The sequence below is a fragment of the Pelagibacterium montanilacus genome, from assembly GCF_003992665.1.
GTDB lineage: Bacteria > Pseudomonadota > Alphaproteobacteria > Rhizobiales > Devosiaceae > Pelagibacterium > Pelagibacterium montanilacus.
In genome coordinates, this window is sequence record NZ_RZMX01000051.1 from 242,254 (window position 1) to 293,032 (window position 50,779).

General features: G+C 66.1%; 44 protein-coding genes (1 of these 44 cut by a window edge). 27 read left to right on the top strand and 17 right to left on the bottom strand.

Features of this window, described 5'->3' with window-relative positions; translation table 11 throughout:
* The 3 genes from EO136_RS14710 to EO136_RS19140 all read right to left on the bottom strand — a co-directional run.
* Nucleotides 1-758 carry the 5' portion of a translocation/assembly module TamB domain-containing protein gene (locus tag EO136_RS14710; protein WP_127145141.1) on the bottom strand. It extends 3,607 nt beyond the left edge of the window, so only the first 758 of its 4,365 coding nucleotides appear in the window; the start codon lies at nt 756-758; its stop codon lies beyond the left edge, outside the window.
* Complete coding sequence (locus tag EO136_RS14715; protein ID WP_425466626.1) at nt 755-2,659, bottom strand: autotransporter assembly complex protein TamA; 1,905 nt, start codon at nt 2,657-2,659, stop codon at nt 755-757. The genes EO136_RS14710 and EO136_RS14715 overlap by 4 nt, the downstream gene beginning before the upstream one ends.
* Nucleotides 2,660-2,880: 221 nt before the next feature.
* Nucleotides 2,881-3,702 (bottom strand): transglycosylase SLT domain-containing protein, encoded by an 822-nt coding sequence (locus EO136_RS19140; protein WP_425466627.1) that lies wholly within the window; start codon nt 3,700-3,702, stop codon nt 2,881-2,883.
* A 172-nt stretch (nt 3,703-3,874) separates the two neighbouring features.
* Here EO136_RS19140 and EO136_RS14725 point away from each other — a divergent pair, with 172 nt between their 5' ends.
* Entirely contained in the window at nt 3,875-4,570 is a 696-nt protein-coding gene (locus EO136_RS14725; RefSeq protein WP_246018394.1) for an RluA family pseudouridine synthase, read from the top strand.
* Nucleotides 4,571-4,703: 133 nt separating this feature from the next.
* Here EO136_RS14725 and gyrB read toward each other — a convergent pair whose 3' ends face one another.
* From gyrB to dnaN, 3 genes are all read right to left on the bottom strand, one after another.
* Nucleotides 4,704-7,133 carry a DNA topoisomerase (ATP-hydrolyzing) subunit B gene (gyrB, locus tag EO136_RS14730; RefSeq protein WP_127145143.1) on the bottom strand — a complete coding sequence of 810 codons (2,430 nt, stop codon included), beginning with the start codon at nt 7,131-7,133 and terminating at the stop codon, nt 4,704-4,706.
* A 103-nt stretch (nt 7,134-7,236) separates the two neighbouring features.
* Nucleotides 7,237-8,355 (bottom strand): DNA replication/repair protein RecF, encoded by a 1,119-nt coding sequence (gene recF, locus EO136_RS14735; protein ID WP_127145144.1) that lies wholly within the window; start codon nt 8,353-8,355, stop codon nt 7,237-7,239.
* Nucleotides 8,356-8,398: 43 nt separating this feature from the next.
* Nucleotides 8,399-9,517 carry a DNA polymerase III subunit beta gene (gene dnaN, locus EO136_RS14740; protein WP_127145145.1) on the bottom strand — a complete coding sequence of 373 codons (1,119 nt, stop codon included), beginning with the start codon at nt 9,515-9,517 and terminating at the stop codon, nt 8,399-8,401.
* A gap of 242 nt (nt 9,518-9,759) precedes the next feature.
* Here dnaN and nagA point away from each other — a divergent pair, with 242 nt between their 5' ends.
* Entirely contained in the window at nt 9,760-10,911 is a 1,152-nt protein-coding gene (gene nagA / locus EO136_RS14745; protein WP_127145146.1) for an N-acetylglucosamine-6-phosphate deacetylase, read from the top strand.
* Nucleotides 10,912-10,932: 21 nt separating this feature from the next.
* Here nagA and EO136_RS14750 read toward each other — a convergent pair whose 3' ends face one another.
* Complete coding sequence (locus tag EO136_RS14750; RefSeq protein ID WP_127145147.1) at nt 10,933-11,370, bottom strand: RrF2 family transcriptional regulator; 438 nt, start codon at nt 11,368-11,370, stop codon at nt 10,933-10,935.
* Nucleotides 11,371-11,926: 556 nt separating this feature from the next.
* On the opposite strand from EO136_RS14750, the gene EO136_RS14755 reads away from it, so the two are divergent.
* The 6 genes from EO136_RS14755 to EO136_RS14780 all read left to right on the top strand — a co-directional run bounded on the left by EO136_RS14755 (nt 11,927) and on the right by EO136_RS14780 (nt 18,483).
* Nucleotides 11,927-13,504 (top strand): ABC transporter substrate-binding protein, encoded by a 1,578-nt coding sequence (locus EO136_RS14755; protein ID WP_127145148.1) that lies wholly within the window; start codon nt 11,927-11,929, stop codon nt 13,502-13,504.
* A 235-nt stretch (nt 13,505-13,739) separates the two neighbouring features.
* Nucleotides 13,740-14,723, top strand: a complete 984-nt coding sequence (locus tag EO136_RS14760; protein WP_127145149.1) for an ABC transporter permease — start codon at nt 13,740-13,742, stop codon at nt 14,721-14,723.
* Between the two features lie 2 nt (nt 14,724-14,725).
* Nucleotides 14,726-15,673, top strand: a complete 948-nt coding sequence (locus EO136_RS14765; RefSeq protein WP_127145150.1) for an ABC transporter permease — start codon at nt 14,726-14,728, stop codon at nt 15,671-15,673.
* Nucleotides 15,670-16,650 carry an ABC transporter ATP-binding protein gene (locus tag EO136_RS14770; protein ID WP_127145151.1) on the top strand — a complete coding sequence of 327 codons (981 nt, stop codon included), beginning with the start codon at nt 15,670-15,672 and terminating at the stop codon, nt 16,648-16,650. Before EO136_RS14765 ends, EO136_RS14770 begins: the two co-directional genes overlap by 4 nt.
* The gene (locus EO136_RS14775) at nt 16,647-17,648 is read left to right on the top strand and encodes an ABC transporter ATP-binding protein (protein ID WP_127145152.1); all 1,002 of its coding nucleotides are present in this window, start codon (nt 16,647-16,649) and stop codon (nt 17,646-17,648) included. Before EO136_RS14770 ends, EO136_RS14775 begins: the two co-directional genes overlap by 4 nt.
* A 109-nt stretch (nt 17,649-17,757) precedes the next feature.
* Entirely contained in the window at nt 17,758-18,483 is a 726-nt protein-coding gene (locus EO136_RS14780) for an SIMPL domain-containing protein (RefSeq protein WP_127145153.1), read from the top strand.
* On the opposite strand, the gene EO136_RS14785 is transcribed toward EO136_RS14780, so the two are convergent.
* Nucleotides 18,468-19,235: a cobalt-precorrin-6A reductase gene (locus tag EO136_RS14785; protein ID WP_127145154.1), complete on the bottom strand. Its 768-nt coding sequence runs from the start codon at nt 19,233-19,235 to the stop codon at nt 18,468-18,470. The genes EO136_RS14780 and EO136_RS14785 overlap by 16 nt on opposite strands.
* An 82-nt stretch (nt 19,236-19,317) precedes the next feature.
* On the opposite strand from EO136_RS14785, the gene cobA reads away from it, so the two are divergent.
* The 4 genes from cobA to cbiB are packed head-to-tail and all read left to right on the top strand — an operon-like array spanning nt 19,318 to nt 23,882.
* Nucleotides 19,318-20,133, top strand: coding sequence for a uroporphyrinogen-III C-methyltransferase (gene cobA, locus EO136_RS14790; RefSeq protein WP_127145205.1), 816 nt, complete (start codon nt 19,318-19,320; stop codon nt 20,131-20,133).
* Nucleotides 20,126-21,445, top strand: a complete 1,320-nt coding sequence (locus EO136_RS14795; protein WP_127145155.1) for a cobyrinic acid a,c-diamide synthase CobB — start codon at nt 20,126-20,128, stop codon at nt 21,443-21,445. The genes cobA and EO136_RS14795 overlap by 8 nt, the downstream gene beginning before the upstream one ends.
* Nucleotides 21,442-22,914 (top strand): cobyric acid synthase, encoded by a 1,473-nt coding sequence (locus EO136_RS14800; protein ID WP_127145156.1) that lies wholly within the window; start codon nt 21,442-21,444, stop codon nt 22,912-22,914. The genes EO136_RS14795 and EO136_RS14800 overlap by 4 nt, the downstream gene beginning before the upstream one ends.
* Complete coding sequence (gene cbiB, locus EO136_RS14805; RefSeq protein ID WP_127145157.1) at nt 22,911-23,882, top strand: adenosylcobinamide-phosphate synthase CbiB; 972 nt, start codon at nt 22,911-22,913, stop codon at nt 23,880-23,882. The genes EO136_RS14800 and cbiB overlap by 4 nt, the downstream gene beginning before the upstream one ends.
* Here cbiB and cobU read toward each other — a convergent pair.
* The gene (gene cobU, locus EO136_RS14810; protein WP_127145158.1) at nt 23,877-24,407 is read right to left on the bottom strand and encodes a bifunctional adenosylcobinamide kinase/adenosylcobinamide-phosphate guanylyltransferase; all 531 of its coding nucleotides are present in this window, start codon (nt 24,405-24,407) and stop codon (nt 23,877-23,879) included. The genes cbiB and cobU overlap by 6 nt on opposite strands.
* Before the next feature lie 161 nt (nt 24,408-24,568).
* Here cobU and EO136_RS14815 point away from each other — a divergent pair, with 161 nt between their 5' ends.
* Genes EO136_RS14815 through edd form a run of 4 tightly spaced genes read left to right on the top strand, consistent with a single transcriptional unit; the run spans nt 24,569 to nt 29,559 of the window.
* A complete protein-coding gene (locus EO136_RS14815; protein WP_164730619.1) occupies nt 24,569-25,447 on the top strand; it encodes a glucosamine kinase nucleotide-binding domain-containing protein in 879 nt (292 codons plus the stop codon).
* A 30-nt stretch (nt 25,448-25,477) separates the two neighbouring features.
* A complete protein-coding gene (gene zwf / locus EO136_RS14820) occupies nt 25,478-26,959 on the top strand; it encodes a glucose-6-phosphate dehydrogenase (RefSeq protein ID WP_127145160.1) in 1,482 nt (493 codons plus the stop codon).
* Between the two features lie 38 nt (nt 26,960-26,997).
* Nucleotides 26,998-27,696: a 6-phosphogluconolactonase gene (gene pgl, locus EO136_RS14825; protein WP_127145161.1), complete on the top strand. Its 699-nt coding sequence runs from the start codon at nt 26,998-27,000 to the stop codon at nt 27,694-27,696.
* Between the two features lie 48 nt (nt 27,697-27,744).
* Nucleotides 27,745-29,559, top strand: a complete 1,815-nt coding sequence (gene edd / locus EO136_RS14830) for a phosphogluconate dehydratase (RefSeq protein ID WP_127145162.1) — start codon at nt 27,745-27,747, stop codon at nt 29,557-29,559.
* 89 nt (nt 29,560-29,648) lie between these two features.
* On the opposite strand, the gene EO136_RS14835 is transcribed toward edd, so the two are convergent.
* The gene (locus EO136_RS14835; protein ID WP_127145163.1) at nt 29,649-31,652 is read right to left on the bottom strand and encodes a BCCT family transporter; all 2,004 of its coding nucleotides are present in this window, start codon (nt 31,650-31,652) and stop codon (nt 29,649-29,651) included.
* Between the two features lie 211 nt (nt 31,653-31,863).
* Here EO136_RS14835 and EO136_RS14840 point away from each other — a divergent pair, with 211 nt between their 5' ends.
* Complete coding sequence (locus tag EO136_RS14840) at nt 31,864-32,301, top strand: GNAT family N-acetyltransferase (RefSeq protein ID WP_127145164.1); 438 nt, start codon at nt 31,864-31,866, stop codon at nt 32,299-32,301.
* A 6-nt stretch (nt 32,302-32,307) separates the two neighbouring features.
* Here EO136_RS14840 and mgtE read toward each other — a convergent pair whose 3' ends face one another.
* The 6 genes from mgtE to EO136_RS14870 all read right to left on the bottom strand — a co-directional run bounded on the left by mgtE (nt 32,308) and on the right by EO136_RS14870 (nt 39,226).
* Nucleotides 32,308-33,645 (bottom strand): magnesium transporter, encoded by a 1,338-nt coding sequence (gene mgtE / locus EO136_RS14845; RefSeq protein WP_127145165.1) that lies wholly within the window; start codon nt 33,643-33,645, stop codon nt 32,308-32,310.
* A gap of 272 nt (nt 33,646-33,917) precedes the next feature.
* Nucleotides 33,918-34,673 (bottom strand): DnaJ domain-containing protein, encoded by a 756-nt coding sequence (locus tag EO136_RS14850; RefSeq protein ID WP_127145166.1) that lies wholly within the window; start codon nt 34,671-34,673, stop codon nt 33,918-33,920.
* Entirely contained in the window at nt 34,670-35,392 is a 723-nt protein-coding gene (locus EO136_RS14855; protein WP_127145167.1) for a VWA domain-containing protein, read from the bottom strand. Before EO136_RS14855 ends, EO136_RS14850 begins: the two co-directional genes overlap by 4 nt.
* A 184-nt stretch (nt 35,393-35,576) precedes the next feature.
* Entirely contained in the window at nt 35,577-37,061 is a 1,485-nt protein-coding gene (locus EO136_RS14860; RefSeq protein WP_127145168.1) for a coiled-coil domain-containing protein, read from the bottom strand.
* Between the two features lie 16 nt (nt 37,062-37,077).
* Entirely contained in the window at nt 37,078-38,013 is a 936-nt protein-coding gene (locus tag EO136_RS14865) for a DUF6384 family protein (RefSeq protein ID WP_127145169.1), read from the bottom strand.
* 37 nt (nt 38,014-38,050) lie between these two features.
* On the bottom strand, nt 38,051-39,226 hold the full coding sequence (locus EO136_RS14870) for a cell surface protein (RefSeq protein ID WP_127145170.1): 1,176 nt from the start codon (nt 39,224-39,226) through the stop codon (nt 38,051-38,053).
* Between the two features lie 167 nt (nt 39,227-39,393).
* Here EO136_RS14870 and EO136_RS14875 point away from each other — a divergent pair, with 167 nt between their 5' ends.
* From EO136_RS14875 to upp, 10 genes are all read left to right on the top strand, one after another.
* Complete coding sequence (locus EO136_RS14875) at nt 39,394-39,873, top strand: SRPBCC family protein (RefSeq protein WP_164730620.1); 480 nt, start codon at nt 39,394-39,396, stop codon at nt 39,871-39,873.
* 163 nt (nt 39,874-40,036) lie between these two features.
* Nucleotides 40,037-41,053, top strand: a complete 1,017-nt coding sequence (locus EO136_RS14880; RefSeq protein ID WP_127145172.1) for a BMP family lipoprotein — start codon at nt 40,037-40,039, stop codon at nt 41,051-41,053.
* A 4-nt stretch (nt 41,054-41,057) separates the two neighbouring features.
* Nucleotides 41,058-42,659, top strand: a complete 1,602-nt coding sequence (locus tag EO136_RS14885; protein WP_127145173.1) for an ABC transporter ATP-binding protein — start codon at nt 41,058-41,060, stop codon at nt 42,657-42,659.
* Nucleotides 42,656-43,786, top strand: a complete 1,131-nt coding sequence (locus EO136_RS14890; RefSeq protein ID WP_127145174.1) for an ABC transporter permease — start codon at nt 42,656-42,658, stop codon at nt 43,784-43,786. The genes EO136_RS14885 and EO136_RS14890 overlap by 4 nt, the downstream gene beginning before the upstream one ends.
* A 66-nt stretch (nt 43,787-43,852) precedes the next feature.
* The gene (locus EO136_RS14895) at nt 43,853-44,758 is read left to right on the top strand and encodes an ABC transporter permease (protein WP_425466629.1); all 906 of its coding nucleotides are present in this window, start codon (nt 43,853-43,855) and stop codon (nt 44,756-44,758) included.
* Between the two features lie 4 nt (nt 44,759-44,762).
* Complete coding sequence (locus tag EO136_RS14900) at nt 44,763-45,176, top strand: cytidine deaminase (protein WP_164730622.1); 414 nt, start codon at nt 44,763-44,765, stop codon at nt 45,174-45,176.
* Nucleotides 45,177-45,240: 64 nt separating this feature from the next.
* On the top strand, nt 45,241-46,035 hold the full coding sequence (locus tag EO136_RS14905) for a purine-nucleoside phosphorylase (RefSeq protein ID WP_127145176.1): 795 nt from the start codon (nt 45,241-45,243) through the stop codon (nt 46,033-46,035).
* Between the two features lie 42 nt (nt 46,036-46,077).
* On the top strand, nt 46,078-47,403 hold the full coding sequence (gene deoA, locus EO136_RS14910; RefSeq protein ID WP_206513345.1) for a thymidine phosphorylase: 1,326 nt from the start codon (nt 46,078-46,080) through the stop codon (nt 47,401-47,403).
* The gene (locus EO136_RS14915) at nt 47,403-48,620 is read left to right on the top strand and encodes a phosphopentomutase (RefSeq protein ID WP_127145178.1); all 1,218 of its coding nucleotides are present in this window, start codon (nt 47,403-47,405) and stop codon (nt 48,618-48,620) included. Before deoA ends, EO136_RS14915 begins: the two co-directional genes overlap by 1 nt.
* 49 nt (nt 48,621-48,669) lie before the next feature.
* Nucleotides 48,670-49,299 (top strand): uracil phosphoribosyltransferase, encoded by a 630-nt coding sequence (gene upp, locus EO136_RS14920; protein WP_127145179.1) that lies wholly within the window; start codon nt 48,670-48,672, stop codon nt 49,297-49,299.
* A 379-nt stretch (nt 49,300-49,678) separates the two neighbouring features.
* Here the strand turns inward: upp and EO136_RS14925 are convergent, their stop codons facing one another.
* Nucleotides 49,679-50,698, bottom strand: a complete 1,020-nt coding sequence (locus EO136_RS14925; protein ID WP_127143153.1) for an IS110 family RNA-guided transposase — start codon at nt 50,696-50,698, stop codon at nt 49,679-49,681.
* Nucleotides 50,699-50,779: the final 81 nt, after the last annotated feature.

Genomic DNA, 50,779 nt, shown 5'->3' on the forward strand with positions numbered 1-50,779 from the left:
CCCGCGATCCCCAGTTCGATCTCGGGGCGCCCTTCGATGTTGAGCACATTGGCGATGATGCCGTCCTCGGGCTCGACGAGCGCGAGGTCGAGATCGATTTCCCGGGTTTCGTTGGAAAAGGTGACGTCGAGCGCGAGGCTCCCACCGGGGCCATCGACACGGGTGATGTCGAGATCGGCGTCGAGATTGCCATCGTCGAGCACCATCGATCCGGCCAGGGAAATTTCCGAGCCCAGCCCGAAGACCTGATCGCCAAAGACGACCGAAGGGACCGAAAGTTCCTCGAGGATTACCGCGACAGGCAGGTCCGGCACCGAAAAGCCGGTTGCCTCCAGGCTCGGGCCGCCCGTGGCCTCCTGGGTGGAGACCGGGTTGCGCACATAGCTGATCTGGTCGGCCGAGAGCGAATCGATCTCGAGCCGGCCAAGCAGAAGGGCCCCCTGATTCCACTCGATCGCGGCGTTCTCGATAATCAGCCAGATCCCCTGGGTGTCGGAAATGGTGATCTGGGCGATCGAGGCATTGGACGAGAGCGCACCGTCGATGCCGGTCAGCCGGATCTGGCGGTCGGGGGTGGAGATCTGGTCTTCCACGAACTGGACCAGCCGGCTGCGTTGGGTGGCTTCATCGAGTTCGACGGCGCGCGCGAGGGTGTCCATGAGGCTTTCGCCTTCTTCCTGCGCGGTGGCGGGAAGAAGCGAGAACGCGGCAGGCAGGAAGATGGCCAGCCCGAGAAGAAGTGCCGCAAGCCGTCTCAAAACGATTGTCCTATGCCGACGTAGAGGGCGTAGTCGGGGTCGCCCTCGCGCTTGTTGAGCGGGATGGCCGCGTCGAGCCGCAAGGGCCCGAGCCCGGTGTGGTAGCGCAAGCCCACCCCGGCGCCCAGGCGCAGATCCTCGAGCCCGGGGAAGGTGTCGGCAGCCACATAGCCGCCATCGACGAACCCGACCACGCCGATGTCCTCGGTGATCCGGGCCCGCGCCTCGAGGGACGCCTCGAGCAGGTAGCGCCCGCCGGTCAAATTGCCGTCCTGGTCCTCCACCCCGATGGAGCGGAACCCGTAGCCGCGCACCGAGCCGCCCCCGCCGGCGAAAAACAGCATGCTGGGAGGGATCTCGGAAAGATCGGGGCCTGCCAAAGCCCCGGCGCGCACCCGGGCGGCAAGGACGTAGTCATTGTCCTCCCCGAAGCCGAAATAGGTGCGGCCCTCGACCGTGGCCCGGACGATCGGGTTACCGTAGGAGAATTCATAGACCGGATCGAGCGTGCCCGAGAGGTAGATACCCTCGGTGGGATCGAGCTCGGAATCGCGGGTGTCGTAGGTCGCCTCGCCATAGAGACCGGCTGTGGTGAAGGTGCGCGCCCCGAAGGTCTGGTCCTCGACATAGGACTGGCGGAACGCGGCCCCGCCCTCGCCGTTGATCGCGCCGAAAAACAGGTGCTGGAGCCCGATCCGGCCTTGGAGCGCGGCTTCGGTATAGAGCGGGAGCACCTCGTATTGCGCGGAGGCGGAGGCGACGAGATCGGTGTCGGGGGTGAAGATGCCCGGCTTGGTGAAGGTGCCGCCGAAGAAATAATCGAACTCCGCAGTCTCCACCGGATAGCCGATGCCCGCGATGCGCGCGTCGAGCCGGAGCCGTTCGGCCTGGCCAAAGAGATTGCGGTGCAGCCAGAAGCCCTCGACGCCCAGCCCATCGACGCTCGAAACCGTGGCGCCGACGCCGAAGCGGCGCAGGGGCCGCTCCTGAACCACGACCTCATAGGGCAGGGTGCCCTCAGGCGTGATTTCGGCAGCTGCCTCGAGGCGCAAAGTGGAAAAAACGTCGAGGCGCGAGAGACGCGTGCGGGCCTGGTCGACATCCTCGGGATGATAGGGCGTGCCCGGGATGAGCCCGGTCTGGCGGATGATGAAATCGGGATCCATGCGCTCGGCGCCGCGCACGCTGACCGGCCCGAAACTGGCATAGCGGCCCGGATCGACCACCGCCACGACCTCGAGGGTGTTGGTCGGGTGGTCGGCGACGACCTCGCGCGCGGCGATCTCCGCCTTGGGGTAGCTCTGGCGGCGCCATGCCTCGATCGATAGCTGCTCGGCGCGGGCGATGGTGCCGGCGCGGGCGGGCTGGCCCTGGGCGAACCCGGCCTCGGCGAGCGTTTCGACTTGGTCGGCGTCAGCGGCGGCGATGGGTGCGCTGTTCTCGATCCGGGTGGTGGAGAAGGTGAACCGGGGGCCTGTGGAGACGCGCACCGCGATGCGCGCGGGATCGGGGAGCGAAACATCGGGCGGCAGGGTGCTCGCCTCCCGGCCTTCGACGAGGATGGAGACCGACCCGCCGTAATAGCCTTCATTGTAAAGCGCGGCGGTAAGGCGGCGATAATCGCCCCTGGCCTTGGAGAGCAGCCCGGGGACCCCCGAGGCGGGCTCCTCGCGATCCTGCCAGAGGGTCGAGGCCGATTGCAGGACGGTCTCGATCTCCTCGGGCGCCTCGGCCGAGAAGTCCAGCGCGTAACTGCGCGGGTCGGCGATCACGATATCGTCCTCTTGGGCGTCTCCGCCAAAGAACTGGATGCCGAACAGTTCGAAGGCGTGCGCCTGCGGGGCACAGAGGACGAGGATCGAAAGGCTCGAGGCCAGAAGGAGGGGAGAAAATCGCTTCACGGCTGGTACGCAGTCCTACAAACCCAATTCCGTTGCGTTCCGATGCCGTTGTGCGCCCCCGTCACCACCTGCATCATGATCCCAGCCGGCCCCGCAGCAGCGGACGGCACGCGAAATGAACGCCTTTGTCTCAAACCCAATCTAGCACAGTGGCGTTAACGAGACACCCTACAGGCAACACGATCCAGGATCGGGGTTGCAGGAAGGCCACACCCGACAGGCTACTGGCCCGCGGACTGGAAGGGGCTGGAGAACTTTTCAAACATCGAGAAGGTGGCCTCGATGAAGTCTGTTTCGATGCGTTTGGCCGCCTCCGAGACCGTCTCGAAATAGGCCGAGCTCGAAGTGACCGAGGGCCTCAGGCCATTGGCTGTGTCACCTGCCACCGGTGCGGGCGCGACGGCAGCGACGGCCTGGACGGCGGTCGTGGCCTCGGCCACTGCGGCGGCGGGGCTCAGCAGGTGGCGCGGACGCTCGGGCGGAACCATGCCCTGGGGCAGGCCCACGGCCGCGGGCGCGACGGATGCGAGCTGGGGCAGTTTCTGGGGTGCAGGCTGGGGCGTTTGCGCGGTGCGCAGGGCAGGCGGGGTCGGGGCGACGGGGGATTTGGGCCCGGGCCGCAGACCGGTTTCCTCCAGAAGGCCCATATCGCGCGCCTTGTAGTAATAGCCCGCAGCGTAATTGCGGACCGCGGCGTCCTGATTGCCTCGCGCGACCAGATAGGCGCCGCGCAGGTATTTGACCGCGTAGATGAGGTTTGTCTCGGCGTCCAGCAGGCCCTCGGCAGACCCGCGATAGCCCATGGATTGAGCGGTGTCGTGCCGGATCTGCATCAGGCCCCAATAGGGCCCGTTGCGGGCGGCCGGGTTGAAGGTGCTTTCGCGCTTGACCACGCGGCGCACGAGTTCGACCGGAAGGTCGTAATAGTCGGCGTAATACTGGATGAGGACATCGACCTGGGCGCGGTCGTCGGATCGTGCGGGCTGGATCATCAGACCCATCAGGATCGCGGCGCACAGCGCCAGAAGTCGACTTGCCGTCATCGCGGGCAACTCCGCCTGTTTCGGATGGATGCCCGGCCCAACGGACCAGAGGCATTGATCGCCCATGTTCGGGACAGTTGTGGCCAAATCGGGGCGCAATCGCGGCGAAACGGCGCGTGGCGCGCTTCAAGCCGCTTTGTGCGTCCAACCATTGCTGATATGCCACACGCCCATGACAGAGATGCCCTCCCTCCCCGAGCTGGGGCCCATGCCCGAGCAGTTCGTCTATGCGCCCCCGACCGAGCCCTGGCTCGACATCGTCTTCGAGGACGAGGTGCTGATCGTTTTCGACAAGCCCTCGGGGCTCTTAAGCGTTCCGGGCAAGGATCCGAGGCTGGCCGACAGCCTCCAGACCCGGGTTCTCGCGGCCTATCCGGGGGCGGGGACCGTGCACCGGCTCGACAAGGACACGTCCGGGCTGATCGTGATGGCCAAAACGCGGTTCGCCCATGGGCGGCTGGGGATGCAGTTCGAGAAGCGCCAGACCCGCAAGACCTATTTCGCCCGGGTCTGGGGCGAGATCGAAGGCGAGGACGGGCTCGTCGACCTGCCGCTCGCCACCGACTGGGAGAACAAGCCGCGCCAGCGGGTGGACCATGAGCGGGGCCGCACCGCACAGAGCCGCTGGGAGGTGGTGGGCCGGGAGGACGGGGCGACGCGGGTGAGGCTGGTGCCGATCACCGGGCGCACCCATCAGCTCCGGGTGCACATGCGGGTGCTCGGTCACCCTATTCTGGGGGACGAGTTCTACGCCACCGGCGCGGCGCTACGCGCCGCCGATCGGCTGCAGCTCCACGCCGCGCATCTGGGCTTTGCCCATCCGCTGACGGGCGAGGCCATGGACATCGAAAGCCCCGTGCCCTTCTGAGCGCACGCCCCGGGTTCGCGCCGCACGCAGCCAGACCAAATCCTGTTCTGAGTGAGTCAGAACAGGAGCTCCAAGTCTTTGATATGTCGCGTTTCCGAACCGGAAAAGTGTTTCCACTTTTCCTGGAAGCACTCTAGATATCGAGGTTGGAGACCGCCAGGGCGTTGTCCTGGATGAATTCGCGCCGCGGTTCGACCAGATCGCCCATGAGCTGGGAAAAGGTGTCGTCCGCATCGTCGCTCTGGCCGATCTGGACCTGGAGCAGCGTGCGCCCGTTGGGATCCATGGTGGTCTCCCAGAGCTGCTCGGCGTTCATTTCGCCCAGCCCCTTGTAGCGCTGCATCGAGACGCCCTTCTGGCCGGCGGCCATGGTGATCGCGAACAGCGAGCGCGGGCCGTAGATCTCGTGGCGCGATTCCTTGCGGGTGAGAACCGGCACCCCGCCATAGATCTCGTCGAGCTTTCCGGCCAGCGAACGCAGCTTGCGCGCATCTGCGGACCCCAGCAACGCGGCATCAAGGGTGTGGGTTTCGGCCACGCCCCGGACGACGCGCGAGAAGACATAGCCGCCATCTCCATCGAGCCGGCCTTCCCAGGTCCGCTCGGTTTCGTCAGACATGCGGTTGAGCCGGTTGGCGACGCGCTCGGCAAGGCCCAGCGCGCGGGCTTCGTCTTCCATTGCGGCAGGATCAAGGGCGCCGACGACGGCAGCCTGCTCGATCATCTGGCGGCTGTACTTGGTGTTCTGCGCCTCGAGCAGATGGGTGAGATCGCGGGCCTGCTCGAGGATGCCCAGAAGATCGGTGCCCGCGTGGGTGGACCCGGCGCGGGTGGCGAGCACAGCATCGTCCACACCGCCTGAAAGCAGGTAATCCTCCCTAGCCCGCTCGTCCTTGAGGTATTGTTCGGAGCGGCCTCGGGTGACCTTGTAGAGCGGGGGCTGGGCGATATAGAGGTGCCCGCGCTCGATGAGCTCGGGCGTCTGGCGGTAAAAGAACGTCAGAAGCAGGGTGCGGATATGGGCGCCGTCCACGTCCGCGTCGGTCATGATGATGATCTTGTGGTAGCGCAGCTTGTCGGGATTGAACTCCTCGCGCCCGATGCCCGTGCCCAGGGCCGTGATCAGCGTGCCGACCTGGTCGGAAGAGATCATGCGGTCGAACCGCGCGCGCTCGACGTTGAGAATCTTGCCGCGCAGCGGCAGCACCGCCTGGGTGGCGCGATCGCGGCCCTGTTTTGCTGAACCGCCGGCCGAATCACCCTCGACGATGAAGATTTCGGCCTTTGCAGGATCGCGTTCCTGGCAATCGGCGAGCTTGCCGGGCAGCGAGGAAATTTCGAGCGCGGACTTGCGGCGGGTCAATTCGCGCGCCTTGCGGGCCGCTTCGCGGGCGGCGGCAGCCTCGGCGACCTTGGAGACGATGGCCTTGGCGTCGGCGGGATGCTCCTCGAACCACTGGTTGAGCTTGTCGTTGATCACGCTCTCGACCACGGGACGCACCTCCGAGGAGACGAGCTTGTCCTTGGTCTGGGACGAGAACTTGGGATCGGGCACCTTGACCGAGAGCACGCAGGTCAGCCCCTCGCGGGTGTCGTCGCCGGTGAGCGAAACCTTCTCGCGCTTGGAAATCCCGCTCTGTTCGGCATAGCCGGTGACCTGTCGGGTCAGCGCGCCGCGCAGCCCGGCCAGATGGGTGCCGCCATCGCGTTGGGGGATGGTATTGGTGAAGCACAGCACGTTCTCGTGGTAGCTGTCGTTCCACCACAGCGCCACATCGACGGTGATCCCGTCGCGTTCGGCGGTGATCGAGATGGGCTTGTCGAGCAGGCCGGACTTGTTCTTGTCGAGATATTTGACGAAGGCCTCGAGCCCGCCTTCATAGTAAAGGTCGGTTTCGACCGGTTCGGGGTGGCGGTTGTCACGCAGAGTGATGTGCACGCCCGAATTGAGGAAGGCCAGCTCGCGCAGCCGGTGCTCGAGCGTCTTGTAGTCGAAGTCGATCATGGTGAAGGTTTCGGTGGACGGCATGAAGGTCAGCTCGGTGCCCGAGCGCCCTTCGTAATCGCCCACGGCCTTGAGCGGAGAATCGACGACCCCGTGGGTAAAGCTGACCTCGTGGACCTTGCCTGCCCGCCTGATCCTGAGCTTGAGCCACACCGAAAGCGCGTTGACCACTGAAACGCCGACCCCGTGCAGACCGCCCGAGACCTTGTAGGAGTTCTGGTCGAACTTTCCGCCCGCATGGAGCTGGGTCATGATGACCTCGGCGGCGGAAATGCCCTCGCCCTTGTGGATGTCGGTGGGGATGCCGCGCCCGTTGTCGGTGACCGTCACCGATCCGTCAGCGTTGAGCGTTACGGTGACGAGGTCAGCATGGCCGGCCAGCGCCTCGTCGATGGCGTTGTCCACCACCTCGTAGACCATGTGGTGCAGGCCCGTTCCGTCATCGGTGTCGCCGATATACATGCCCGGGCGCTTTCGGACCGCATCGAGTCCCTTGAGGACCTTGATGGAGTCCGCGCCATATTCGGGCTGGGCCGGGTCGAGGGGCAAATCGCTCATGAACAGTGAATCACCTTGTTGGATCTGGGCACAGTTCTATCCGATCCGGGCGCCGACCCCAAGCGTGATGGCGGGTTTTTGCCCGCATGGGACCCTTTGTGGCTCAGCGCCGGGCTAAAACCGTGCCCGCAGCCACGCTAAAGGCCTGTGCCCGCTCGCCAAGATCGGCAAACAGCATCTGATCGGTGCCCGTCATGAAGCACTGGGTGTCGAGCCTGTCGAGGGTATCGAACAGCGCGGCGCGGCGGCGCGGGTCCAGATGCGCCGCTACCTCGTCGAGAAGAAGGATCGGCGCCATGCCGGTCATGTCGCGCACGAGGCGCGCATGAACGAGGATCAGCCCGATCAGCAGGGCCTTCTGCTCGCCGGTCGAGCACAGCGCCGCGGGCATGGCCTTGCCCATATGCGCGATCTCGAGATCGACCCTGTGGGGGCCCATGGTGGTGCGGCCCGCGGCCCTGTCCAGCCCCCTCGCGCTGCGCCAGCGCGCCCGCAAGTCTTCCTCGAGCCCGCTTGCAGTCGTCGGGATCGGCTCCTCGAGCATGGGCACGAGATCGATGCCGGCCTCGGGAAAGCCCGTATCGGCGACCGAGGAGGCCATGAGCGCCCGCAAGCGCCCCAGCGAATCGGTGCGCGCGAAATGGATGGCGGATGCGGTTTCGGCCATCTGGGCCTCGATGGCCGAGAGCCAGGCGGGATCGCCGTCGTCGTCAAGGAGCCGGTTGCGCTGGCGCATGGCGCGCTCGAAATCGGACACGGCCGCGCCATGGCCCGGGATGAGCGTGGTGACCAGCCGGTCGAGAAAGCGCCTGCGGTCTCCTGATGGACCCGAGAACAACCCGTCCATGGCCGGGGTGAGCCAGAGCAGGCGCAGATGCTCGCTCATGGCTTCGACCGAACGGGCGTTTGCGCCGTTGATGCGCACGCGCCGCGCGGCGGCATCGGGGGCGGCCCCCGTGCCCACATCGACCGCGCCATAGGGCGTCTCGATGCTCGAGGCCACGGCCCAGAGCCCGTCGCTGCCGGCCAGCGCCAGGGTCTCGAACGGGGCCCGGCGCAGACCGCGTCCCGGCGAGAGCAGGGACACCGCCTCGATCAGATTGGTCTTGCCCGAGCCGTTCTCGCCGGTCAGCACGACGTGGCGCGCATCGAGGTCGAGCGCGGCGCTCGCGTAATTGCGGAAACTGGTCAGCCGCAGGCGGGAGATGAACCGGTCTGGCATGGCCGCGGGGAGAACAGGCGACGGGCGAAGCGCCCGCCCGTGCCTAGACGCGCATGGGCATCAGCACGAAGAGCGCCTGGGTTTCCCCATCCTCCTTGACGAGCGTCGGCGAGCCGGCATCGTTGAAGCGGAACTCCACGGATTCGGTGCGGATCTGGGAGATGATCTCGAGCAGATAGCGCGCATTGAAACCGATCTCGAAGGCATCCTCGGAGAACTCGACGGCCAGTTCCTCATTGGCGGTGCCGTGGTCGGGATTGGTGACCGACAGCTCGAGCTGGCCCGAGGACAGCGAGAGCTTGACCGCCTTGCCCCCGCGTTCGGACGCGATGGTGGAGACGCGATCGACCGCACGCGAGAGACTGTCGCGATCCACCAGCAGCCGCTTTTCATTGTTGCGCGGGGTGACGCGCTCGTAGTCGGGGAAGCTGCCCTCGATGAGCTTGGAGAGCAGAACGACGCCGCCAAGGGTGAACCTGATCTTGGTGTCCGAGAGCTCGACCCCGACTTCGCCCTCCACGCCGTCGAGCAGCTTGAGCACCTCGGTGACGGTCTTGCGCGGGACGATGATGCCGGGCATGCCCGAGGATCCAGAGGGGGCCTCGGTCTCGACGCGCGCCAGCCGGTGGCCGTCGGTCGCCACCGCACGCATGGCAATGCCGTCGCCACCGTCGATGGTGTGCATGAAGATGCCGTTGAGATAGTAGCGGGTTTCCTCGTTGGAGATCGCGAACTGGGTACGCTCGATCAGATCCTTGAGGGTCTGGGGCGGAATGGAAAAGCTGTGGGTGAAGGTGCCCGATTTGAGATCGGGGAATCCGTCGGGGTTGAGGCACTGGAGATGAAAGCGCGAGCGCCCCGAGGAAATCTGCATCTGGTCGTTGCCATCGGTCTCGAGCAGGACCTCGGCGCCGTCCGAAAGCTTGCGCACGATCTCGTATAGCGTGTGGGCCGGGACCGTGGTGGTGCCCGGCGTGCCGGTCATGGCGGGCACGGTTTCGGTGACCTCGATATCGAGATCGGTCGCGCGCATGTCCAGCCCGTCCGGCGTGGCGCTCATGAGCACGTTGGCCAGGATCGGATAGGTGTTGCGGCGCTCCACGATCCTGTGAACGTGACCGAGCGACTTGAGAAGATGGTTGCGCTCAAGCGTGACCTTCATCGCTGTTCCTGACCTCTGGCGAAATGTCTTTTGCATGCCGCGCCTGCAATAGGCTCGGCCCGGCAGGACGCCGGGGTGCGACCCTGCCCTGACCGGAAAAAAAACGCAAGGGCCCCCAAGCCACCCGGGCGGCCCTTCGGGCCGGATCGGGCATCGGGCCGCGTCTGGAAGGCGGCCGGGACATGGGATAGACTCCGGGCACCCGGTTCTGCCCGGTTCCATTGGCCAGCCGTGAGCCCGAGATGACCCGAAACTTCGCCCTTTTGGGCGCCACCATCCTTGACGGGGAGCGCCGGCATGAAGGCCGGGCCCTGGTGATCGGCGAGGGGCGCGTCCTCGCGCTGGCCGACCCCGCGGACCTGCCCGCGGGGCTCGAGCGGATCGCTTTCGAGGGGGGGCTGATCGCCCCGGGATTTGTGGATCTGCAGGTCAATGGCGGTGGCGGGGTGCTGTTCAACCAGAACCCGGACGTCGAGGCGATCGCGGCGATCTCTGCGGCCCATGCCCCGTTCGGCACCACGGCCCTTCTGCCCACGGCTATCACCGACCGCCCCGAGGTGACGCGGGCTGCGCTGGACGCGGCGCGGGCGGCCGCGCGTTCGGGCGTGGCCGGGTTCGCCGGGGTGCATCTGGAGGGTCCGCACCTTTCTCTCGCGCGCAAGGGTGCGCACAGCCCGGCGCTGATCCGGGCTATGAAGGATGCCGACCGTGACCTGATCATCGCGGCCCGCGGGGCTATCCCCACCGTACTGGTCACGCTGGCGCCCGAGGCGGCCACGCGGGCGCAGATCGGAGCGCTCGCCAAGGCCGGGGTGATCGTGAGCCTGGGGCACAGCGATGCCAGCTGCGCGGCCGCGCGCGCGGCGATCGAAGCGGGGGCGGGCATGGCCACGCATCTGTTCAACGCCATGAGCCAGATGGGCAATCGCGAGCCCGGGCTCGTCGGCGCGGTGCTCGAGACCGGGATCTGGGCCGGGCTTATCGCCGACGGCATCCATGTGGCGCCGGAGACCGTCGCCATCGCCCTGCGGGCCAAGCGCGGGCCGGGGCGGATTTTCCTCGTCACAGATTCCATGCCTCCGATCGGCACTGACCTCGCTGGCTTTGAGCTCAACGGACGCGAAGTGATGCGGTCGGAGGGCGCGCTGCGTCTGGGCGATGGCACGCTGGCGGGCGCCGATCTGACCATGATCGACGCGGTGCGCTGGACCCACCGGGTCATCGGGCTCGAGCTCGACGAGGCCCTGCGCATGGCCTCGCTCTATCCGGCCATGGCGATCGGGCGCGACGAGACGCTGGGACGGCTGCGAGCGGGGAGCGATGCGTCCTTTGTTCACCTCACCGACGGGCTCGAGATCGCGAGCGTCTGGCGGCGGGGCGAAAAGGTGGCTTAAGTCCTTGTGGCCCTAGTGGCCCTAGCCGACCTTTTCGAGCACGTCGATTTCACCGACCGCGTCGGCGAGCGTGGTGCTGTCGAGCACGGCGCGGGTGGCTTCGGTGACCTTGGCAAAAACGTGCCGGATTTCGCAATCGGCCTCGCTCTTGCAGTCGACGCAACTGCGATAGGCGATCTTGGAAAGGCAGGGGAGCGGCGCGATCGGGCCGTCGATGATTCGCAGCACCTCCCCGAAACTGGTGGAGGCGGGATCCTTGAGCAGGAGATACCCTCCCGCCTTGCCGCGCTTGGACATTACAATGCCGTTGCGCTTGAGTTCGAGCAGGATCTGCTCGAGGAACTTCTTGGGAATGTGCTGGCCGACCGCGATCTCGGAGATCATCAGCGAGGCCCCCGGTCCGGCCCGGGTCAGGGCAACGAGCGCGCGCAGCGCATAGCGTGCCTTTTGCGAAATCATGGCTGTCCTTCGGCGTGATCGGGCTTCCTGTCATAATCGTGTCCGGCCCGGGCTTCAACTCCGGCGGGCCCTTTGCACCCCAGCCATGCGGGAGAGTGGAGGCGCGGGGCGCGGCCAAACCGCTCGCCACACCCTCCATCTAAAAAATTTTGATGCGGATTTGCCGTTGATGTACCGCAGGTTACGGCATTTAGGCTCTGAAATATCTATAATTTTTGACCAAATGGTCAAGTTAGGTCAGCCTGGTTGACGCAAACGTCCCGGCCATACCCATTGCGCGAGGCGGGAAAAGACGCTTTGTTGCGGCTTCGGCGCACAACGTCGGCAAACGTTGTGGCCCCAAGTCGCGGGGAGGAATCATCATGCAAAACGATATTCCCTGCACATCGTTCGAGAGGGTGCGCCCATCCGTCTGACCCGAGCCGATCGAACCCGTCCGATGCCCATCGGCGCTTCGAGACGACTGGTCACCGGAGGGCGCGCCCTCCTGGATTTCTTCCGCGTAGCCGGGCCCTTCCCGGGCCGCACGCGGACCGTTCCAAGGGGAAACACCACCATGCGAAAAACCTTTACCGCCATCGCAGCCACGCTGCTGGCCTCCTCGGTGCTCGTCTCGGCCGCGCAGGCCGAAACGCTGCGCTGGGCCCGCACGTCCGACGCGCTCACTCTGGACCCACATTCCCAGAACCAGGGCGTCACCCACACTTTCAACCACCACATCTACGAGACGCTGCTGGACCGCGATCTCGAGGGCAATCTGCGTGAGCGCCTGGCGACCGACTGGTACGTCAAGGAAGGCGACGACACGGTCTGGGTCTTCGAGCTGCGCGAAGGGGTGACCTTCCACGGCGGCGAAGAGTTCACGGCCGAGGACGTAGTGTTCTCGATCGAGCGCGCCAAGAGTGAAAACTCCAACATGCGTCAGCTCCACGCCGATGTGGAAAGCGTGACCGCGGTGGACGACTACACGGTCGAATTCCAGATGGCGGGTCCCTCCCCGCTCTATCCCAACAACGTCACCAACACCTTCATCATGGACATGGGCTGGTCGGAAGAAAACGACCTGCAGTCGGTCCAGGATTTCGGCGCCGGTGAAGAGAATTTCGCGGTGCGCAACACCAACGGCACCGGCCCCTATGTGCTCACCGAGCGCGATCCGGACGTGCGTTCGGTCCTCACCGCTTACCAAGACTGGTGGGGCGAGGCTTCGGACGTGACCGAGATCGTCTACACCCCGATCGCCGACAACGCCACGCGCGTGGCGGCCCTGCTCTCGGGCGAGGTGGATCTGGTCCAGGACGTTCCCGTCCAGGACATCGATCGCCTGAGCGGCACCGACGGGGTCAAGGTCGAGACCGGCCCGGAAAACCGCACCATCTATTTCGGCTACCGCATGGATGACGAGCCGCTGACCTCCTCGGACGTCACCGACGAGAACCCCTTCGCCAATCCGCTGGTGCGTGAGGCCATGGAGCTGGCCATCGACCGCGAGGCGATCCGCCAGGTGGTGATGCGCGGGCAGTCGATTCCGACCTGCGTGAACATGCCCCCGTTCGTGAACGGCTGGACCGAAGAGCTCGATGCGTGCCCTGCGGTCGACCTCGACGCCGCCCGCGCGCTGATGGAAGAGGCTGGCTATGGCGACGGCTTCACCGTGACGCTCGACACGCCCAATGACCGCTACGTCAACGACGAGGCCATTTCCCAGGCGGTCGTGGGCATGCTCGGCCAGATCGGCATCGACGTGACGCTCGCGTCGCGCCCGGTCGCCCAGCACTCCCCGCTGATCCTCAACAACCAGACCGATTTCTATCTTCTGGGCTGGGGCGTGCCGACCTTTGACTCGGCCTACATCTTCAACGATCTGGTCCACACAAAGACCGACGATTACGGGACCTACAATATCGGTCTGTATTCGAACCCCGAGGTCGATGAGATGATCCAGTCGCTCGGCACCATGACCGATCTCGAGGCTCGCGATCAGGTCATCGCCGACATCTGGGAGCAGGTCCAGGAAGATCGCGTCTTCCTTACCGTTCACGTTCAGGAACTGGCCTACGCCATGCGCGATGACATGACCCTGGCCGTGCATCCGGAAAACCAGCCCTCGATGGTCGACGTCACCTACGAGTAAGCCAGCACACCTCATTGCGCGCCGCGCCACGGCTTTGTCCATAAGTCGTGGCGCGGCGTTCGCTTAAGGGTGGCCTGGCGGATCGGCCGGATACCACCCCGGCACCCTGGAAGGCACCCGGAGTGGGCCGGCCGGCCCTGAGAACGTTCGGGCCTGAGAGCGGCCGCAAGGGGATCACGTCGGGCCCCCGTCCGCCGACCGACGTCCCCAGAAACGAAGCGGAGACCAGACGTTCATGTTGGCCTTCATCCTAAAGCGCCTCGCGCAATCGGTCCTTGTGATGCTGGTTGTGGCGCTGATCTCGTTCACGATGTTCCGCTATGTCGGCGATCCCGTGGCCTCTCTGGTCAGCCAGGAGGCCTCGATCGCCGATCAGGAACAGCTGCGCGAGCGGCTCGGGCTCAACGATCCCATCGTCGAGCAGTTCTTCCGGTTCGTGGGTAACGCCCTGCAGGGACAGTTCGGCATTTCCTACCGGCTTCAGCAGCCGGTCTCCGAACTCATCCTCTCGCGCCTGCCGGCCACCATCGAGCTGGCCTTCGCCTCGGCGACGATTGCCCTGACGCTCGGGATCATCCTGGGGGTCTTTACCGCGCTCAAGCCGCAAAGTCCCGTCTCTGGCGGGGTGATGGCCTTTTCGCTCGTGGGGGTTTCCCTGCCCACCTTCCTGATCGGCATTGCGCTCATCTACATCTTTGCGGTCGAGCTGCAATGGCTGCCCTCGTTCGGGCGCGGGGACGTGGTGGATCTGGGCTGGTGGAACACGGGCCTTCTGAGCGAATCGGGCCTGCGCTCGATCATCCTGCCCGCGATCACGCTCTCGCTGTTCCAGATGACGCTGATCATGCGGCTGGTGCGCGCCGAGATGCTCGAAGTTTTGCGGGCCGATTACATCAAATTCGCCCGCGCCCGCGGTCTGACCGACCGGGCCGTCAATTTCGGCCATGCGCTCAAGAACACGCTGGTGCCGGTCATCACGATCACCGGCCTGCAACTGGGCTCGGTCATCGCGTTTGCGATCATCACCGAGACCGTGTTCCAGTGGCCCGGCGTGGGATCGCTGTTCATCAACTCGGTCGCGGTGGTCGACGTGCCGGTCATGGCCGCCTATCTGATGTTCATTGCGCTCGTGTTCGTCGTGATCAACCTGATCGTGGACATCCTTTACTATCTCGTCGACCCCCGGCTCCGGGTCGGCGGCGCACGCGGAGGGCATTGACCATGAGCGCTTCGGCACCGCCGGGCCGCCGCCCCATGGGGCTGTTTTCCCGGATCATCGATTCCGACATCTTCTATTCCTTCCGGACCTCCCCGGTCGCGGTGGTGGCCGCGAGTATCGCGCTCATTCTCATTCTTGCCGCGGTGTTCGCGCCCTGGATCGCGCCCTATAACCCGTTCGATCCGCGGACGCTGAACCTGATGGACGGCTATACCGCGCCGATGGAAACCTCGTTTGCGGGCAACTACTTCCTGCTGGGCGCCGACCATCAGGGTCGCGACGTCTTCTCGACCATTCTTTACGGATCACGCGTCTCGCTTCTCGTGGGGCTTTCGGCCACGCTGTTTGCCATGACGCTGGGGGTTAGCCTGGGCCTGATCGCGGGCTATCGCGGCGGGTTCACCGACGCGATCATCATGCGCATCTGCGACATCCAGCTCACCTTTCCCGCCATTCTCATCGCGCTCCTGATCTTCGGGGTGGCGCGCGGGCTCATTCCGCCCAGCCAGCAGGAAAGCACCGCCCTTTACGTCCTGATCCTGGCCATCGGGCTCTCGAACTGGGCGCAGTTCGCGCGCACGGTGCGCGGGGCGACCATGGTCGAGCGCCAGAAGGACTATGTCGCCGCCGCCCGCATCATGGGGGTGCATCCCCTTTTCATCCTCGTTCGCCACATCCTGCCCAATGTCACGGGCCCCGTGCTCGTGATCGCCACGATCGGGCTGGCGCTGGCGATCATCGAGGAAGCGACGCTGTCGTTCCTCGGGGTCGGGGTGCCGCCCACCCAGCCCTCGCTGGGGACCCTGATCCGCATCGGCCAGCAATTCCTGTTCTCGGGCGAATGGTGGATTCTGTTTTTCCCCGCGCTCACGCTCGTGCTGCTGGCGCTGTCGGTGAACCTTCTGGGCGACTGGCTGCGCGACGCGCTCAATCCGAGGTTGCGCAAATGAGCACTCCTGTTCTCTCGGTCGAGGGGATGACCGTACAATTTCCCACCCGCCGCGGCATCCTGACCGCCGTCGACGACGTCTCGTTTTCCATCAAGGCCGGCGAAGTGCTCGGCGTGGTGGGCGAGTCGGGGGCGGGCAAGTCCATGACCGGCTCGGCGATCATCGGGCTGATCGAACCGCCAGGCCGGATCTCCTCGGGCCAGGTGTTTCTCCATGGTGAGCGGATCGACACGCTCCCGGCCGAAAAGATGCGGCGGGTGCGCGGGCGCAAGATCGGCATGATCTTCCAGGATCCGCTGACCTCGCTCAATCCGCTCTATACCGTGGCCGAACAGCTCGTGGAGACAATTCGCACCCATCTGCCGCTCTCTGCGGCCGATGCGCGCAAGCGGGCCATCGGGTTGCTCGACGATGTGGGCATTCCCGACGCCTCGCGCCGGATCGACGACTATCCGCACCAGTTCTCGGGCGGCATGCGCCAGCGCGTGGTGATAGCCCTGGCGCTGTGCGCGGACCCCGACCTCGTGATCGCCGACGAGCCCACCACCGCGCTCGACGTGTCGGTCCAGGCCCAGATCATCGACGTGATGAAAAAGCTCTGCGCGGAAAAGGGTGCCGCGATCATGCTGATCACCCACGACATGGGGGTGATCGCGGAGATCGCCGACCGGGTTGCGGTGATGTACGCTGGCCGGCTCGCCGAGATCGGCCCGGTGCGCAAGGTCATCTCGGACGCCGCCCACCCCTATACAAAGGGGCTGATGGGCTCGATCCCGTCCCTTCTGAGCGATGCCGAGCGGCTCACCCAGATTCCGGGTTCCATGCCGCGGCTGACCGCCATCCCGCAAGGGTGCCCGTTCAATCCACGCTGCTCCTATGCCTTCGATCGCTGCTATATCGAGCGGCCCGATCCCCTTCCCCATGACGAACGGCGGGTTGCCTGCTGGCTCTATGACAAAGAGGAGGCGCTTTCGTGAGCACGCCCCTTCTGGAGGTGAAAAACCTTTCGGTCTCTTTTGACGTCTCCCGGCCCTGGCTCAACCGCAAGCTCGAGGGCCAGGACAAGGTCTTGCTCAAGGCGGTCAACGACGTCTCGTTCTCGATCAACAAGGGCGAGACCTTCGCGATCGTGGGGGAATCGGGTTCGGGCAAATCGACCATCGCCCGGCTGATCGTGGGGCTGCTCAAGCCCAGCTCGGGCGATGTGTTTTTCGAGGGCAAATCGCTTTCGGCCGGGCTCGAGGGCGCCGAGGCGCGCAAGCTGCGCCGGCGCTTCCAGATGATCTTCCAGGATCCGTTTGCCAGCCTCAACCCGCGCTGGCACGTGGCCGACATCGTCGCCGAGCCGCTCCGGGTGTTTAAGACCGAGACCGGAAAGCAACGGCGCGAGAAGGTGGGCGAGCTGCTCTCGCTTGTGGGCCTTTCCCCCGAGGACGGGGCGAAATTCCCCCACCAGTTCTCAGGCGGCCAGCGCCAGCGCATCGCGATCGCCCGGGCGCTCGCGGCCAATCCGGACTTTATCGTCTGCGACGAGCCCACCTCGGCACTCGATGTTTCGGTGCAGGCCCAGATCCTGAACCTGATGAAGGACCTCCAGGACAAGCTGGGGCTGACCTATCTCTTCATCTCCCACGACCTGTCGGTCGTCCGGCACATGGCAGACCGGATCGGCGTGCTCTATCTGGGGCGCATGGCCGAAATCGCCGACGCCAAGTCGCTGTTCGTCGATCGCCAGCACCCCTACACGCGGATGCTGCTCGACGCGGTGCCCGATTTGGGGATGACGGGCAAGCCGCGCAAGCCGGTGGAGGGGGAAATCCCATCCCCGCTCGACCCGCCTTCCGGGTGCGTGTTCAACCCGCGCTGCCCGCTGGCCAATGCGCGCTGCCGCACCGAACGGCCCGAACTTCGGCTTTACGGGCCCACATGGGCGGCCTGCCACGCGGTCGAGGAAGGGCGCGACAAGGCCGCCTGACCGGCCCCCGACCGCGTCCTCCACCAGCACCCCGGACTGCCGCAAACACGCCATATTCGGCGCGCTGAGATAAGGGGCGCCGGGGGGCGCGTGCGAGGGCAGAAAAACCATGAACTCGATATCGGGAATCGTCGCCGCGCTGTGCATCGCGGCAGGGCTGGCCGCTGCGGGCTGGCTGGGCGGTCAGGCGCTTATCGAAAGCCGCGAGCCGATCCGGACCGTCACGGTCAAGGGGCTGTCCGAGCGCCCGGTGGATGCGGATCTGGGGTTCTGGCCCATCAAGTTCGTCGCCACGGGCGCCACGCTCGAAGCGGCGCGGGCCGGGCTCGAGACCGCCGACGCGGCGGTGCGGGACTTCCTGCTCGAGGCGGGCTTTCCCGCCGAGGCCATGCGCGTCCAGAACATCCTCGTGGAGGACCGTCTGGCCGGCTACAATGCGGGCAACACTCCCGGGGAGGCCCGGTTCGTCCTGACCGAGGAGTTCCTGGTCACCTCCAGCGAGGTCGAGGCGATCGCCGAGGCGGCGCGCAATGTGGGCGAGCTGCTGCGCGCGGGCGTAGTCTTTTCGTCGGACGCCTACAATGCGGGGCCCTCCTATACCTTCACCGGGCTGAACGCCCTCAAGACCGACATGCTTGCCGAGGCGACCCAGCGAGCCCGGGAAGCGGCCGAGGAATTTGCCCGCGAGGCCGGCGCGGCGGTGGGCACCATACAGACCGCGAACCAGGGCATCTTCGAGATTCTCGCGGAGGTCGAGATCCCCGATCAGCGGCCCGAAAAGCAGATCGAGAAAAAGGTCCGTGTGGTCACCACCATCACCTATTTCCTCGAATAGGGCGCAAGGCCGGCAAGCCACTCGAGCAGCGCCTGGGGGGTGCCGACGGTCTCGACGTCGGGAAGCTGGGGACGCTGGACGACGATCACCGCAAGGCGCTGCGCACGCGCCATTTCGAGCTTTGCCGGCCAGGGCCCTCCGGCGTTCTTGGTCACCAGATGGGTGATCGCGTGGGCCTCGGCAAGCGCCTGTTCGGTGTCGGTCGCGAAGGGTCCCCGGCCCAGAACCAGCGTCCAGCCCGGGAGCGGCATTTCGGGCTGCTCGATCATGCGGGCGACGAAGCTGCAATCGGTGCGCGCCACGAACGCCCCTATCTCCTGGCGCCCGATGGTGAGCAGCACCCGGGCGCCCGGTGGCAGGGAACGGGCCGCCGACGCCATGTCGGGCACCATCATCCAGTCCGGATCGACCGGCCAGGGCGCGGGCGCGAGCCGGGCGACAGGCGTACCGGTCGCGCGTGCCGCCTCGTGGGCATTGGCCGACATGCGCGCCGCGAAGGGATGGGTGGCGTCGACCAGAACGTCGACGCGGTGGGCGACCAGATAGTCGGCCAGCCCCCGGGCCCCGCCGAACCCACCGATCCGCACCGCGCCATCGGGCAGGAGGGGATCGCGCGTGCGCCCGGCCAGAGAGGTGGTGACCGCGTATCCCTCTCGCCCAAGCAGGGTGGCGAGCGCGCGCGCCAGGGAGGTTCCCCCCAGGATCAGCACGCGGGCGCCGGCGCACAGGTCTTGAACGTTGCCCTTGGTCATGCCCAAGCTCTATAGAGAGCTTGACGACGAGGCGATAGACACGAGCGGCATGGATCACACGCGAGAGCAGGACGCGCGCACAATGGGGCATTTTGCCCGGCTCGACCATGCCGGCCTGCCCGATTTCTCTGCGGGTTCGGTCTGGCTGGTGGGCGCGGGGCCTGGCGCGCCGGGGCTGCTCTCGCTGCTGGCCTATCACGGGCTGGGTCAGGCCGATGTGATCGTCCATGACGCGCTGGTGAGCGAGGCGATTCTGGCCTTTTCCCGCCCGGACGCCGAGATCATCCAAGTGGGCAAGCGCGGCGGCAAGCCGTCCGCAAAACAGGACGACATCACCCTCACCCTCGTCGAAAAGGCGCGAGACGGCAAGCGGGTGCTGCGGCTCAAGGGCGGGGACCCCTTCATGTTCGGACGCGGCGGGGAGGAATGCGCCGCGCTGGTGGAGGCCGCGATCCCCTTTCGGATCGTCCCCGGGATCACCGCGGGGATAGGCGGGCTCGGCTATGCGGGCATTCCGGTGACCCACAGGGACACCAACCACGCAGTGATCTTCCTGACCGGGCACGACGACACCGGAGGTGTGCCGCAGGCGGTCGACTGGGGGGCCATCGCCACCGCGGCCCCGGTGATCGTGATGTATATGGCGATCAAGCATCTGGGCTCGATCGCCGACAAGCTCATGGCCGCCGGGCGTGATCCCTTCGACCCGCTCTCGATCGTCGCCCACGCGACCCTGCCCCATCAGCGGGTGATCGAAACCACGCTGGGGGAAGCGGGGATGCTGCAGGCGACCGGCGCGTTCCCCACCCCCGCCATCGTCGTCCTGGGGCCGGTGAGCGGGTTCCGCGCCTCGCTCGACTGGTATCTCGACACCCTTCGGGAGAACGGCTTTGGCTGAAGCTGCCCGCGGGCTCGTCATCGCGGCCCCCCGCTCGGGTTCGGGCAAGACCACGGTGACGCTGGGGCTGGCGCGCGCGCTGGTGCGCCGGGGGCTCGCGGTGGCCCCCGCTAAGACCGGGCCGGACTATATCGACGCCGCCTTTCTCGCCCGCGCCGCCGGACGGCCCGCCGTCACACTCGATCCCTGGGCCATGGGCGCGGATCGGCTCGGCGCGCTCGCTTCGGTCCATGCGGAGGACGCGGACCTGTTGCTGGTCGAGGGGGTGATGGGGCTCTTCGATGGCGCGGTCAGCGGGACGGGCTCGACCGCCGATCTTGCAGCGGCGCTGGGGCTACCCGTGATCCTCGTCATCGATTGCGACCGGCAGGCCCAGTCGGTCGCCGCGCTCGCGCTGGGCTTCGTGCGGTTCCGGGCTGACGTTGCCGTCGTCGGGGTCGTTCTCAACCGCGTCGCCTCGCCCCGGCACGAGGCGATGCTGCGCGACGCGCTCGACGCGGCGGGCGTCCCCGTCCTCGGCGCGCTCGGCCGGTCCGATGGGCTTGTCGCGCCCTCACGGCATCTGGGGCTGGTCCTGCCCGGGGACATGCCCGATGCCGATCGGTTCCTTGAGAGGGCTGCCGATGCGGTGGGAGCGGGGCTCGATCTCGATGCCGTGCTTGCCTGCGCCGCGCCGGTCCCCCTGACGGGTGCCGGCCGCGCGCCGGCGCCGCTCGCCCCGCTGGGCCAGCACATCGCCATCGCGCGCGATGCGGCCTTTGCCTTTGTTTATCCCCATCTGCTGGCGGGCTGGCAGGCGCAGGGCGCAACGCTGTCCTTTTTCTCGCCCCTTGCCGACGAGGCGCCCGGGGAAGGGGCCGATGCCGTGTTTCTTCCCGGGGGCTATCCCGAACTGCACGGGCGGACACTCGGCGCGGCCCGGGGCTTTGCCGCCGGACTGGCCGCGGCGCGCGACCGGGGGGGGCTGATCTATGGGGAGTGCGGCGGGTTCATGGTGCTGGGTCAATCGCTCACCGATCGCGAGGGCGCCACCCACAAGATGACCGGCCTCCTCCCGGTCTCGACCCGGATCGACCGGCCCCGGCGTGTTCTGGGCTACCGGACGTTGACCCATGCGTCCCCGCTGCCCTGGCCGGGCGCGCTCAGGGGCCATGAATTCCATTATTCGAGCGCCGATGCTCCGGACTTGCCGCCTCTCTTTGTGGCCGAAGACGCCGGGGGCGCGCCGCGCGGCTCCATGGGCGTGATCCTCGGGCGGGTGATGGGCTCGTATGCCCATGTGATCGACGCGGCCCAGGGCGTGGCCCCATGACCGCCCGCGCGCTCATGGTGATGGGCACGGGCTCGGACGTCGGCAAATCGCTCGTCGTGGCCGGGCTCTGCCGTGCCTTTGCCAATCGCGGACTGCGCGTTGCGCCCTTCAAGCCCCAGAACATGTCCAACAATGCCGCGGTGACAGCCGATGGCGGGGAGATCGGACGGGCGCAGGCGCTTCAGGCCCGCGCCGCACGCCGGGACTGCGTCACAGCGATGAACCCGGTGCTGCTCAAGCCCGAGCACGAGACCGGATCGCAAATCGTGGTGCGCGGGCAGCGCCGCGCGACCCTTTCGGCGCGCGCCTATTTCGCCATGCGCGGCACGCTGATGCCCGAGGTGCTGGCGGCGTTTTCCGAACTTGCAGCCGACAGCGACCTGGTGCTGGTCGAAGGCGCGGGCAGCGCCTCGGAAGTCAATCTGAGGGAGGGGGATCTGGCCAATTTCGGCTTCGCCCAGGCCGCCGGCGTGCCGGTGCTGCTGGTGGGCGATATCCACCGGGGCGGGGTGATCGCGGCATTGGTGGGCACATTCGCCGTGATCGCCCCCGATGACGCGGCGCTGATTGCCGCGACCCTCGTGAACAAATTCCACGGCGACCCCTCGCTCTTTGATGCGGGCCGCGCGCTGATCGCCGAGCGTACCGGGCGCCCTGCCTTCGGGCCCCTGCCCCATTTTCCCGATGCGGGCCGGCTGCCGGCCGAGGACGTGCTGGCGCTCGATGCGGCGCAAGCCCCGGGCGGCGAGTTCGTGATCGCCGTGCCGCGCCTGCCGCGCATCGCCAATTTCGACGATCTCGATCCCCTGCGCGCCGAACCCGGCGTAACCGTCAGGATCGTCCCGCCCGGCCAGCCGCTGCCGCGCGATGCGCGGCTCGTCGTTGTGCCCGGTTCCAAATCCACCCGGGCCGATCTCGATGCCCTGCGGGCCCAGGGCTGGGATATCGATATTGCCGCCCATGTGCGGGCCGGCGGCCATGTGCTGGGGATTTGCGGGGGTTACCAGATGCTGGGCAAGACCATAGCCGACCCCGAGGGGATCGAAGGGCGGCCCGGAACCTCCCCGGGCCTCGGGCTGCTCGACGTGGACACGATTCTGGGGCCCCACAAGCAGCTCCGGACCGAGGCGGCGGTGCACGCGGGCTCGGGCCATTTGGTTTCAGGCTATCACATTCATATGGGCGAGACCTTCGGCCCCGATGCGGACCGGCCCTTCGCCCATGTGGACGGCGCGCCCGAAGGGGCCACGGCGTCCCAATTCCGGATCGCGGGCACTTATCTGCATGGGGTGTTCGCAGCCGACGGCTTCCGCCGGGCTTTCCTCGAGACGCTCGGGGCCCGCACCGATCCGACGCTCGACTATGAGGCGGGGGTGGATGCGGTGCTCGATCGGCTCGCCGCCCATATGGAAGCCCATCTCGATCTCGACGCAATCCTCGCGCTGGCGCGGATTCCGGAGCCCAGATGAGCCTTCTGGTCGCTCTTGCAGCCCTGGGTCTGGAGCGGCTCGCGGGGTATCCGCCGGCGCTGGTGCGCGCCATCGGCCATCCGGTGATCTGGATCGGCTGGCTGATCGGGGCGGGCGAGAAAGCCTACAACAACGCGGACTGGAGCTTTGAAGACAGGCGGTTCGCCGGCGCGCTGGTTCTGGCCGGCGTTCTGGCGGTGGTCCTCGTCGTCACCCTCCCGCTCACGCTCGCCCTGCGGGCGCTGCCCTGGGGCTGGGCGCTCGAGGCGGTGCTGGCCTCTTCGCTGCTGGCGCAAAAGGAACTTTGGGCGGCCGTCGGACGGGTGGGGCGCGGGCTGGAAACCTCTCTTGATGCAGGACGACACGCGGTCTCCCAGATCGTTGGCCGGGACACCACCGAGCTCGACGGGCCCGAAATCTCGCGCGCGGCCATCGAAACGCTGGCGGAAAACACCTCCGACGGGGTGATCGCGCCGCTCCTATACCTTGCCCTCCTGGGACTGCCCGGGATCGCGCTCTACAAAGCGATCAACACAGCCGATTCCATGGTCGGGTACCGATCGGACCGCTATCTCGCCTTTGGCTGGGCCTCGGCCCGGACCGACGATTTCGTCAATTTCCTGCCCGCACGGCTGACCGCGCTCCTGTTCGCGCTGGCCGCAGCGCTCGATCGGTCGGCCTCGGGACGCGCGGCCTGGCGGACCGCCCGGCGCGATGCGGGCAAGCACGCGTCCCCCAATGCCGGCTGGCCCGAAGCGGCGATGGCCGGAGCGCTGGGGTTGTCGCTTGGTGGCCCGCGCGCCTATGGGGGCCGGGTTCTCGATCTGCCGACGATGGGGGACGGGCGGCGCTCGCTCGGACCGTCCGACATCGTGGCCGCGCTCGGGCTCTACCGCACCGCGCTCTGGCTGACGCTGGGGGCGATGGCCCTTGTGACGGCCGGCTGGTTTGCGTCGAGCCTGCTATAGGTCCGGGAGCCGTCCCTTGACCGCCATGGGCAGGCCCGCGACCACAAAGCACACATGGGGGCAGATTTCCGCAAGCCGCTGATGGGCAGAGCCGGCGAGGTCGCGGAAGGTGCGCGCCAGCGCGTTGTCGGGCACGATCCCCAACCCCACCTCGTTGGAGACGAGAATCACCCGCGTGGTTTCGATCGCCTCGAGGGTTTCGGCAAGGTTCTCGATCTCGTCGGCTACGTCGCGTTCCATGCTCAGGAGATTGGTGATCCAGAGCGTGAGGCAGTCCACGAGAATCACGTCGTGGGCCTGTGCGGCGGCAAACAGCGTCTCGCACAGCTCGAGAGGCTCCTCGATGGTGGCGAACCGGCCCTCCCTCGTGCGCTGATGGGCCGCGACACGCTCGGCCATCTCGTCATCGAGCGCCTCGGCGGTCGCGAGATAGGCGGGCGATCTGGACCCGCGGGTCGCCACGCGTTCGGCAAAGGCGGTCTTTCCCGACCGCGCCCCGCCCAGTATCAGGATATGCTCGCTCAAGGCCCCGCCCCTTGTTGCTAAAGATCAGCGACTGCGCCGGGCCTCGGGCAACGCCCGCTGCACGGCCCGGTTCCGGCCCGGCCCGCCGCCACATTTGAATTTGACCCTATAAGACTTTTGTCTTAGGCCCTGTTGGCGAGTTGCGCTCCGGAGTTGCGATCTTGACCAAATATCTGCTCGGCGTCGATGGGGGCGGCACCAATTGCCGCGTCAGACTGGCCGATAGGGATCTGCGAAGCCTGGGGGAAGCCCGGGGCGGGCGATCCAACCTCCAGCTTGACGGGGGCGAGCCGGCCTACCGCTCGATCATGGACGGGGCACGGGACGCCTTTGCCCAGGCCGGCATCGATTTTTCCCACGCGAGCCAGACCACCGCGTGCTTCGGAATGGCCGGCGCGCGCCTGCCCTCGGCCCGCGAAGCCTTTGCGGCGCGGCAATGGCCGTTCGCGTCCCTTGCGGTCCACGACGACATCGATATCGCGCGGGCCGGCGCCCATGAGGGTGAGGACGGCGCGGTGATCATCGTGGGCACCGGGTCGGCCGGCATGGCGCTGGTCGAGGGCCGGCGCTACCAGGTCGGGGGCTGGGGCTTTCACGCGGGCGACCAGATGTCGGGCGCCATTCTCGGGCGCGAGCTCGTGCGCCATGCAGTCGAGGCCGAGGACGGACTGGTGCCCGCCTCCCCGCTCACACGGGCAGTGATCGAGAGGCTGGGGGGTGATCTCAACGCCGTGATGGCCTGGAGCTTCGACAACCGGCAGCCGGCGGACTACGGTGCGCTCATGCCGATGTTCATCGAGCATTTCGAAAACGCAGACCCGGTCGCCGCTCAGCTCATGGAAATCGAGCTTGGCTATATCGACCGCTATGTGGATTACTTCAAACGGTGCGGAGCGGAAAAGCTCGCCGTGGTCGGCGGATTTGGCCAGAGGCTCATGGGCCTGCTCGAGATCCGCTATGGCGCCTATGTCTGCCTGCCCCGATCCGAACCCCTGCACGGCGCGCTCATCCTCGCCCGTCACAACGCCAGCGCAGCCTGAGTGCGCAACGCGAGCCGGAGACCTTTTCAATTGTCCAGTCGCATCATTCCCGTCCAGCCCTTCGATTATGTGGTGTTCGGCGCCACCGGCGATCTCACCAAGCGCAAGCTGATCCCGGCGCTCTACCACCGGTTCCGTGACGGCCAGTTCGACGAACGCTCCCGGATCATCGGGGTGTCGCGCACCGAATTGTCCGACGAGGATTTCCGCGGCCTCGCGCGCGATGCGGTCGGCGAATTCGTCAAGCCCGACTACCGCGACGAGGGCGTGATCGAGCGGTTCGTCTCGTGCTTCTCCTATATCGCCAACGATGTGGGCGACCGCGACGGCTGGGCCGAGCTCGAGGCCAGCCTGCGCCAGGATCCCGAGATCGTGCGCGCCTTCTATCTGGCCGTCGCCCCGAACCTGTTCGGCCCGATCTGCTCTTATCTCGACGAGAAGGGCTATTGGCGGCGCGACGCCCGGGTCGTGGTGGAAAAGCCGCTGGGCACCGATCTCACCTCCTCGATCGAGATCAACGACGCGATCTCGGACGTCTTTGCCGAGGATCAGGTCTACCGGATCGATCATTACCTCGGCAAGGAAACGGTTCAGAACCTCCTGGCCCTGCGGTTTGGCAACATCCTGTTCGAGCCCATCTGGGACGCGGCCCATATCGATCACGTCCAGATCACGGTGTCGGAAGACGTGGGCGCGGGCACGCGCGGCTATTACGACGAATCGGGCGCGCTGCGCGACATGGTCCAGAACCATCTGATGCAGCTTTTGTGCCTCGTGGCCATGGAGCCCCCGGCCTCGGACGACGCCAACGCCCTGCGCGACGAAAAGCTCAAGGTGCTGCGCTCGCTCAAGCCCATCACCGGGGAAATGGTTTCGAAATGCACGGTGCGCGGCCAGTATCGCGGCGGCGCGGTCAATGGCGGGTCGGTGCCCAGCTACCAGGATGAATTGCCCGAGGACAAGAAGGGCTCGCGCACCGAGACCTTCGTTGCCATCAAGGCGGAAGTGGAGAACTGGCGCTGGTCGGGGGTACCTTTTTACCTGCGCACCGGCAAGCGGCTGGCGAGCCGGGTCTCGGAAATCGTCATCCAGTTCCGCTCGATCCCCCATTCGATCTTCGATCACGCCGAAGGGGCGCCCCGGCCCAACAGCCTCGTCATCCGGCTTCAGCCCGACGAAGGGGTCAAGCTGTTCCTGATGATCAAGGATCCAGGCCCCGGGGGCATGCGCCTGCGCGAAGTGCCGCTGAACCTCTCGTTCGCGGAAACGTTCACCGAACGCACCCCAGAAGCCTATGAGCGGCTTTTGCTCGACGTGATCCGCGGCAACCAGACCCTCTTCATGCGTCGGGACGAGCTCGAGGCCGCCTGGCGCTGGATCGACCCGATCCGGGCGGCGTGGGACGCCTCCTCGGACGCCCCCCAGCCCTACACCTCGGGAACCTGGGGACCCACCGGTTCGGTCGCCCTGATCGAGCGGGACGGGCGCACCTGGCACGAGGCCGACGACTGACCCCGGCCTTGCCCTTTGCCAATGCCAAGGAGAAGACGATGACCATCGAGCGCAATGTTTTCCCCACCCGGGACGAACTGGCCCAGGCCCTGGCCATTTCGGTGGCCGACGATCTGATCGCCGGGATCGAGGAGAACGGGGTTGCGAGCCTCGCGGTCTCGGGTGGTTCGACGCCCGCCGCGTTCTTTGCCGCTCTGGGCGCGCGCGAGGAGATCGACTGGGAGAGCGTCACCGTCACCCTCGTGGACGAGCGCTGGGTGGACGAGACGTCCGAGCGCTCGAACGCCAAACTGGTGCGGGAACGGCTTATGTCCGGCCCCGCTGCCCAAGCGCAGCTGGTCCCGCTCTATTCGGGCGGCGACGCGCCCACCGCCGATGCCGTGGCCAGAACCAACACTGCGCTCTTGGCCCTGCCCGACCGGTTCGATGCCGTCGTTCTGGGCATGGGCGGGGACGGGCACACCGCCTCGTTCTTTCCCGGCGGCGACACGCTGGACGCGGCGCTGTCCGCAAAGGGCCCGCTGGTCGCCATCGAGGCTCCAGGCGCTGGCGAGCCGCGCGTGACGCTGACGCTACCGCGGCTCTTGTCCACCCGTGCACTCTATCTTCACATCGAGGGCGAGGAAAAGGCGAGGGTGCTCGACGCGGCCCTTGCCACCGGCCCTGTCCACGCCATGCCCGTCCGTGCGGTCCTCTCGCAGGGGACGGTCACGGTCCAGCTTTTCTGGTGTCCCTGAGCCCGCTCCCCCGGCCCGGGTGACGCCCCACGCAGCCAGGAGGCGCCAATGAGCATCAAGACCGCCATAAAGGACGTTACCGACCGGATCGCGGCACGGTCCGAACTCAGCCGCCGGGATTATCTCGACCGGCTCGACAAGATGGCCGCCCAGGGCGTGCACCGCACGGCGCTTTCGTGCGGCAACCTCGCCCACGGCTTTGCCGCCTGCGGGCCCTCCGACAAGGCCGCGCTCGCCGGCGACACCGCGCTCAATCTCGGGATCATCACGTCCTACAACGACATGCTCTCGGCCCATCAGCCCTATGAGGACTATCCGGCCCGGATCAAGGCCGCAGCCAAGGAGATCGGGGCCGTCGCCCAGGTCGCGGGCGGAGTGCCCGCCATGTGCGACGGGGTCACCCAGGGCCAGACCGGCATGGACCTCTCGCTGTTTTCCCGTGACGTCATCGCCATGGCCGCTGCGGTCGGGCTCTCGCACAACATGTTCGACGCGGCTGTGTTTCTGGGGATCTGCGACAAGATCGTCCCCGGGCTGGCCATTGCCGCACTGACCTTCGGGCACATCCCGGCCATCTTCGTGCCCGCCGGGCCCATGACGACGGGCCTGCCCAATGACGAGAAATCGCGCATCCGTCAGCTCTTCATGGAAGGCAAGGTGGGGCGCGCCGAACTGCTCGAGGCGGAAAGCAAATCCTATCACGGTCCGGGAACCTGCACGTTCTACGGCACCGCCAATTCCAACCAGATGCTCATGGAGATCATGGGCCTGCACCTGCCGGGCGCCAGCTTCGTCAATCCGGGCACCCCGCTGCGCGATGCGCTGACCCGGGCCGCGACCCATCGCGCCCTTTCGATCACAGCCCAGGGCAATGACTACACCCCGGTCGGCCATGTGGTGGACGAAAAGGCCATCGTGAACGGGCTGGTGGGGCTTTTGGCCACGGGCGGATCGACCAACCACACCATGCACATCATCGCCATCGCCAACGCTGCGGGGCTTCGGGTGACCTGGGACGACATGTCGGCGCTGTCCGACCAGGTGCCGCTGCTCGCCCGGGTCTATCCCAACGGGCTGGCGGACGTGAACCATTTCCACGCCGCGGGCGGCATGGGGTTCCTGATCCGCGAGCTGCTCGATGCGGGCTATCTGCACGACGACGTTTCCACCGTCTGGGGCAAGGGGCTCGAGGCCTATACCCGCGAGGCGCGCTATATCGACGAGACGCTGAGCTTCGAGCCGGCGCCCACCACCAGCGGCAATCCCAAAGTGCTCACCACCGCCGCCGAGCCCTTTGCCAGGACCGGCGGGCTCAAGCTGCTTTCGGGCAACCTCGGCAAGTCGGTCATCAAGATCTCGGCGGTCAAGGCCGAGAACCGGCTGGTGGAGGCGCCCGCACGCATCTTCCACACCCAGCAGGGCCTGATCGACGCCTTCAAGGCGGGCGAGCTGACCTCCGATTTCATTGCCGTGGTGCGCTTCCAGGGGCCGCGGGCCGTGGGCATGCCCGAGTTGCACAAGCTCACCCCGACCCTTGGCATCCTGCAGGATCGCGGGCTCAAGGTGGCGCTGGTCACCGACGGGCGCATGTCGGGGGCCTCGGGCAAGGTGCCCGCGGCCATCCACATGACCCCAGAGGCCGCCGATGGCGGGCCGATCTCCAAGATCCGGGAGGGCGACATGCTCCGGCTCGATGCCGAGGCCGGCACCCTCACTTTCCTGGGCGACGAGCACGCTTTCCTCGCACGCACGCCGGCGACGGAAAATCTCGAGCACGAGCATTTCGGCATGGGCCGGGAATTGTTCGCCGGCTTCCGCAGGTTGGTGGGCACCGCCGACAGGGGCGCCAGCGTCTTTGCCTGACGCGCCCCGGCGCGCATCAAGCGACCTGAAAAAGGCCCGGCATCTTCACCACGCCGGGCCTTTTTCTGTGTTCCCCATCCGCAGCTCTGTCAGGCGCTCGGTTCGGCCGCGTGTTCGGGAGCAGCCGACACAAGCCGCGCCTCGGGGGACTGCACCAGCATCAGATAGCGCTCGAACTGGACCAGAACGTCGGCAATGAGCTGGTCACGGGTCATGCCCATCACGTCATAGCCCCGGCTGCCGTCCGAGAAGTACGTCCGGGCTTCGTGCCGGTTCTCCGGACGCGCCGCCTCAAAGGCCGTATAGGCCGCGAGCGGAGAGGTGGCCGGCATGACGCCATAGATGAAGTCGCGCACCCCATCGGCCGGAGCGGTCAGCACCACACCGCCGGTTTCCCCGGCGGTGGCCACGCTTGCCTGCCGGCCACGCGTGGAGAGCTCGGCCGCCACCTGTTCGAGGGCCGCCCTGGCCTCCTTGTCGATGAAGCCCAAGACTTCCCTGTCGCTGGGGGCGTGCAGCATCAGGGCCAGGCGCCGCTGCCAGGTGAGGCCCGACGCGGGCTGGGCCGGCGCGGCGATACCGGCCGCGGCGGCCTGCTGCTGCTGGGCGATATCGGCCCGCATGCCCACAAACAGCGCCCAGACGAGCACCAGCATCACGATCGAGAACGGCAGGGCGCTGGCGATCGTCGCCGCCTGCAGCGCCCCGAGCCCGCCGGCCAGCAGGAGCCCGCCGGCCACCACGCCTTCGCCCGCGCACCAGAAGACGCGCTGGCCCGTGGTAGTGTTGGTCTCCCCGCCCGAGGCGATAGTGTCCACGACCAGCGAACCGGAATCCGAGGAGGTGATGAAGAACACCGCCACGAGGATGACCGCGAGGGTCGAGGTGACTGCCGGCATGGGCAGGTAGGTGAAGAACTGGAAAAGCCCCACCGAGACGTCGTTGAGCACCGCCTCGGTCAGCGCACCTTCGGCCACGCCGGTGTCGATGAAAAAGGCGGTGTTGCCGAACACGGTCATCCAGAAGAAGGTGAAGCCGGCGGGGATGAACAGCACCGCGGTGATGAATTCGCGCACGGTGCGGCCACGGGAAATCCGGGCGATGAACATGCCCACGAAGGGCGACCAGGAAATCCACCAGGCCCAGTAGAACAGGGTCCAGCCGTCGACCCAGGGCGTGGGCTCATAGGCGTAGATATTGAACGTGCGCAGGACGAGCTGGTCGAGATAGAGCCCGATGTTCTGGACAAAGCTACGGAAGAGGTCGGCAGTGGGACCTACAACCAGGACGAAGACCATCAGCAGGATGGCGACCACGAGATTGGATTCCGAGAGGATGCGGATGCCCTTGTCGAGCCCGGTCACCACCGACACCGTCGCGAGCGCGGTTATGACGGCGATCAGGCCGATCTGGATCATTGGGGTGACCGGCAGGCCGACCAGATAGTTCAAGCCCGCATTGATCTGGGCGACGCCCAGACCCAGCGAGGTGGCGATGCCGAACATGGTGCCGACGATGGCGAAAATGTCCACCGCGTGGCCGATGGGGCCGTTGATCCGGTGCTTGAGCAGCGGATAGAGCCCGGACCGGATGGTGAGCGGCAGGTTGTAGCGATAGCCGAAATAGGCCAGCGACAGGCCAACCACCGCGTAGATGGCCCAGGCGTGAATACCCCAGTGAAAGAAGGTCACGCTCATGGATTCGCGCATCGCAGCGATCGTGCCCGGCTCCGCGGTGGGGGGCAGCGCGAAATGGGTGATGGGCTCGCCCACCGCATAAAACATCAGCCCGATGCCCATGCCGGCGGCAAAGAGCATGGCGATCCAGCTCACATAGCCGAAATCGGGGGTCGAATCATCGGGCCCGAGCTTGAGCCGCCCGAACCGGCCGAGCGAGAACAGAAGCACCGAGGCGAGGAAGATCCCGACCACGAGCAGGTAGAACCAGCCGAAATTGACCAGAATGCCCAACTGGATGCCAGAGAAAATGGCCTCAGAGCGGTCCGGAAACACCAGCCCTATCAGAAGAAACAAAGTTATGATGGCCACCGACGTGTAGAACACCGGCGGGTTGATGACGAATGGCTTGAACACGTTGCCCCCATGGGTAGGTCGATTGACGCGTCCACAGGGCTCCCGCCAGCAGGTTCCGGCACATCCATCTCCCGCTGCCCCCAATGGCGCACGCGCGGGCATGGTCACAGGAAATCGGGGTGCGGGTCAAATCGGACCGCTGCTCCTGTGGACACAGGGCGCGCCGGCTGACAGAAATCGGGCCATTGATCTTTCCTGTCGAGTCCCGCCCATGTCCAGCCCATCGCCCGTCTTCCTGCCGGTTCCGCTCTTCTCCCCGCTTTGCAACCTGGGCTTTGCCCTGAGGCGGGAAGTGTTCGTTCTCGAGCAGGGCGTGCCCGCCGAGATCGAGCACGACGCCGATGATTTTACCGCGACCCACATCATCGGTATCGACGAGGGGGCGGTCGTGGGGGTGCTGCGCATTCTCTGGAAGCCCGAACACGCCAAGTTCGGACGCGTCGCGGTCGCGGCTTCCCATCGCGGCCAGGGGGTTGGGGCGGGACTGATCGGGCACGCGCTGGAGCACGCCCGGGCCGCCGGCCAGCCGCGCGGCTACCTCGAATCCCAGGCCGACAAGACGGGCTTTTACGCCCGTCTCGGCTTTGTCGCCTATGGCGAGCAGTTCATGGACGCGGGCATACCGCACCTGAGGATGAAGAATTACTGAGCGCGCTCAGAACAGCACGGCGCGGGCGATCGAGAAATAGATCATCACCCCCACGATGTCGCAGATCGAGGTCACCAGCGGTCCACTGGCGGTCGCGGGATCGAGCTTGACCCGGGTCAGGATGAACGGCAGCGTCATCCCGATCAGGGCGCCGGCCAGAACGATCACGATCATGGCGCTGGCTACGACTGCGGCGATGTCGGTTCCGCCGCGCCAGAGCCCGATCCCCCAAATGGCGACCGACATGGTCAGCCCCAGCAGGATCGCAACCAGGGTTTCCCGGCCCAGCATTCGGCCCCAGTCGCGCATCCGGACGTCGCCGGTGGCGATGGCGCGCACCATCAGGGTCGCCGATTGCGCGCCGGCATTGCCGCCCGATGCGATCAGCAGCGGCAGGAAGAACAAGAGCGCCAGATGGACCGAAATCGTGTCCTCGAAATGCGCGATTCCCGCGCCAGAAAAGATGTTGCCGAACACCAGCAGCACGAGCCAGAACACCCGGGCGCGATAGAGCGAGAAGATGCGCGCCTGCTTGACGCTTTCGCCCAGCCCGCGCACCGAGCCCGATTTGTGGAAATCCTCGGTTGCTTCCTGGGTGATGACGTCGAGCGCGTCGTCATGGGTGACGATGCCCACGATCCGATTGTCGGCATCGATCACCGGCAGGGCCAGACGGTCGTAGCGGGCGATCTTGGCGGCCACTTCCTCCTGGTCCTCGTCCACGCGCACGGCCAGCGTGTTGCGCTCCATCATCTTTTCGATGCGGGTGGAGGGCGACACGAGAATGAGGTCCTGGAGGCGCACCGAGCCCACCAGCCTGCGATCGGGGTCGATCACATAGGCGCGGTAGATGGTTTCCTTGTCCGGCGCCTCGAGCCGGAGCTTGTCGAGCGCTTGGCGGGCGGTGATCTCGGGGGTCAGCACCGCATAGTCCGAGGTCATGATCGAGCCTGCGGTGCCTTCCTCGTAGGAGGCAAGCCGCCGGATGTCCTCGCGCTCGGCCTGGGCGAGGGCGGGCAGGAGCGCTTCCTGCTCCTCTTCGGACAGCGCGTTGAAAAGATCGGCGCGGTCGTCGGAATCCATTTCGGTGATGATGGCGGCCAGCCGGGCACGGGGCGCGGACTTGGCGAGCTCGACCTGCAGGTCGCGGTCGAGATAGCCCAGCACCTCGGCCTGGCGGGGCAGGTCGATCAGGTCGAGGACCTTCCAGTCGATCTCGGCCTCGTTCTCCCTGAGGAAGGCGGCGATATCGGCGGCGTGCTGGTTTGCAAGAAACTCGCGGGTCAGCACCGTGTCGGGAGCGGCGCCGGCCTTGAGGTCGTGGGCAAGATTGTCGAACGTCATTGTTTGCCTCGGTTTCCGCCGTCTCGTGGGGCGGCGTCCGAGACAAAGCCGTCGGCAGGGATCAGCCCCGCAGGCTCCGCCCGGCGCCCGCGATCGAGGCGGCACCAGTTAACGTGTTGCTACGACTGGACGGGTCGTCCATTGCGGAAAATGCCTGTGCTGTTTCGGATTGCCGGCGGGACGAGCGCTCGCCGACGGAAGTGGTTATGACCCAGCCCGACGTCACAATCAAGCCGCAGGATCAAAGATCCGGCAGCCCCGATGGTTCCGCTCTATCGCGCCGACCGACCCGTGGTCTCTAGGAGCAGGTCCTTGGCCGCGTTGATGCGCGCGGCGAGAAAGGCCGACCCACCCTGGTCGGGATGCACCTTCTTCATCAGCCGGCGATGGGCGGCGCGGATCTGGTCAGGGCCGGCACCCGGTTCCAGACCCAGGAGCTCGTAGGCCTCCTCGACGCTCGAGAGACCCGATCGGGTGCCGGACGTCCCACCGGTTGCGCCATCTGTCGGCCCCGCCTCGCCATCCATGCCGTAGTGCTCGGAGAAATAGTCCCGCCAGCCCTTGCGGTTGGCGTCGAGCCAGCTTTCGAACAGCGCCTGGGAATCGGGATCCTCGCCCACTTCATCGTAGAGGGCCCAGCATTCCTCGGGGCCCAGCCCGGCCAGGTCGCGGCCCCTGAACAGGCCCTCGCGCACCTCTCCGGTCACCGCTCCGGTGTCGTGGTCGAGCCGCATGTCGAGATACCGGCTCTTGACCTTGGAGGCGTTGTTGGGGCCCGCCTGTCCCCCGCCGCCGAAATCGATGGGCCCGAGCCGGCCGCGCATCAGGAGCCCGGCCGCGCCCATGGCGATGACGCTGGCCACCATCATGTTGCCACGCAGCCCGAAAACGGCCGCAACCGCGATCATCAGGCCCCCCAGCGTATAGCGCAGGGCGCGCACCAGCCTGCGGATTTCGCCCTGGGTGAAGAGCGAATAGAGATAAACCAGAAGGACCAGCGCAAGGCCGCCGCCCACAAGCCAGATCATTTGAGCTGCTCGAGGAGTAATTTTGCGGGGCCCGTCCCCTGAAGCTGGAGGGCCTTGCGCCCGCCCGCCGCATAAGCGGCAACGGCCCGCAGCAGCGCGGAGAGCTCTGCGGGCGCGCTCGAATCAAAGCGGGCATAAGCCCCTTTCGTCAGCCGGGCGAATTCGCGAAAGGCGCGTTCGGCGACGGGGTCTCTGCCCTCCTGGAACAGGAACACCGGGCACCCGAGCAGGCCGAGCTCACCGGCCCTGGCCGCAAGCCTGTCCACGTCCTCCTCCATGGCGTCGCCCACATAAACGACGGCGTTGACCTTTTCGCGCTTGTGTTCGTTGCGCGCGTGGGAGAACACCTTCGATATCTGGGTATGGCCGCCGCGACACGCGATGCCGCCCATCAGATCGGCCAGCGCCCGGGCGTTGGCCACCCATCTTGAGGTGCGGCACTCGCCGAAGCCGCGGAAATAGAGCAGCTGCACGTCAAGCCCGCCCGTATCGGCAACGGTCTGGAACATTTCGGCCTGCAGCTGGCAGGCCAGGTCCCATGTGGGCTGGCGGCTCATCGTGGCATCGAGGGCGAACAAAAGCCGTCCGCGCCCCGCCCCGGCGGGCCCGCGCGCCTGTGTCATCGCGCCGACCTTGCCAAGGAAGTCGGCAACCGCTCCGGAGGTCTGTCCGGTGCGCTCGGGGGTCTTTCCGGGTCGCGTCGGCGTTCTTTCGGCCAAGGCACGCTCCTGTTGGTCGGCGTCGTCGCGGTGGTCGGGGCTCTCGCAAATATGGGGCGCCCCGCCCCGCCCCGCAAGCCCAAGGCGCCGCGAGGCGGCCCTGGCGTGCTTGTACGCTCCGGCGCAAAGCGCGGATCGGTGGAGCAGTGGTTGGGCAATCAGATTGGCCGAAAGGAAGGGGGGATCAGAAACCGCCGCCGGTCTTGAACCCGCCCTTGCCGAAGCCGCCACCGGTCTTGAACCCGCCGCGGCGCCCGGTCGTAGCCGAACGCGGCCGCGAGAAACCGCCCTTGGAGGTGCCGGTCCAGTTGGTGCCCGAGGGCGGGCGCGGAGAGAAGCCGCCCTTTGGAACGGAAAAGCCCGAAGGCCTGCTCTGGCGGCGGGTGCGGCCCGAAAAGGTCTGGGACCGGCGCCACTGCTCCCAATAGGCGCCGGCGGTAATGGCGCCCTTGAGAAAGTCGTTGAGCATGTCGCCGGCCAGACGGTCCTCCCCGAAGGTGGAGTTGGGATGGTCGTAGCGGGCCTTCTTGAATTCGTAGGCCAGATCCTCGAGTTCGCGCCGGCGCGTCTCGAGAGTCTTGAGGCGCGCGCGCTGGTCGCTCAGCTCGGTCTCTTCCTCGCCGATCCTGCGGCGCGTGTCTTCGATCCGCCCGACGACCGCGTCATCCTCGGCGGTGTGCGTGCGCCTTGCATCGGCCAGAAGCTGGGCGACGTCCACATCGCCCATGGCCCGTGCCAGCACGTCGAGCGCCTCCTCGAAGGTCGGGTCGCCGCCCTCTGCCAGTTCCTTGTGCTGCTCGGTCAGCGCCTCGCGGGCATCTTCGGCGGCAACGATCCGGGCGTCGAGCTCGACCATGCGCGCTTCGAGCGCTTCGACCGCCTCGCGCACCGATTTGCCACCCGCGCCGTCCAGAGCCGCGGTTTCAAGTCCATTGCGCTCGGCGGCGGCGGCGTCGGCCTCCTTGCCAAGCTGTTCGGCATGGGTCGCGATCCGTCCGGGAATGGCTTCCAGAAGGGCATAATTGACCCGGGCCGTCTCGAACCGGGCGTGGCGCGCGACCATGGCGTCGAGCATGGCAAAGAGGCCCGAGGCCGCATAATCGGGCGTGCCGAAGCGCCGCTCCCAGAGATAGAGAAAAATCGGGTCGGATCGGTAGGGCTCGCCCTTTTCCTGGCGGTCGGCCTCGGCCTGCTCGGCCTTGCGCGCCGCGTTCTCGGCGTGCCGGATCGCTTCGCGTTCGGTCTCGAGGGCCGCCTTGTAGGCCGGGTCGGCCTCGAGCGCCGGCCAGACGGTCTGCTCGAAGGCATCGAGCTTTTCCTGCTCCTGGACCAGCTCCCGCGCGGCCTCGGTCCGTGCCCGGGTCATCTCCCCCAGCGCGGTTTCGCGGGCCGCCAATTCGGCCTCGAGCGCGTCCATGGCTTCTCCATGGGCGAACAGCATGTCGCGCGCACGGTCTTCGGCGGCCTTGAGCTTCCCGGAGATCGCATCGCTTTCGGAAAGGTCGAGGCGCACGCGCGCCAACTCGCGCAACTGGCCCAGCTCGGTTTCGCGCAGCCGCCCGATCCGGTCGGTGGTCCGGGCGATCTTGCGGGTGATCTCGTCTTCCTCGCGCCGGATGTCCTTCAAGGCATCGTCGAGAGCGCCCAGGGCGCCCGGTCCGTTCAGCATCGGTCCTCGCCCTCCCTTACCATTCGGTGATCGCCCCGCCCAGAACGGGCATCACATAGTCGATGTCGAGAAAGCCGTAGGCCTTGGCCCCCAGGACGTTGCGCTGGATGATGCCGTCGTCCAGCCGGTCGGCACGGACCGCTTCATAGGTGACCTCGGGCACGCGCACCGCCCAAGTGTCCACCGACGTGATCTCACCGGTCTCCTCGCTCTCGATGGGCAGGGTCAGCCGGTCCCCGTCCGGAGCGATCGCCTCGACCACGATATAGTAATTGGTGGCATCGGCGCTTTCCTCGGGGAAGCGCCACACGCCGGTGGGCTCGCCCTCCCGGTCCACGATGCGCAGGGAGAACTCGGCCAACAGCATTGCCTCGATGCGCTCGAGCCGGGCGATGGCCGAGAGCGCGCCCTCGCGATCTCCGCGGGCCGCCGCCGCCTCGCCGCGCTCGACCAGACTCCGGGCTTCCTCGAGAGGGGACTGCACCTTGGTTTCGGTGAAAATGGCCTGGTAGAGCGCCTCCATGCGCGCGGGCAGGCCTTCCTCGAGTTCGGCGCGCGCCTGATCGGCCTGCCAGGCCTCGATGGGACGGTAAACCAGGAAATAGCCGCCCAGCACCAGCGCCAGCGCCGCCAGCGCGATGCCGACGCGACGGCCCCAGCGCTCCCGGGTGACGTAAAGCCGGGCGAGCCGGGTCTTCCAGCCGTCGGGGGGCGGGGAATAGGTGAACCGGCTCTCGGCGAGCGCCGCAACACCCTGGCGCAGGATGTGGTCGGGCACGGCGATGCCCTGATCGCGGTAGATCGCCCGCAAGCGCTCGATCAGCTCGGCCTCGCGCGCGGGGGCGTTGAGTTCGCGGCGCACCAGTGCATCGTCGTGACGAAGCGTGTCGACCACATCCATGGCCAACATGACATCATCGAGCGGCGCGCCGTTTCCTGCCTGAGCCGTCATTGCCAGCAACCGTTACCCTTGTCGCCCGTCCCGGGCGTCACTGCGCCGCGAGCGAATCGCTCTGTGCGGCAAGACGCGCAAGACGCGCCTTGCCATCTTCCACCGCTTCGCGGATCGCCGCGGATTCCCGGGTGGCGAGCGTGCGCATCTCGGCGATGATCTCGCGCGAATGCTCCTGGTATGAGACCACGCTGTCCACGAGCGCCTTGACCGCATCGGCCCGGATGGTGGGGCCGTAGCCAGCCTTGAGCGCCTCGGTCTGCACCTTGCCGCCGATATCGGCGAGGGTCTCGAGACTCTGGCTCATGCCCTCCTTCATCGCGTTGAGGGTCTCGGTGGATTCGTGCAGGCCGAACATGCCGGTGAACGAGGCCGAAAGCGCGGTGAGCACGGTTTCGTTGGTGGAAAAGAACGAGATGGACTGCTGGTAGACGCGTTCCTTGGCGCTCGTGGTCTGAGCCAGGCGCGTCATGATGACTTCGGAGGTCGAATAGGCGACCGTGAGATTGTCCGAGAGATCCTTGGCGATCTGGTAGCGCCGCTCCTCGTTCTGCAGGGCCCGCAGCTTTTCGTCGCGCTCCATCTCGAGCCGGGCCCGCTCCGCGGCGGTGTCGCCCGAAAAGGCGGCGAGGGTGTCGGCCGATGCCTTGAGCTCGGTGCGCTTTTCCTCGAGCGCCGTGGTGGCGGTTTCGAGAACCTCGAGCGCCATCACCTCGGCCTGCTTGAGCGCACCGCGGAAGTCGCGATAGGCCTCGAGAATGGCGTGTTCGCGGTCGATCTGATCCTTGGTGTCGCCCGAGACCGTAAGATAGGCGTCACGGATGCGGTCGAACCGGGCGGGAATATCGCCGCGGCTGACCTTCATCCATACATTGGACGCGCGTTCGAGCATGTCGAGCTTGCCATCGTCGAGCTGGTCGACGAGCCGGCGTGCGTCATCGCGGATGGAGCTGAAATCATTGGTGATCGCCTCGTAGCGCTCGCCGATGTTCATGGCCGCGACCTGGGTGCGCACGACCTCGTTGAAGACGCTCGCCTGGGTGAGAACCCGGCCGATCAGGACCACGCGTGTCTCATCGAGCCCCACGATCTGGTCGAGAAGACCGGAAACCGGGTTCTCCTCTACGGTTTCGGGCCACAGGCCCAGCTCCTTGACGGCGCCCACGGCGCGATCGAGATAGGTGAGTGGCGTCTGTGTGAGCGCGGTTGTCATCGCGGTATTTCCCTGCTGATACTGCCCGCGGGTGGGCCGATGGTTCCTCCATGATTCCCCGTGCGGCCGCCCGAGACAATCTCCCTGGGCGCGGCGGCGGCGGATTTGTGCCGCAATGGTGCGAAAAAGACGCATACGTCATAACCGGTTGGGAGATTTGGCAGGCCATGGACTTCGGGGGCCGCTATCGCATCGGCGCATCCAGGCAGGCGGTCTGGGAAGCGCTCAACGACACCGCGATTCTGGGGGCCTGCATCCCGGGGTGCCGCTCGATCGTCTGGACGGCGCCCGACCGGCTCGAAGCGCGCATCGGGGTCAATCTGGGGGTCGCCAAACCGGTCTTTACCGGCGAGCTTGTGCTAAAGGACGTGGACCCGGCGCGCCACTATACGCTTTTGGGGCGCGGCAGGGGCGGACTGCTGGGCGCGGCCAGCGCCTCGGCGCGCATCGCGCTTTCGGACAGAGGCGCCGACACGATCCTCGAATTTTCCGCCGATGGGGGCGCTTCGGGCCCGATCATGAAGCTCGGGCGCACGCTGGTGGGCGCTTCGGCACAAGGGGTGATCGACGGGTTTTTCGAACGCTTCGGGGATGCGATGGGCGCCCGGGTAGAGCCTCTGGGGCCGGACGGGATTGCCGAGGCGTGATCACGGAGCGGTGAATTTTTGCCCATTTGGTCAAAAAGTCGGAAATTGCCCCTTGCAGACCGATGATTTGCACGCTTGTATCAAGCCTTGATCGTCCCGTGGACCATCGGCGAAACCCCATAAGGGGCGCCGTCGTCGCGGCTCGGGAACAGGGAGTATCATCATGTCCATCCACACCACCTTCAAGGGGCTGGCCGCACTGACCGGCGCCGCCGCCCTCACCACTCTGATGGCCGGCACCGCGCTGGCCGCGCCCGCCGTCATCTACGATCTGGGCGGCAAGTTCGACAAATCGTTCAACGAGGCTGCCTACAACGGTGCCGTTGCCTGGTCCGAGGAGAACGGCGAGGACTTTCTCGAGTTCGAACTCCAGAACGACGCCCAGCGCGAGCAGGCGCTGCGCCGGTTCGCCTCCCAGGGCGCACAGCCCATCGTGATGGCAGGCTTTGCCTGGGAAGCGGCGCTGACCGCGGTTGCGCCCGAGTTCCCCGACACCAATTTCGTCGTGATCGACACGGTTGTCGACGCACCCAACGTGCGTTCGGTGATGTTTGACGAACACACCGGCTCGGCCCTTGTCGGCGCGCTTGCGGCGACGGCATCGGAAACCGGTACCATCGCCTTTGTCGGTGGCATGGACGTGCCCCTGATCCGGCGCTTCCATTGCGGTTATGCCTATGGCGCGCGCGCGATCGATCCCGAGATCTCGGTGATCGAAACCTATACCGGCACGACCCCGGCCGCGTGGGACGATCCGGTGACCGCGGGCGAGCTCACCACCGCCGCGATCGACGAGGGCGCGGACGTGATCTTTGCCGCGGCCGGCGGCTCGGGCATCGGCGTGCTCCAGACTGCGGCCGATGCAGGCGTCTATTCGATCGGCGTGGATTCGAACCAGAACTACATGCACCCCGGTTCGGTTCTGACCTCGATGATCAAACGCGTGGACCTCGTGGTCCAGGAATCGTTCACCGATGCGGCGGACGACGCCACCTTCGAGCCGGGACGCGTGGATCTGGGCCTGTCGGAAGACTCGGTCGGCTATGCGCTCGACGAGTTCAACGAGAGCGAGATTTCCGAGGAAATGATAGCGGCCGCCGAAGACCTCAAGGCGCAGATCATCGCAGGGGAGGTCGAGATCCACGACTTCTACACCGACAACGCCTGCCCGCTCGACTAGGCGCATGGCCGGTTCCCCAGACACACATTCGCAGCGGCCGGACACTCCGGCCGCCGCCACCGGCGCGTCCGGGGGGCCGTGGGCCATCGAGCTCGAGAAAATTTCGAAAAGCTTCGGCCCGGTCCGTGCCAACAAGGACATCGATCTGAACGTCCGGCGCGGATCGATCCACGGGATCGTGGGCGAAAACGGGGCCGGCAAGTCCACGCTGATGTCGATCCTTTACGGATTTTACACAGCCGACAGCGGGACCATCAAGGTCAACGGCAAGGCGCACACCATCACCGACAGCCGCCATGCGCTCGCTTTGGGCATCGGCATGGTGCACCAGCACTTCATGCTGGTCGACAACATGACCGTGCTCGACAATGTGGTGCTGGGCGCCGAACGCAGCGCATTGCTGTCGCGCACGCTCGATCGGGCGCGCGCCGAGCTGATCAAGCTGGGCAAGGAATACAGCCTCGAGGTCGACCCCGACGCGCTCATCGAGAACATCTCGGTTGGCCAGCAGCAGCGGGTGGAAATCCTCAAGGCGCTGTTCAGGGGCGCGGACACGCTGATCCTGGACGAACCCACCGGCGTTCTGACCCCGGCGGAGGCCGACCATCTGTTCCGGGTGCTCGAAACCCTGCGCACGGAGGGCAAGACCGTCATCCTCATCACCCACAAGCTGCGTGAGATCATGGCGATCACCGATTCGGTATCGGTCATGCGCGCCGGCGAGATGGTCAAGACGCTGCCCACCAGCGAGACCGATCCCGAACAGCTCGCCGAGCTGATGGTAGGCCGGCGCGTGCTGCTCAGGGTCGAAAAGCAGCCGCCCAATGTCGGGGATGTGGTGCTTGAGGTCGCCAATCTCTCGGTCACCGACCGGCAGGGCGTCGCGCGGGTGAAAAATGTCAGCCTGTCTGTCCGCTCGGGCGAGATCGTGGGCATCGCCGGGGTCTCAGGCAATGGGCAATCGGAATTGCTCGAGGCCATTTCGGGCATCATCGACCCCAGCTCGGGCACCATCGCCATCGGTGGCGTGCCGCTCGACATCCGGGGCGACGATGGCGCGGCGCGCGCCCGCAAGGCGGGACTCGCCCATGTGCCCGAGGATCGGCACCGCATGGGGCTGGTGACCAATTTCGAGGAATGGGAAAACTCCATCCTGGGCTATGAAACCTACCCTGCCTACGGCAAGGGCATGATGCTCGACATCGCCGCGGCCAGGGCCGAGGCGCAAAAGCGCATCGAGATGTTCGATATCCGGCCCGCCGATATCGGGCTCCAGACGGCCAACTTCTCGGGCGGGAACCAGCAGAAGATCGTCCTGGCGCGGGAAATGGACCGCGATCTCAAGGTCCTGATTGTCGGCCAGCCCACACGCGGGGTCGACATCGGGGCCATCGAATTCATCCACAAGCAGATCATCGCCATGCGCGATGCGGGCAAGGCGGTGCTGCTGGTTTCGGTCGAGCTGGATGAAATCCGCTCGCTGTCGGACCGCATTCTTGTGATGTTCGACGGCGAGATCGTAGGCGAAGCAGACCCCGAGACCGCATCGGAAAGTGCCCTGGGCATGATGATGGCCGGCATCGGCCAGACGGAGACCGCCCAATGAGCGCGCGCCACCCCCTGCCTCGCTGGATGGACATTGTGCTGTTGCCCGCGATCAATCTGATCATGGCGTTCACCATTTCCGGACTTGTCGTGCTCATGATCGGGGAAAGCCCGCTTGAAGCGATCTCGATCATCCTTTACGGCGCCTTCGGCTACGGGGACGGGTTCGGCTATACGCTCTACTACGCCACCAATTTCGTTTTCACGGGACTGGCCTTTGCCATCGCCGCCCATGCGGGACTCTTCAACATCGGGGGCAACGGGCAGGCCTATGTCGCCGGCTTGGGTGTGATCATCGTGGCGCTGGCGCTCGACCAGACCCATTGGCTCCTGGCCATGCCCATCGCCATCGTCGCCGCGGGGATCTTCGGGGGCGCCTGGGCGCTGATCCCGGGCTATCTTCAGGCCAAGCGCGGCAGTCACGTGGTCATCACCACGATCATGTTCAACTTCATCGCCGCGGCGCTGATGGTCTACATGCTCAACCGGGTGCTCAAGCCCGCATCGAGCCAGGCTCCGCAGTCCGAGACCATCGATGTGGCCGGGCGTGTGCCGCAACTGCGCGAGTTCATTCCGTTTTTCGGCTATTCTCCGGTCAATCTCACCATCGTTTTGGCCATCGCGGCGCTGGTGGCCGCCTATTTCCTGATCTGGCGCACCAAGCTGGGCTACCAGCTGCGCACGCTAGGCCAGAATTCGGTGGCGTCGCGCTATGCGGGCATGTCGAACTCGAAACTGATCATGATCGCCATGACCATTTCGGGGGCCTGCGCCGGCATGGTGGCGGTCAACGAGGTCATGGGCGTTCAGAACCGGCTGGTGCTCGATTTCGTCGCCGATGCCGGGTTCGTGGGCATCGCCGTTGCGCTGATCGGGCGCAACCATCCCATCGGCATCGGGCTTGCGGCGGTCCTGTTCGGCGCGCTTTACCAGGGCGGCCAGGAATTGCAGTTTTCCATGCCGACGGTGACCGTGGAGATGATCGAGGTGATCCAGGCGCTCATCATCTTGTTCACCGGCGCTATGGAAGGGCTGTTCCGGCCCGCGCTCGAGCGCAGCTATGCGCTGCTCTCGTTCGAACAGAATGCAGAAGCGACCCGTCGCGCCACCGTCGAACCGGAGAGCTAGGCCATGGATCTCGAGCTCATCCTTTCGATGGCCAATGCAACGCTGAGGCTGGCAACGCCTCTGCTCCTGGCGGCGCTGGCCGGACTTTATTCCGAGCGTTCGGGCATTTTCGACATCGGGCTCGAGGGCAAGATGCTCGCGGCCGCCTTTGCCGCCGCTGCGACCGCAGCGGTGACGGGCAGTGCCTGGCTGGGGCTGTTTGCCGGGGTGGCGGTCTCGATCATGACCACCATGGTCCAGGGTTTTGCCTCGATCACGCTCAAGGGCAACCAGATGATCGCTGGCGTCGCGGTCACCATGCTGGCGGCCGGTCTCACCACTTTTCTGGGCCAGACCTGGTTCGGACAGGGCGGGCGGACCCCGCAGCTTTCGGGCGACGCACGCTTCGAGCGGATCATTCTGCCCTATGCGAACGAGCTGTCCGGCGTGCCGATCGTCGGGCCGATCTATGCCTGGGTGCTCTCAGGCCATTATATCCTCGTCTATATCGCCTTCCTCGCGGTGCCGGCCACCGCCTTCGTCCTCTACCGCACCCGGTTCGGCCTGAGACTGCGCGCGGTGGGCGAAAACCCCAAGGCCGTGGACACCGCCGGCATATCGGTGACGTTTCAGCGCTATCAGGCGATCTTCATCACCGGCATCCTCGCTGGGCTTTCGGGGGCCTATTTCTCCATCGCTCAAGGCGCAGGGTTCGGCAACGAAATGACCGCAGGCAAGGGCTATGTGGCTCTGGCTGCCCTCATTTTTTCCAAGTGGCGACCGGTGCCTGTCATGTTCACATGCCTCCTGTTCGGGTTCCTCGACGCGCTCCAGATCCGGATGCAGAGCACGGAGCTGCCGCTGATCGGCGAAGTGCCGGTCCAGGCGATCCAGGCCCTGCCCTATGTCCTGACAGTGGTGCTGCTGGCCGGGTTCATCGGGCGGGCCGTGGGCCCCAAGGCTGGCGGCGTGCCCTACGTCAAGGAGCGCTGAGGTGCTGGCCGTGACCGATGCCGAACTCTTTGACGCCGCCGAAGCGGCGCGCGCCCGCGCCCACGCGCCCTATTCGGGCTTTTCGGTGGGTGCGGCGATCCTGGCCGATGACGGCCGGATCTATGCCGGGTGCAATGTCGAGAACGCCGCCTACCCGCTGGGCAATTGCGCCGAACCATCGGCCATATCGGCCATGGTGATGGGCGGTGGCCACCGCATCATGCGCATCTATGTGACCGGGCCGGGCCAAACCCCGGTGACGCCCTGCGGCGGCTGCCGCCAACGCATCCGGGAATTCGGCACGCCCGAGACGGTGATTGTCTCCCACGGGGTCGAGGGCCGGCCGCTCGAGGCGACGCTGGAGCAATTGCTGCCCCATTCGTTCGGGCCCGAATTCCTGCCGCCGCGGGAAATCTGACCGGACAGAGCCGCCCGAGCCTTCCGTGAACAACACCAAACGGGCCCAAAGGGGAGAGACTGCCGTGACCAAGGCCGCCAAGACCATCCGCGCCGCTGCAGGCAAGGCGCCCATTGATGCCGCGTTGATCCTGGGATCAGGGCTCTCACGGCTGGGAGACCTGCTCACCGACAGGATCACGATCCCCTTTTCCGATCTCAAGGGCTTCCCCGAGGGCGGTGTCTCGGGCCATGGCCGGGATCTTCTGGTCGGGGAGATGGCGGGCAAGCGCATCGCCATTCTGACGGGCCGTCAGCACTATTACGAGCAGGGAGATGCCGCCGCCATGCGGCCTGCGATCGCGACCCTTGCCGATCTGGGGGCGAAAACGCTGCTGCTGACCAACTCGGCCGGCTCGCTCGACCCCGAGATCGTGCCCGGCGAGCTCATGGTGCTCTCGGACCACATCAATTACGCCGGGATGAACCCGCTGATCGGGGAAGAAACCGACAGGCGCTTCGTCAACCTCGTCGATACCTATGATCCGGCCCTGCGGGCCGCGAGCGTCAAGGTGGCCGAAAAGCTCGGGATCACCCTGCGCGAAGGCGTTTACATGTGGTTCTCGGGTCCGACCTTCGAGACCCCGGCCGAAATCCGCATGGCCCGGACGCTCGGGGCGGACGCGGTCGGCATGTCGACGGTGCCCGAGGCGATACTGGCCCGGTTTTTCGGGCTTTCGGTGTGGGCGTGCTCTTCGGTCACCAACATGGGAGCAGGGATGGCAAGCGAGACCATCTCCCACGACCAGACCAAGCAGATGGCGCCGCTGGGCGCCAAAAAGCTCAACGCGCTGATCCCCGAACTCGTCGCGCAGCTCTAGGGACCACTTGCCCTTGTCCCCCCAAAGAGAGGCTCCATGACGCTGCTTGCCCAGGAAATCATTGCCAGAAAGCGCGACGGACTGGCGTTGTCGGGCGAGGAGATCGCCCATTTCATATCCGGGCTCACGCGTGGGCAGGTGACCGACGCCCAGGCTGCGGCCTTTGCCATGGCGGTCTATTTCAACGACATGACGACGCCCGAACGGGTAGCGCTGACGCTTGCGATGCGCGATTCAGGCCGGGTTCTGGACTGGTCCGGGCTCAATGGCCCGGTCATCGACAAGCATTCGACCGGTGGAGTGGGCGACAACGTCTCGCTGATGCTTGCGCCGATCCTCGCGGCCTGCGGGGCCTATGTGCCCATGATCTCGGGCCGGGGGCTGGGCCACACCGGCGGGACGCTCGACAAGTTCGACGCGATCCCGGGCTATAACACCAATCCCGACATCACGACGTTCCGGCGCGTGGTCGAGGCCGTCGGGTGCGCCATCATCGGGCAGACCGACGATCTGGCGCCCGCCGACCGGCGGCTCTATTCGATCCGCGACGTCACCGCCACGGTCGAGAGCATCGCGCTCATCACCGCCTCGATCCTTTCGAAAAAACTCGCCGCAGGGCTCGATGCGCTGATCCTCGACGTCAAATCCGGATCGGGCGCCTTCATGGCGACACCCGAGGATGCGCATGCGCTCGCCGGAAGTCTCGTCTCGGTCGCCAATGGCGCGGGACTTGCGACCGGGGCTCTGCTCACCGACATGAACGAGCCTCTCGCCTCGGCGGCGGGCAACGGGCTCGAGGTCAACAACGCCATCGCATTTCTCACCGGCGCCCATCGCGACCCCCGGCTCGAGGAGGTCACCCTCGCGCTGTGCGCTCGCGCGCTTGTGCTCGGCGGGCTGGCCCAAGGCTATGATGAGGGCCTCGCCCTTGCCCGGCGCGCGCTCGATTCGGGCCGTGCGGCGGAACGCTTCTTTGCTATGGTCCATGCGCTTGGCGGGCCTGCCAATCTTGAAAAAGATCATCGCGCGATCGCCCCTTCTTCACCGCGATCAGCCCCGATCAGAGCGCCGATCACCGGTTATGTGCGCGCGATCGATACGCTGGCGATCGGCATGGCGGTTGTGGTGCTGGGGGGCGGTCGCCGCACGCCATCTGACACGATCGACTACGGCGTCGGCTTTGATCGCCTGGCCGGAATCGGCCAGAAACTGGAGGCTGGCGAGCCGCTCGCAATGATCCATGCGCGCGACGAAGCGAGCGCCGAGGAAGCAGAACGCCGGATTCTTGCCGCCTATGAGATCGGGGAGACCCCACCCCCCGCCGCCCCGGCGGTATTAAGCTACATGCCCCCAAGGGAGGCCGAGTGATGCCCCGCGTAATCCTTTGTGTTCTCGACAGTTTCGGCATCGGCGGCGCGCCCGATGCCGCCGATTTCGGCGATGAGGGCGCCAATACGCTCCTCCACATCGCCACCGCCTGCGCCGAAGGTCGGGGCGATATCGAGAGCCTGCGATCCGGGCCGCTTTATCTGCCCAATCTCGATGGGCTCGGCCTTGGCTGCGCGGCGCACCTTTCATGCGGCACGCTCCCCCCGGGCCTGAGCGATACCCCGCTCGGCGGTCGCTGGGGCGTGGGGCGGGAAGTGTCGATCGGCAAGGACACCCCTTCGGGCCATTGGGAAATCGCGGGCGTGCCCGTGCCCTTTGCCTGGGGCTATTTCCCCCAGACGGTCCCGACCTTCCCCGAGGATCTCGTGGACAAGATTGTCGCCGCGTCGGGCGTTCCCGGAATCCTGGGCAACCGGCACGCCTCGGGCACCCAGATCATCGAGGCGTTCGGGGACGAAAGCATCGCGACGGGAAAACCCATCTGCTACACCTCAGTGGACAGCGTCTTCCAGATCGCGGCCCATGAGGACCATTTCGGTCTCGAGCGCCTCTATGAGCTTTGCCAGACCGTCTTTGAATTCACCGCTCCGATGAAGATCGGGCGCGTCATCGCCCGCCCCTTTGTCGGCGAGGCGCCCGGTGCGTTCAAGCGGACCGGAAACCGGCGCGATTTCGCCATCGCGCCGCCCGAGCCCACCATCCTCGACCGGATCAGCGGGGAGGGCGGGCAGGTCTATGCCATCGGCAAGGTCTCGGACATCTATGCGGGCCGCGGGATCACCCACAAGATCAAGGCAGCAGGCAACATGGTCCTGTTCGACCGGACGCTCGAGGCGCTTGAGATGGCGCAGGATCGGGCGCTGATCTTCACCAATTTCGTGGATTTCGACACCGAGTTCGGCCATCGACGCGATCCGGCGGGTTATGCCGAAGCGCTCGAGGCCTTCGACCGGCGACTGCCCGAACTGATCGCCGCGATGGCGCCGGACGACCTCGTGATCATCACCGCCGATCATGGCAATGATCCCACCTGGAGGGGGACCGACCACACCCGCGAGCAGGTGCCGATCCTGTTGTTTTCACCAGCTCTTTCCAAGGGCACGATTGGCTTGCGCCAGGTTTTGTCCGATATTGGCGAGACCATTGCGCACTGGCTGGGCCTGCGGCCCGGCCCGCATGGCAAAAGCGCGCTCTAGGCGCGTCTGGCAAGATCTGTCCCCGCTGTCCGAACCGGAAAGTCCGACCATGGAAAACCTCACGATCGTCGATCATCCGCTCGTCCAGCACAAGCTGACCATCATGCGCGACAAGGACACCTCGACCGCCAGTTTCCGACGGCTGCTCGAGGAGATCGCGCACCTTTTGTGCTATGAGGTCACCCGCGATCTGGAAACCCAGACCATCGACATCCAGACGCCCATGGGCCCGATGCAGGCGCCCGCGCTCAAGGGCAAGAAGCTGGTTTTCGCCTCGATTCTGAGGGCCGGCAACGGTTTGCTCTCGGGCATGCTCGACCTCGTGCCCTCGGCGCGCGTGGCCCATATCGGGCTTTATCGCGATCCTGAGACCCTGCAGGCGGTCGAATACTATTTCAAGGCGCCCACCGATATCGCCGACCGGCTGGTCATCGTGGTCGATCCCATGCTCGCGACCGCCAATTCGGCGGTCTCGGCCATCGACAAGCTCAAGGAGCGCGGCGCCAACAACATCCGGTTTCTCTGCCTTCTGGCGGCCCCCGAAGGGGTCAGGCGGTTCACCGAGGCGCATCCAGACGTGCCGATCTTTACCGCCAGCCTCGATGAGAAGCTCAACGACCACGGCTATATCATGCCGGGGCTGGGCGATGCCGGCGACCGGATGTACGGGACGCGCTAGCCGGTCCGCGAACGCGGCATATCGAGGACTCTGAACGCCTGTTCTGATCACTTCGAGCAGGAAACGCTCTAGAGCATGTCATTTGGCGATTGAATCAGATTTTGGATTCCGTTCAGGGAGTAAATCTGATTCATATGTGGACGCCCCCTATGGCAAGAGCTGGTTTTGTCATGTTGCGGTGATCGGTTGCTTTCATATGTCCGGCCTGTTTGTGCGGCGTGATATTCGCTGCTGGCCCTGATGGAAATCCGCCGGTGAGGTCCCTGATCAAGCTGGCGCGCACGAGTGGCGCATTGAATCAGACGGGTTTGCCTCTCCATTGGCTCGATCGTTACGCATCATCGACTGCCATTGCCAATTTGGTTCGGGCTGCGCGCGGTCAGGCAGGCCGCCCATAGGGTCTATATGTCTCTCCGCGGGTTAGTACTACCCAGGCGATGCGGGCGAGCTTGTTAGCGAGGGCGACCGAGGCGAGCCGGAACGGCTTCTTCTCCAGCAACCCATTCACCCAGTCTGTTATCGGCGTCGGGTTACGCTTGGCGTGTCGCATGACGGCCGTTGCGCCAACGACGAGCAGGCGCCGCAAATACCTGTCGCCCTGTTTGGATATACCACCGAGACGTGTTTTGCCTCCGGTCGACTGCTGCTGCGGCGTCAGCCCAAGCCAGGCGGCGAATTGCCTGCCTGATTGGAACTGATCGGGGTCTGTCACTGTTGCCGCGATGGCTGTCGCTGTGATCACCCCGACACCCGGGATAGCCGCGAGCCTTCGACTGGCCTCGTTCTCGGCATGCCAGATGCGTAATTCCTGATCGAGTTCGCCGACCTCCTCGGTTAACTCGGTGATCCGTCGGATCAATATCTCAAGCGCTCGATGAGCGTAAGTAGGAAGGGCTTCATCAGCAAAGGCCCTATCGGCCAGCTTCGCCAGATTGGCGATGCCGGGATTTGCGACGAAGCCGAATTCGGCCAGGTGAGCGCGCAGTGCATTCGCTGCCATGGTGCGCTGGCGCACCAGGAGAGATCGCGCCCGATGCGCCATCAGGATGCCCTGCTGCTCAACCGTCTTGACGGGCACGAACCGCATCGTGGGACGTTGCACGGCTTCGCAGATCGCTTCTGCGTCCAGCGCATCACTTTTGCCGCGCTTGACGTATCCTTTTACATAAGACGGCGGCATGATCCTGACGTCATGGCCCATGGCGATCAGCGTACGCGCCCAGTGATGCGCCGTAGCGCAGGCTTCAACCCCGATCAGGCAGGGTGCCAGTTTCGAAAAGAATGGCAGCATCTGTTTGCGATGCAGCTTCTTCACCAGCACTGTCTTCCCGGTGTCATCCACGCCATGTGCCTGGAAAACGCTCTTGGCCAGATCCAGTCCGATTGTATTGATATTCATTGTAAACGCTCCTTCTCTTGCTTTCACTTCCACAGCACCTTAACCGGCACTGCGCTGGCCGGGGGCGTCCACATCATCAAG

Excerpts from the sequence above, each read along its gene's own strand:
- EO136_RS19140 (WP_425466627.1), bottom strand. The coding sequence starts at position 3,702 with ATGACGGCAAGTCGACTTCTGGCGCTGTGCGCCGCGATCCTGATGGGT.
- EO136_RS14725 (WP_246018394.1), top strand. The coding sequence starts at position 3,875 with ATGACAGAGATGCCCTCCCTCCCCGAGCTGGGGCCCATGCCCGAGCAG.
- gyrB (WP_127145143.1), bottom strand. The coding sequence starts at position 7,133 with ATGAGCGATTTGCCCCTCGACCCGGCCCAGCCCGAATATGGCGCGGAC.
- recF (WP_127145144.1), bottom strand. The coding sequence starts at position 8,355 with ATGCCAGACCGGTTCATCTCCCGCCTGCGGCTGACCAGTTTCCGCAAT.
- dnaN (WP_127145145.1), bottom strand. The coding sequence starts at position 9,517 with ATGAAGGTCACGCTTGAGCGCAACCATCTTCTCAAGTCGCTCGGTCAC.
- nagA (WP_127145146.1), top strand. The coding sequence starts at position 9,760 with ATGACCCGAAACTTCGCCCTTTTGGGCGCCACCATCCTTGACGGGGAG.
- EO136_RS14750 (WP_127145147.1), bottom strand. The coding sequence starts at position 11,370 with ATGATTTCGCAAAAGGCACGCTATGCGCTGCGCGCGCTCGTTGCCCTG.
- EO136_RS14755 (WP_127145148.1), top strand. The coding sequence starts at position 11,927 with ATGCGAAAAACCTTTACCGCCATCGCAGCCACGCTGCTGGCCTCCTCG.
- EO136_RS14760 (WP_127145149.1), top strand. The coding sequence starts at position 13,740 with ATGTTGGCCTTCATCCTAAAGCGCCTCGCGCAATCGGTCCTTGTGATG.
- EO136_RS14765 (WP_127145150.1), top strand. The coding sequence starts at position 14,726 with ATGAGCGCTTCGGCACCGCCGGGCCGCCGCCCCATGGGGCTGTTTTCC.
- EO136_RS14770 (WP_127145151.1), top strand. The coding sequence starts at position 15,670 with ATGAGCACTCCTGTTCTCTCGGTCGAGGGGATGACCGTACAATTTCCC.
- EO136_RS14780 (WP_127145153.1), top strand. The coding sequence starts at position 17,758 with ATGAACTCGATATCGGGAATCGTCGCCGCGCTGTGCATCGCGGCAGGG.
- EO136_RS14785 (WP_127145154.1), bottom strand. The coding sequence starts at position 19,235 with ATGACCAAGGGCAACGTTCAAGACCTGTGCGCCGGCGCCCGCGTGCTG.
- cobA (WP_127145205.1), top strand. The coding sequence starts at position 19,318 with ATGGGGCATTTTGCCCGGCTCGACCATGCCGGCCTGCCCGATTTCTCT.
- EO136_RS14800 (WP_127145156.1), top strand. The coding sequence starts at position 21,442 with ATGACCGCCCGCGCGCTCATGGTGATGGGCACGGGCTCGGACGTCGGC.
- cbiB (WP_127145157.1), top strand. The coding sequence starts at position 22,911 with ATGAGCCTTCTGGTCGCTCTTGCAGCCCTGGGTCTGGAGCGGCTCGCG.
- pgl (WP_127145161.1), top strand. The coding sequence starts at position 26,998 with ATGACCATCGAGCGCAATGTTTTCCCCACCCGGGACGAACTGGCCCAG.
- edd (WP_127145162.1), top strand. The coding sequence starts at position 27,745 with ATGAGCATCAAGACCGCCATAAAGGACGTTACCGACCGGATCGCGGCA.
- EO136_RS14840 (WP_127145164.1), top strand. The coding sequence starts at position 31,864 with ATGTCCAGCCCATCGCCCGTCTTCCTGCCGGTTCCGCTCTTCTCCCCG.
- mgtE (WP_127145165.1), bottom strand. The coding sequence starts at position 33,645 with ATGACGTTCGACAATCTTGCCCACGACCTCAAGGCCGGCGCCGCTCCC.
- EO136_RS14850 (WP_127145166.1), bottom strand. The coding sequence starts at position 34,673 with ATGATCTGGCTTGTGGGCGGCGGCCTTGCGCTGGTCCTTCTGGTTTAT.
- EO136_RS14860 (WP_127145168.1), bottom strand. The coding sequence starts at position 37,061 with ATGCTGAACGGACCGGGCGCCCTGGGCGCTCTCGACGATGCCTTGAAG.
- EO136_RS14865 (WP_127145169.1), bottom strand. The coding sequence starts at position 38,013 with ATGACGGCTCAGGCAGGAAACGGCGCGCCGCTCGATGATGTCATGTTG.
- EO136_RS14870 (WP_127145170.1), bottom strand. The coding sequence starts at position 39,226 with ATGACAACCGCGCTCACACAGACGCCACTCACCTATCTCGATCGCGCC.
- EO136_RS14875 (WP_164730620.1), top strand. The coding sequence starts at position 39,394 with ATGGACTTCGGGGGCCGCTATCGCATCGGCGCATCCAGGCAGGCGGTC.
- EO136_RS14880 (WP_127145172.1), top strand. The coding sequence starts at position 40,037 with ATGTCCATCCACACCACCTTCAAGGGGCTGGCCGCACTGACCGGCGCC.
- EO136_RS14885 (WP_127145173.1), top strand. The coding sequence starts at position 41,058 with ATGGCCGGTTCCCCAGACACACATTCGCAGCGGCCGGACACTCCGGCC.
- EO136_RS14890 (WP_127145174.1), top strand. The coding sequence starts at position 42,656 with ATGAGCGCGCGCCACCCCCTGCCTCGCTGGATGGACATTGTGCTGTTG.
- EO136_RS14915 (WP_127145178.1), top strand. The coding sequence starts at position 47,403 with ATGCCCCGCGTAATCCTTTGTGTTCTCGACAGTTTCGGCATCGGCGGC.
- upp (WP_127145179.1), top strand. The coding sequence starts at position 48,670 with ATGGAAAACCTCACGATCGTCGATCATCCGCTCGTCCAGCACAAGCTG.
- EO136_RS14925 (WP_127143153.1), bottom strand. The coding sequence starts at position 50,698 with ATGAATATCAATACAATCGGACTGGATCTGGCCAAGAGCGTTTTCCAG.